The 56,554-nt window shown below is 75.7% G+C and carries 49 protein-coding genes and 1 pseudogene (2 of these 50 only partly in view); 27 read left to right on the top strand and 23 right to left on the bottom strand.

The features are described from left to right. The 3 genes from RM780_RS11300 to RM780_RS11290 form a co-directional block, all read left to right on the top strand. Positions 1-409, top strand: partial view of an ATP-binding SpoIIE family protein phosphatase gene (locus RM780_RS11300; RefSeq protein ID WP_311630493.1) — the end only. 1,631 nt of this gene lie to the left of the window's left edge; 409 of the gene's 2,040 nt are visible here — the last part of the coding sequence; its start codon lies beyond the left edge, outside the window; the stop codon is at positions 407-409. Between the two features lie 288 nt (positions 410-697). Next, on the top strand, positions 698-1,906 hold the full coding sequence (locus RM780_RS11295) for an NAD(P)/FAD-dependent oxidoreductase (RefSeq protein ID WP_311630492.1): 1,209 nt from the start codon (positions 698-700) through the stop codon (positions 1,904-1,906). Between the two features lie 113 nt (positions 1,907-2,019). Then, positions 2,020-3,330 carry an MFS transporter gene (locus tag RM780_RS11290; protein ID WP_311630491.1) on the top strand — a complete coding sequence of 437 codons (1,311 nt, stop codon included), beginning with the start codon at positions 2,020-2,022 and terminating at the stop codon, positions 3,328-3,330. A gap of 97 nt (positions 3,331-3,427) precedes the next feature. Here the strand turns inward: RM780_RS11290 and RM780_RS11285 are convergent, their stop codons facing one another. After that, a complete protein-coding gene (locus RM780_RS11285) occupies positions 3,428-4,279 on the bottom strand; it encodes a LysR family transcriptional regulator (RefSeq protein WP_311630490.1) in 852 nt (283 codons plus the stop codon). A 156-nt stretch (positions 4,280-4,435) separates the two neighbouring features. Between RM780_RS11285 and RM780_RS11280 the strand changes: the two genes are divergently transcribed. Beyond that, on the top strand, positions 4,436-5,506 hold the full coding sequence (locus RM780_RS11280) for a Kelch repeat-containing protein (RefSeq protein WP_311630511.1): 1,071 nt from the start codon (positions 4,436-4,438) through the stop codon (positions 5,504-5,506). 399 nt (positions 5,507-5,905) lie between these two features. On the opposite strand, the gene RM780_RS11275 is transcribed toward RM780_RS11280, so the two are convergent. From RM780_RS11275 to rpmF, 4 genes are all read right to left on the bottom strand, one after another. After that, positions 5,906-6,751 (bottom strand): alpha/beta fold hydrolase, encoded by an 846-nt coding sequence (locus tag RM780_RS11275; protein WP_311630489.1) that lies wholly within the window; start codon positions 6,749-6,751, stop codon positions 5,906-5,908. Between the two features lie 4 nt (positions 6,752-6,755). Then, entirely contained in the window at positions 6,756-7,424 is a 669-nt protein-coding gene (locus RM780_RS11270) for a TetR/AcrR family transcriptional regulator (protein ID WP_311630488.1), read from the bottom strand. 173 nt (positions 7,425-7,597) lie between these two features. Then, the gene (locus RM780_RS11265) at positions 7,598-9,154 is read right to left on the bottom strand and encodes an FAD-dependent oxidoreductase (RefSeq protein ID WP_311630487.1); all 1,557 of its coding nucleotides are present in this window, start codon (positions 9,152-9,154) and stop codon (positions 7,598-7,600) included. Between the two features lie 125 nt (positions 9,155-9,279). After that, positions 9,280-9,450: a 50S ribosomal protein L32 gene (gene rpmF / locus RM780_RS11260; protein WP_311630486.1), complete on the bottom strand. Its 171-nt coding sequence runs from the start codon at positions 9,448-9,450 to the stop codon at positions 9,280-9,282. Between the two features lie 271 nt (positions 9,451-9,721). Between rpmF and RM780_RS11255 the strand changes: the two genes are divergently transcribed. Then, the gene (locus tag RM780_RS11255) at positions 9,722-10,978 is read left to right on the top strand and encodes an outer membrane protein assembly factor BamB family protein (protein WP_311630485.1); all 1,257 of its coding nucleotides are present in this window, start codon (positions 9,722-9,724) and stop codon (positions 10,976-10,978) included. Beyond that, positions 10,975-11,994, top strand: a complete 1,020-nt coding sequence (locus RM780_RS11250) for a beta propeller repeat protein (protein ID WP_311630484.1) — start codon at positions 10,975-10,977, stop codon at positions 11,992-11,994. Before RM780_RS11255 ends, RM780_RS11250 begins: the two co-directional genes overlap by 4 nt. A gap of 148 nt (positions 11,995-12,142) precedes the next feature. On the opposite strand, the gene RM780_RS11245 is transcribed toward RM780_RS11250, so the two are convergent. Further along, positions 12,143-12,724 carry a carboxymuconolactone decarboxylase family protein gene (locus tag RM780_RS11245; RefSeq protein ID WP_311630483.1) on the bottom strand — a complete coding sequence of 194 codons (582 nt, stop codon included), beginning with the start codon at positions 12,722-12,724 and terminating at the stop codon, positions 12,143-12,145. After that, a complete protein-coding gene (locus RM780_RS11240) occupies positions 12,721-13,416 on the bottom strand; it encodes a GntR family transcriptional regulator (RefSeq protein WP_311630482.1) in 696 nt (231 codons plus the stop codon). Before RM780_RS11240 ends, RM780_RS11245 begins: the two co-directional genes overlap by 4 nt. A 216-nt stretch (positions 13,417-13,632) precedes the next feature. Between RM780_RS11240 and RM780_RS11235 the strand changes: the two genes are divergently transcribed. From RM780_RS11235 to RM780_RS11220, 4 genes are all read left to right on the top strand, one after another. Continuing rightward, a complete protein-coding gene (locus RM780_RS11235) occupies positions 13,633-14,892 on the top strand; it encodes an MFS transporter (protein WP_311630481.1) in 1,260 nt (419 codons plus the stop codon). A gap of 121 nt (positions 14,893-15,013) precedes the next feature. Further along, a complete protein-coding gene (locus RM780_RS11230; protein ID WP_311630480.1) occupies positions 15,014-16,537 on the top strand; it encodes an FAD-dependent oxidoreductase in 1,524 nt (507 codons plus the stop codon). Further along, positions 16,534-17,886, top strand: coding sequence for an amidohydrolase family protein (locus tag RM780_RS11225; RefSeq protein ID WP_311630479.1), 1,353 nt, complete (start codon positions 16,534-16,536; stop codon positions 17,884-17,886). The genes RM780_RS11230 and RM780_RS11225 overlap by 4 nt, the downstream gene beginning before the upstream one ends. Then, positions 17,883-18,725, top strand: coding sequence for an alpha/beta hydrolase (locus RM780_RS11220; protein ID WP_311630478.1), 843 nt, complete (start codon positions 17,883-17,885; stop codon positions 18,723-18,725). Before RM780_RS11225 ends, RM780_RS11220 begins: the two co-directional genes overlap by 4 nt. 64 nt (positions 18,726-18,789) lie before the next feature. On the opposite strand, the gene RM780_RS11215 is transcribed toward RM780_RS11220, so the two are convergent. Both RM780_RS11215 and RM780_RS11210 read right to left on the bottom strand, forming a co-directional pair. Continuing rightward, a complete protein-coding gene (locus RM780_RS11215) occupies positions 18,790-19,635 on the bottom strand; it encodes an alpha/beta hydrolase (protein ID WP_311630510.1) in 846 nt (281 codons plus the stop codon). Positions 19,636-19,659: 24 nt separating this feature from the next. Continuing rightward, a pseudogene (locus RM780_RS11210) lies at positions 19,660-21,147 on the bottom strand (long-chain-fatty-acid--CoA ligase); the annotation flags it as partial. Positions 21,148-21,518: 371 nt separating this feature from the next. Here RM780_RS11210 and RM780_RS11205 point away from each other — a divergent pair. From RM780_RS11205 to RM780_RS11185, 5 genes are read left to right on the top strand one after another with little or no spacing between them, the layout of a single operon-like run. After that, positions 21,519-22,763: an ABC transporter substrate-binding protein gene (locus tag RM780_RS11205; protein ID WP_311630477.1), complete on the top strand. Its 1,245-nt coding sequence runs from the start codon at positions 21,519-21,521 to the stop codon at positions 22,761-22,763. Continuing rightward, complete coding sequence (locus RM780_RS11200) at positions 22,760-23,620, top strand: branched-chain amino acid ABC transporter permease (RefSeq protein ID WP_311630475.1); 861 nt, start codon at positions 22,760-22,762, stop codon at positions 23,618-23,620. The genes RM780_RS11205 and RM780_RS11200 overlap by 4 nt, the downstream gene beginning before the upstream one ends. Position 23,621: 1 nt before the next feature. Then, positions 23,622-24,614, top strand: coding sequence for a branched-chain amino acid ABC transporter permease (locus tag RM780_RS11195; RefSeq protein WP_311630474.1), 993 nt, complete (start codon positions 23,622-23,624; stop codon positions 24,612-24,614). Continuing rightward, on the top strand, positions 24,611-25,336 hold the full coding sequence (locus tag RM780_RS11190; RefSeq protein ID WP_311630473.1) for an ABC transporter ATP-binding protein: 726 nt from the start codon (positions 24,611-24,613) through the stop codon (positions 25,334-25,336). Before RM780_RS11195 ends, RM780_RS11190 begins: the two co-directional genes overlap by 4 nt. A 2-nt stretch (positions 25,337-25,338) precedes the next feature. Further along, positions 25,339-26,046: an ABC transporter ATP-binding protein gene (locus tag RM780_RS11185; protein WP_311630472.1), complete on the top strand. Its 708-nt coding sequence runs from the start codon at positions 25,339-25,341 to the stop codon at positions 26,044-26,046. 52 nt (positions 26,047-26,098) lie between these two features. Here the strand turns inward: RM780_RS11185 and RM780_RS11180 are convergent, their stop codons facing one another. Together RM780_RS11180 and RM780_RS11175 are read right to left on the bottom strand one after the other, a co-directional pair. Then, positions 26,099-26,977, bottom strand: coding sequence for a 3-hydroxybutyryl-CoA dehydrogenase (locus tag RM780_RS11180; RefSeq protein WP_311630471.1), 879 nt, complete (start codon positions 26,975-26,977; stop codon positions 26,099-26,101). An 86-nt stretch (positions 26,978-27,063) separates the two neighbouring features. Next, on the bottom strand, positions 27,064-27,720 hold the full coding sequence (locus RM780_RS11175; protein WP_311630509.1) for a TetR family transcriptional regulator: 657 nt from the start codon (positions 27,718-27,720) through the stop codon (positions 27,064-27,066). Between the two features lie 166 nt (positions 27,721-27,886). Between RM780_RS11175 and RM780_RS11170 the strand changes: the two genes are divergently transcribed. After that, on the top strand, positions 27,887-29,041 hold the full coding sequence (locus RM780_RS11170; RefSeq protein WP_311630470.1) for an acyl-CoA dehydrogenase family protein: 1,155 nt from the start codon (positions 27,887-27,889) through the stop codon (positions 29,039-29,041). Between the two features lie 19 nt (positions 29,042-29,060). Here the strand turns inward: RM780_RS11170 and RM780_RS11165 are convergent, their stop codons facing one another. Both RM780_RS11165 and RM780_RS11160 read right to left on the bottom strand, forming a co-directional pair. Continuing rightward, a complete protein-coding gene (locus RM780_RS11165; protein WP_311630469.1) occupies positions 29,061-30,260 on the bottom strand; it encodes a PucR family transcriptional regulator in 1,200 nt (399 codons plus the stop codon). Between the two features lie 70 nt (positions 30,261-30,330). Continuing rightward, complete coding sequence (locus RM780_RS11160; RefSeq protein WP_311630468.1) at positions 30,331-33,258, bottom strand: SpoIIE family protein phosphatase; 2,928 nt, start codon at positions 33,256-33,258, stop codon at positions 30,331-30,333. A gap of 486 nt (positions 33,259-33,744) precedes the next feature. Here RM780_RS11160 and RM780_RS11155 point away from each other — a divergent pair, with 486 nt between their 5' ends. Next, the gene (locus RM780_RS11155) at positions 33,745-34,677 is read left to right on the top strand and encodes an asparaginase (protein WP_394812937.1); all 933 of its coding nucleotides are present in this window, start codon (positions 33,745-33,747) and stop codon (positions 34,675-34,677) included. Positions 34,678-34,878: 201 nt separating this feature from the next. On the opposite strand, the gene RM780_RS11150 is transcribed toward RM780_RS11155, so the two are convergent. Further along, positions 34,879-35,094 (bottom strand): rhodanese-like domain-containing protein, encoded by a 216-nt coding sequence (locus RM780_RS11150; protein ID WP_311630466.1) that lies wholly within the window; start codon positions 35,092-35,094, stop codon positions 34,879-34,881. A 62-nt stretch (positions 35,095-35,156) separates the two neighbouring features. Further along, positions 35,157-35,831, bottom strand: coding sequence for a CBS domain-containing protein (locus tag RM780_RS11145; protein ID WP_311630465.1), 675 nt, complete (start codon positions 35,829-35,831; stop codon positions 35,157-35,159). A 259-nt stretch (positions 35,832-36,090) separates the two neighbouring features. Between RM780_RS11145 and RM780_RS11140 the strand changes: the two genes are divergently transcribed. The 5 genes from RM780_RS11140 (at position 36,091) to RM780_RS11120 (ending at position 41,402) form a co-directional block, all read left to right on the top strand. Then, positions 36,091-36,513 (top strand): CBS domain-containing protein, encoded by a 423-nt coding sequence (locus tag RM780_RS11140; RefSeq protein ID WP_311630464.1) that lies wholly within the window; start codon positions 36,091-36,093, stop codon positions 36,511-36,513. Positions 36,514-36,746: 233 nt separating this feature from the next. Beyond that, positions 36,747-37,403, top strand: coding sequence for a pyridoxamine 5'-phosphate oxidase family protein (locus tag RM780_RS11135; protein ID WP_311630463.1), 657 nt, complete (start codon positions 36,747-36,749; stop codon positions 37,401-37,403). Positions 37,404-37,551: 148 nt separating this feature from the next. Then, positions 37,552-39,903 (top strand): heavy metal translocating P-type ATPase, encoded by a 2,352-nt coding sequence (locus RM780_RS11130; protein WP_311630462.1) that lies wholly within the window; start codon positions 37,552-37,554, stop codon positions 39,901-39,903. Between the two features lie 178 nt (positions 39,904-40,081). Continuing rightward, entirely contained in the window at positions 40,082-40,936 is an 855-nt protein-coding gene (locus RM780_RS11125) for a universal stress protein (protein ID WP_311630461.1), read from the top strand. A 241-nt stretch (positions 40,937-41,177) separates the two neighbouring features. After that, on the top strand, positions 41,178-41,402 hold the full coding sequence (locus tag RM780_RS11120) for a hypothetical protein (protein WP_311630460.1): 225 nt from the start codon (positions 41,178-41,180) through the stop codon (positions 41,400-41,402). A 139-nt stretch (positions 41,403-41,541) separates the two neighbouring features. Here RM780_RS11120 and RM780_RS11115 read toward each other — a convergent pair whose 3' ends face one another. Then, complete coding sequence (locus RM780_RS11115; protein WP_311630459.1) at positions 41,542-41,757, bottom strand: hypothetical protein; 216 nt, start codon at positions 41,755-41,757, stop codon at positions 41,542-41,544. 132 nt (positions 41,758-41,889) lie between these two features. On the opposite strand from RM780_RS11115, the gene RM780_RS11110 reads away from it, so the two are divergent. Next, positions 41,890-42,543, top strand: coding sequence for a TOPRIM nucleotidyl transferase/hydrolase domain-containing protein (locus RM780_RS11110; protein WP_311630458.1), 654 nt, complete (start codon positions 41,890-41,892; stop codon positions 42,541-42,543). Positions 42,544-42,606: 63 nt separating this feature from the next. Here RM780_RS11110 and RM780_RS11105 read toward each other — a convergent pair whose 3' ends face one another. Together RM780_RS11105 and RM780_RS11100 are read right to left on the bottom strand one after the other, a co-directional pair. Then, positions 42,607-43,929, bottom strand: coding sequence for a phosphodiester glycosidase family protein (locus tag RM780_RS11105; RefSeq protein ID WP_311630457.1), 1,323 nt, complete (start codon positions 43,927-43,929; stop codon positions 42,607-42,609). A gap of 208 nt (positions 43,930-44,137) precedes the next feature. Beyond that, positions 44,138-44,800, bottom strand: a complete 663-nt coding sequence (locus tag RM780_RS11100; protein ID WP_311630455.1) for a TetR/AcrR family transcriptional regulator — start codon at positions 44,798-44,800, stop codon at positions 44,138-44,140. 198 nt (positions 44,801-44,998) lie between these two features. Between RM780_RS11100 and RM780_RS11095 the strand changes: the two genes are divergently transcribed. From RM780_RS11095 to RM780_RS11080, 4 genes are all read left to right on the top strand, one after another. Next, positions 44,999-46,321 (top strand): outer membrane protein assembly factor BamB family protein, encoded by a 1,323-nt coding sequence (locus tag RM780_RS11095; protein ID WP_311630454.1) that lies wholly within the window; start codon positions 44,999-45,001, stop codon positions 46,319-46,321. Positions 46,322-46,422: 101 nt separating this feature from the next. Then, entirely contained in the window at positions 46,423-47,562 is a 1,140-nt protein-coding gene (locus tag RM780_RS11090) for a FecCD family ABC transporter permease (protein WP_311630453.1), read from the top strand. An 11-nt stretch (positions 47,563-47,573) separates the two neighbouring features. Then, positions 47,574-48,488, top strand: a complete 915-nt coding sequence (locus tag RM780_RS11085; protein WP_394812935.1) for an ABC transporter ATP-binding protein — start codon at positions 47,574-47,576, stop codon at positions 48,486-48,488. Next, on the top strand, positions 48,485-49,507 hold the full coding sequence (locus RM780_RS11080; RefSeq protein WP_311630452.1) for an ABC transporter substrate-binding protein: 1,023 nt from the start codon (positions 48,485-48,487) through the stop codon (positions 49,505-49,507). Before RM780_RS11085 ends, RM780_RS11080 begins: the two co-directional genes overlap by 4 nt. 85 nt (positions 49,508-49,592) lie before the next feature. Here the strand turns inward: RM780_RS11080 and RM780_RS11075 are convergent, their stop codons facing one another. The 5 genes in view from RM780_RS11075 to RM780_RS11055 are tightly spaced (at most 23 nt apart) and all read right to left on the bottom strand, a layout consistent with a single transcriptional unit that may run on beyond the window. Then, complete coding sequence (locus RM780_RS11075; protein ID WP_311630508.1) at positions 49,593-51,347, bottom strand: ABC transporter ATP-binding protein; 1,755 nt, start codon at positions 51,345-51,347, stop codon at positions 49,593-49,595. A 23-nt stretch (positions 51,348-51,370) separates the two neighbouring features. Then, complete coding sequence (locus RM780_RS11070) at positions 51,371-53,137, bottom strand: ABC transporter ATP-binding protein/permease (RefSeq protein WP_311630451.1); 1,767 nt, start codon at positions 53,135-53,137, stop codon at positions 51,371-51,373. Further along, positions 53,134-54,225 carry a nitroreductase family protein gene (locus RM780_RS11065; RefSeq protein WP_311630450.1) on the bottom strand — a complete coding sequence of 364 codons (1,092 nt, stop codon included), beginning with the start codon at positions 54,223-54,225 and terminating at the stop codon, positions 53,134-53,136. Before RM780_RS11065 ends, RM780_RS11070 begins: the two co-directional genes overlap by 4 nt. Before the next feature lie 8 nt (positions 54,226-54,233). Beyond that, positions 54,234-55,781, bottom strand: a complete 1,548-nt coding sequence (locus RM780_RS11060; protein ID WP_311630449.1) for a YcaO-like family protein — start codon at positions 55,779-55,781, stop codon at positions 54,234-54,236. Next, positions 55,778-56,554: the 3' portion of a CocE/NonD family hydrolase gene (locus tag RM780_RS11055; RefSeq protein ID WP_311630448.1), read on the bottom strand. Its footprint extends 732 nt past the window's final position; 777 of the gene's 1,509 nt are visible here — the last part of the coding sequence; its start codon lies off the right edge, out of view; its stop codon occupies positions 55,778-55,780. The genes RM780_RS11060 and RM780_RS11055 overlap by 4 nt, the downstream gene beginning before the upstream one ends.

Raw genomic sequence — 56,554 nt, 5'->3', positions numbered from 1 at the left:
CCTCCTCGTCGTCCGCCCCCGCCCGCTGGCCCCCCGGGACATCGCGGCCTGGCCGCTCCCCGAGGACCCGCGCGCCGCGCGCGAGGCCCGTGGCCGCGTGCGGGAGCAACTGGCGGCCTGGGAGCTGGGCGAGGAACTGACGATGACCACCGAACTGATCGTCAGCGAACTGGTCGGCAACGTCATCCGCCACGCTTCGGGCCCCCTCGGGCTGCGCCTCCTGCGCAGCGGCAGCCTCATCTGCGAGGTCTCCGACGGCTCCCTGACCACCCCGCACATCCGCCACCCCTCCCTCACCGACGAGGGCGGGCGCGGCCTGCACCTCGTCGCCGCCCTGGCCCACCGCTGGGGCACCCGCCACACCGAGCACGGCAAGACCATCTGGACGGAACAGCCCCTCGCCCCCTGAGCCGGAGGAACGGCCGGAGCCGCCCGCCCGGCGCGCTGCCCAGGGCTGACAGGCGGTGCCTGTCGCCCCACAGGAAACCGGTGTTGGACGGCGGGCGAGGCCCGGGTCTGCAATGTGAGGCATCCCACAGGGCAGCGTCGCCCGACGACGCCGCCCGTCCCCAGTACCACGTCCGGGAGGCGGAGCCGCATGCAGAGCCGAACACACCAGGGCCTCGCGCGCCACCGAGGTGCGAACGCGAGGCGCGCGCCTCGCCCCGCCGCGATTCCCGAGAGGGGCTGAGCCGCCGTGGCCGAGGCCGAGAAGATGCGGCGCATCGCCGTGGTGGGCGCCTCCCTGGCGGGAACGAGGGCGGCGGAGGCGCTGCGGCGCCGGGGGTTCGACGGCGAGCTGACCCTGATCGGGGCCGAGCCGGTGCCCGCCTACCAGCGCCCGGCGCTCTCCAAGCGGTACCTGCTCGGCGACGCGGACGCCGAGGACATCGCCCTGCCCTCCCCACGGGACGACATGGGCATACGCCTGCGGCTGGCCACCCGGGCGGTCCGCCTGGACCTCGCCGAACGCCGCCTGTGGCTGGCATCCGGCCGACGGGCCGAGCCGGAGCCCCTGCCCTACGACGGGCTGGTCATCGCCTGCGGCACGACGGCCCGCACGCTGCCCGGCAAGCTGCCCGAGGGCGTTCACACCCTGCGCACCGAGGCCGATGCCCGCGCCCTCAGGGCGGACCTGCGCAGGGGTACGCCCCGGGTGGCCGTGGTCGGCGGCGGGCTCGTCGGCCAGGAGGTCGCGGCCACCGCCCGCAAGCTCGGGCACGAGGTCACGCTGATCGACCCCCTCCCCGCCCCCGGGGTGCGCGCGCTCGGGCTGCCCGTTGCCCGGATGCTGGCCGCCCTGCACGCCGAGCACGGCACGCGGCTGCGGCTGGGCGTCGGGGTCGCGGCCGTCGAGGGGGAACCTCGCATCACCGGCGTGCGGCTGACGGACGGCTCGGTCGTCGTCGCCGACGTGGTCGTCGTCGCCATCGGCGTCCTGCCGGCCACGCAGTGGCTGGAGGGCTCCGGGCTCACCCTGGAGAACGGGCTGTGCTGTTCCCCGAACCTCGCGGTCCTGGGCGCCGGGTCCATCACCGCGGCCGGGGACGTCGCCCGTTGGCACGACCCCGGCTCCGGCCGTTCGCTCCGCGTGGAGCACTGGGAGAACGCCCTGCGGCAGGCGGAGGTCGCGGCCCGCACCCTCCTGGAGGGCCCCGATGCTCCGGCCTTCGACGAGGTGCCGATGTTCTGGACCAGCCTCTACGGCCTCGGCCTCCAGGTCCTCGGCCACCCGGGGCAGGAGGACACCCTGCACGTCGTCGAGGGCGACCTGGCCGCCCGCCGCTGCATCGCCGTCTACCGCGACGGTTCGCGGGTGACAGGCGTGGTCCTCGTCAACGCCCCCCACCGGCTCCGCGACTACCGCGCCGCCCTCAGGAACGGGACTCCCCAGCCCGCCGCCTGAGGCCCACTCCCCGGCGCCCGACCAACTCCTTCTCTCCCGTCCCCGACGCGCGCACCCGCGCGCCCTGCCGCCCCCATCCCCAGGGGGCGGCCCGCACCGAAAGTGAGCACCCCATGACCGACGAGCCACGAAGAGCCCCCGCGCCCTCGACGGCGTCCCGCCGCACCCGGATCACCGCGCTGCTGCTCGGCATGCTCCTGCTGACCCTGGAGGGGTACGACACCGTGGCCTTCGGAGCCACCGTCCCGCTCCTCCTGGGCCCCGAGCCCTGGAACCTGTCCCTGTCCGACGTCGGCCTGCTGGGCAGCGTGACCCCGATGGGCATGCTGGTCGGGGCGCTCGCTGTGGGCCAGTTCACCGACCGCTACGGCAGACGCCGCACCGTGCTGCTCAGCCTCCTGCTGGTGACCGTCGGCATGCCGCTGTGCGCGATGGCTCCCTCGGTGGCCGTCTTCGTCGCCGGCCGGTTCCTCGTCGGCGTCGGCGTCGGCGTCGTGTTCCCCGCCCTGACGCCGCTGATCTTCGAACTGGCGCCTCCCGGCAGGAAGAACCTCTACGCGGCGATCATCGGCAGCGGCTTCGGCCTGGGCGGCGCCCTGTCCGCCGTCGTGGCCAACACGATTGCCGCCGAGCACGGCTTCCGCGCCGAGTACGCGGTCGGCGGCGCGTTCGGGCTGCTGATCCTTCCTCTCCTGTACCGGTGGCTGCCGGAGTCCCCCGGGTTCGGCGCCGCCCCGGGCGCTCCCGTCCCCGCCGCCGCCGCGACGGCGGGCGAGGAGACCGGCCTGCGCCTGGTGCTCTCCCGCCGTTACGCGGCCACGACCGTCCTGTTCACCGCCGCCGTCGCCTGCTCGTTCCTCCTCATCTACGGGGTCAACACCTGGCTGCCCGAACTGATGCGGGCCGCCGACTACTCCCTCGGCTCCGCGCTGACCTTCCTGGTCTTCCTCAACCTCGGGGCCGCTCTGGGCATGCTGTTCATCGCCGCCGTGGCGGACCGGCTGGGGACGGGGGCGACCGTCGTCGCCTGCTTCCTCATAGCCGCCGCGGGCGTCGTACTCCTCAGCTTCCGCTCGCCCATGCCGGCGCTCTACGGCATCGTCCTGATCACCGGCACCGCCGCGATCGGCAACCAGGCCCTCGTCAACACCCACATCAGCTCCAGCTACCCGCTGAACGCCCGGGGCAGCGCGATCGGGGTCGCCCTCGGCGTCGGCCGCGTCGGCGCCATCATCGCGCCGACCGTGGGCGGCTGGATCCTGGCCGCGGGCTTCGAACCCCGCCTGAACTTCGTCCTGTTCGCCCTGCCCGCCGTGGCCGGCGCACTCCTGGTGTGGTGCATCCCGAGACCGGCCCGGGGCTCCGCGGGCGCGGGAGACGCCGTGCCGGCGGCCGTCGGCGGCGGCCGGGAAGCGGGCCGGTAGCGGCGCTTGCACGGTGGCTCCCGCCGGGGCCGGCTCACCGAGCCGGCCCCGGCGGGCGGTCGACGGCGCGACGGCGCCGGCCCGGGGCGTGAGCGGGTCACCGGCGGAGCGTCGCGGTGGCGAGGGTCATGAAGGACCGGACATGGGGGCGGGTTTCGGTCCTGGCGCAGGCCACGACCAGGGGGCTGGGGGGCATGTCGAGCAGGGGGACCGTGACGAGGCCGTCCGCCGGGGGGTGGTCCATCGGGGTCAGGCCGACCGTTCCGTTCCACAGCACGGCTTGCCTGCATTCGGTCACGGCGCGCACGAGGGGGCCGGAGCGGTGCGTGCCGCCGTTCCAGTAGGCGGTCCACCGGGCGTCGGTGGTGTCGGGGAAGCGGAACCAGCGGCGTTCGTCCAACTCCGCGAGGGTGAGGTGGGGACGGGCGGCCAGGGGGTCGTCCACGCGGAGCAGCGCGCCCACGGGGTCGGTGCGCACCCGGCGGACGCGCAGGCCGGTCTCGTCGAACGGGCCGCGGGTGAGGCAGACGTCGCAGCGGCCCGCGGTGAGGCCGCACGTCGGGTCGGTGAGGTCGGACGCGCGTATCCGCACCTCGACGTGGGGGTGGCGGCGGCGGAACGCGTCCACGAGCCGGCGGGTGCCCGGGGCGTCGCCGTCGCCCAGCATGCCCACCGTGAGGGTGGCCGGGCCCGACAGCGCGGCGAGGTGCGCGCGGGTGCGCGCGGCGGCCTCCAGGAGGGAGCGCGCCTCACCGGCCAGGAGGGTCCCGGCCGCGGTCAGCGTCACGCCCGCGGGGGACCGCTCGAACAGCGCGGCCCCCACGTCCGCTTCGAGCTTCCGGATCGCGCGGCTGAGCGGCGGCTGGCTCATGTGGAGGCGGGCCGCGGCCCGGCCGAAGTGCAGTTCGTCCGCCAGGGCGAGGAAGTAGCGCAGGAGGCGCAGGTCCATTCCCGGACGATACCCGCCCGGTATCGGGGCGGCTCAAGAGGTCTTGGACGGGCGGCGCCGCCGGGCGGTGGAATCGGGGGGCGCCCCGCACCGGCCGTTCTCCGGCCTCGCGACGGGCGGCGGTTCAGGTGTTCCCCGCGGGAGAGGCAGGTGGCCATGGAGTCCGGCAGTCGGCGGCGCGACGTCGTCAAGACCCTGGTGTCCGGAGGGCTGGTGGCGGCGGGCGCCTCCGCGCTCACGCGGCCGGATGAGGCGGGAGCGGCGCCGCGCCCGGCGCCCCCCGCACGGTGGCGCGCCCGGAGCGCCCTGCCGGTCGGGCGGGCCGAGGCCGGGGTGGCCGCGGTCGCGGGGCGGGTGTACGTCGTGGGCGGCACGGTGCAGCGGGGCGGCGAGGCGCCGGAGTGGGCCTCGACCGCGGTGCACGGCTACGACCCCCGGCGCGACCGGTGGACGGCCCACGCGCCCCTGCCCCGGCCGCTCACCCACGTCGGCGTGGCCGCGCTGGGCGAACGGCTGTACGCCTTCGGCGGGTTCACCGGCGTCGTGCACAGGGACCCCCAGCCGGACGCCTACGTCTACGACCCGCGCGCCGACGCCTGGGAGCGCCTCCCCGACATGCCGGTGGCGCTCGGGTCGGTCGGGGTGGCGGCCGTGCACGGGCGGCTGCACCTGCTGGGAGGGCGGGACTCCCGCCGCGTCGTCACCCCCGAGGGGTCGCCCTACTCGATGGGCTTCGGCACCGTGCGCGCGCACCACGTCTTCGACCCGGGGCGCAACGCCTACGCCCCGGCCGAGCCCCTGCCGGCCGAGAGCAGGGACCACGCGGGCGTGGCCGTTCTGCGTGGCCGCGTCCACCTGGTGGGCGGCCGGGTGGAGGAGGTCGGCGACAACCTCGCCCGGCACGACGTGTACGACGTGCGGGAGCAACGCTGGTCCCGGGCGGCGCCGTTGCCCGCGGCCCGGTCGGCCGGGGCGGCGGTCGTTCTCGGCGGGCGCCTCGTCCACGCGGGCGGCGAGTGCGGGCCGGGCGGCGGCAGCGAGACGTTCGACGACGTGACGGTCTACGACCCGCGCGCGGACCGGTGGAGTGCCGTCGCGGCGCTGCCGGGCAGCCGCCACGGCCTCGGCGCGGCCCGGCTCAACGGCCGCGCCTACTTCGTCGCCGGGTCGCCGGCCTGCGGGGGCGGCGCGAGCCGCGACACGTGGGAACTGGCCCTGCGCCGCTGACCGGCCGGGGCGGGCCGGCGAGGCGGGCTCCGGCTCGCCGGACAGGCGCAGCTCCCTCCCGGACCCGTCGGCGGCGGGGACGGGCGTGACCTCGCGGGTCCCCAGGTGTTCGAGCGTCAGGGCGAAGGCGACCGTGCCGGAGTCGTAGGCGGCGTCCAGGGACCGCGCCAGATGCTCGGTGCCCTCGGCGGACCGGTGCAAGTGCCTCTCTTCGGGCTTGGCGGCGTGCCACGGCCCGGCCCCTCCGCCGCCTCCAGCGGCACCGGCCGGCAGCGGAGGGCGGCCCGGCGTGGTTTGCGGAAAGCCCTGCGGCCGGGCCCTCCTTCTCGCCGGGAACCTCGCGCCCTTGGTCCGCCCCGGGCCCGAACGACCCTGTCTGCGTGCGGCGTTGACCCGAGGTCAGCTCGCGGTGGACGTGGTGGGCCAGCGGCGGAGGTGGGGGAGGAGCAGGGTGGCGAGTTCGGTGGGGGCCTGGTCGGGGATCCAGTGGCTGACCCCGGGCAACGTCACGAAGGTGTAGGGGCCTTGGACGTGGCGGGCGCAACGCTGCGCCGCCTGGCGGGAGATGGCCACATCGCCGTCGGACCACACGAACAGCGTCGGGCGGCGCACCGGCGTGCGCGCCGCGCGCGGGTTGACCAGCGGCATGGCCCGGTACCAATGGAGCGCGGGGCGCAGCGACTTGGCGTCGGGGAACCACGCCGCCTCCCGCCGCGCCCGCTCCGGGGACAGGCCGGTCCGGATCAGCGACCGGACGGGGTTGATCAGCAGCAGCCGTTCGGGCAGCCACGGCAGTTGGAAGGCGAACATGTACCAGGACTTCAGAGCCTGAACGCTGGTGAGCATCGCCGTCAGGAACGCGGCGGGGTGCGGCACCGACAGGGCGGTCAGGCTGGCCACCCGCTCGGGGTGGGCGGCGGTCAGCGCCCAGGCCACCGCCGCGCCCCAGTCGTGGCCGACCACGTGCACCGGGCCGCCGCCGCCCCGGGCGTCGATCAGGGCGAGGACGTCGGCGACCAGCTCCTCGATGCGGTAGGCGCGGCGCCCGCGCGGGCGGGCCCCCGGGCTGTAGCCGCGCTGGTTCATCGCCAGGACGCGGTAGCCCTGCGCGGTGAGCAACGGCGTCAGCGCGTCCCAGCTGTCGGCGTGCTGGGGGAACCCGTGCAGCAGCACCACCGGCTCGCCGTCGGCGGGGCCGTTCTCGAAGACGTCGAAGACCAGCCCGTCCCGGTCGATCGTGGTCACCGGCTCACTCGCTCTCGGTCTCGGTCTCGGCCTCGGCCTGGGAATCAGAATCGGTCTCGGAATCGGCCTCCGGGGCAGGGCCGGGCCGGGTGGCGAGGCCGCGCAACAGGGTCTCGACCAGCGCGGCGTAGTGGGCGTCGTAGTCGGTGATGAACGCCATGCCGCGCAGCTCCAGGCTGGTCGCGCCGTGGCAGCCGGCCCAGATGCGCTGGGCGATCTCGCCGGGGTCGCCGGGCCGCAGGTGCCCGGTCGCGACGCCCAGCCGGACGGCGTCGACCAGGCGCTCGAACGCCGCGAGCGCCATCCCGCGGGCCCCCTCGGAGGGCTCGAACCCCGCGATCGGCAGGTCGAACATCAGCCGGTACATCGCGGGGTTGGCCAGCGCGAACGCCCGGTAGTTGCCCACCCCGGTGGTGATCCCGCCGAGGGGATCGGCGGCGTCGGGCCGGACGGTGACCGCCGCCGCGAGCTCGGCGAAGCCCTGTTCCAGCAGCGCGTTGAGGATGCCGTCCTTGGAGCCGAACCGGCTGTACACCCCCATCGGGGCCACCCCGGCGCGGGCGGCGATGTCGCGGACCGCCAGCCCGGCGGGGCCGCGTTCGTCCAGCAGCTCGCGGGCCGCCCGCAGCAGCGCCTCGCGGACGACCAGCGCCGAGGTCCGCCCCCGGCTCACCTCCCCCTCCAGGAGCGGAGGGCCGGTGACCGGAACGAGGCGGGCGACGGAGGTGAGGGCATGCGGCCATGCAACCACGCCGCCGTCGGCCGATGCGCGCGGACGGGCGGCCAACGCCGGTCCCGGCGCGGACGGCCGGGGCGGCCGGGGCGGGGCCGCCCGGGGCGGCGAGGTCACGTGACGGCTCCGCGCTGCCCTGGCACCCCCGGCACCCCCGGCTCCTCCGCCCCGCCGTCGGCCAACGGCAGAGCGTCCGGAAGGGCGCGGAGGGCCGCCAACGAGGCGTCCGTCAGGCCGAATTCCTGGCGGGGAACGCCCAGCCTCCCCGTGGCCGCGGCCCGGACGACGCGCGCCACCACCCCGGGCCCGAACAGCGTGGCCGGCGGCGCCATCATCATGATCAGGTCGAAGTACCGCGCGGACAGGTACGGGTCGCCAACGGCCGCGCGCAGCACCAGGTCGATCCAGCGCCGCGCGGCCTTCGCGCCGCGCCGTGGCCGCGCCCCGTGCAGGGCGATCCCCGGCCAGCGCAGGTCCTCGCTGCTGGCCACCATCCACGCGGTCGCGACGTTCCTGGCCAGCCGCCGCTGGAACTCCCGCTCGAAGCCCGGCCTGGTGCGGACAACGTCCGGCCGGACGCCGCCGCGCGGCGGGTCGGCGTAGTCGCGCAGGCACGCGCCGAGGACCAGCGCGTCGGTGGCGGCCACGGTCATGCCCTGGCCGTAGATCGGGTTGAACGCGCACACCGCGTCGGCGGTGGCCACGAAGCCGGGCGGCCAGCCGGTGAGCCGCTCGAAGTGGCGCAGCCGGTTGACCAGCGTGCGATGGCCCCGGACGGGGGTCAGCGGGCGGGCGACCCGTATGCACTCGTAGACGGTGGGATCGGGCAGGTCGCGGGCCCACTGGAGGAACCCCGCCTCGTCGGTGGGCGGCGCGGCCCCGGCGTACCCGCCGAGGGTGACGTGCCACTGGTCCTTCTCGATGCCCAGCACGAGCCCGCTGCGGGGGTTGTCCGGGGCCCGGCCGTTGATCACGACCCCGGACCAGTCCCCGGGGAACCCCTCGGGCCTGGCGTAGAAGCGCGAGGCGTACCCGATGCCGGAGGTGATGGTCTCCTCGGCCACCTCGCCGTAGCCCAGCTCGCGCAGCCAGTCGGGGGCCTTGGAGCGGCGCCCGCTCGCGTCGACCACCAGGTCGGCGGCGAGCACGGAGGTGGTGGCGCCGGGGGTCGCGCCGCGAGGGCGCACCCGCACGCCGGTGACCCGCGCGGAGCCGGGCCCGGCCTGCGGGCCGCCGGTGTCCAGGCCCACCACCTCCGTTCCCCCCAGCAGCCGCAGCCGGGGGTGCGCGGCCAGGCGCTCGCGGACCTGCCACTCCAGCAGGAACCGGCTGTAGACCCCGAACTCGAAGTCGAGGGGCGCGAGCGGCAGCGGCCCGAACGGCGAGACGACCTGGAACGGCACGCGGTCGCGTTCGACGGTCGCCCCGGCCGCCCTCAGGTCCCGCTCGATCCCCGGGAACAGCTCCTCGATGATCTCCCGGCCGCGCAGCAGCAGGCCGTGCGCGTGGTACGACTGCGGCACCCCGGCCCGGTGCCCCGGCGTCTCGGGGAAGCGGTCCCGGTCGAGCACGGTGACCCGATCGAAGTGGTCGAGCAGCACCCGGGCCGCGAGCAGGCCGCCCATGCCGCTCCCGATCACCACCGCGCGCCCGCGCGTCGTCCTGGCCATCACAACCTCCAGCGGAGCGGTGTCCTGATCTGTAGATCAACGTGATGTGACTATAGAACGCCGTTATATAGCTGGCAAGGCCGCGGGCGCGCCGGGCGTCGGCTGCCGGGCTCAGTCCTCCGGCCTCAGTCCTCCGGGGTCAGCAGTCCGCGCTGGTAGGCGCGGACCAGCGCGCGGGGCACGAGGTGCCGGCGGCCGTCGATGAAGACGGGCGCCAGGTCCGGCGTGGCGGCCTTCCACTGGGCCCGTCGGTGGCGGGTGTTGCTGCGCGACATCTTGCGTTTGGGGACGGCCATGCGCGGCCTGCCTTCCTAGTGAAAATGGTTTCCGTTTGCGTATCGTAGCCCCGACCCCGGCAACGCCATCCGCCCGCCCGCCGCTTGTGCGGCATGTGCGCATGTCGAGTGGGTAACTTTCGTGGTTCTCGTGAAGGCCGCGGGGGAGTGTGGGGGATGATGCTCTGGCAGGCGGGTGGGTGACTCCCGTGTGCTTCAAGGGAATTGACCGCCGTGGGGCGCACGCGGGCCGGCCCGGTGGCGACCCGGGAGGATGCACGAGGGGCGGGACATGAGAAGACGTCGCGTACAGGCGACGGCGGGCGGGGCGGCCGTGCTGGCGCTGGCCTCCGCCCTGGCGCTGACAGGCTGCGGCGGAGGGGGCGGGACCGCCGCGGATCCCTCGGGGCCGCCCGCGGCCTCGGCCGCCGGCGGGGAGAGCCCCGGCGGGAACGCGTCACCGGATCCCGGGGGCCCGGTGGACGTGGAGCCGCGGTGGCAGACGGAACTGCCGCCGGGCACGGTGGTGGAGACCGCGGCCGGGAACGACCGGGTGTACGTGGCGCTCAACGGCGACCCGCACCGCGTCGTCGCGCTGGACCCGGCGGACGGGTCGGAGCTGTGGACCTACGAGCACGGGGGCGCCGCGCGGCGCGAGGCCCCGATCGAGGACATCGAACCGGCCCCGGACGGGCTGGTGTTCGTCTCCGGCCCGGACGTCCACCGGATCGGCCTCGACGGCGAGCTGGTGTGGAGCGCCCCGGGCATCGCTGGGTCCGTCTTCGGCCCGGAGGCCGTCGCCGCGGACGACGGGGGCGTGGTCATCGGCACGGACAACGGCGCGGCCGGCCTCGCCTCCGAGGACGGCGCGAACCGGTGGACCGTCGAGGGGGAGGACGTGCACGCCCCGGGCACCCGGCTGGCCGGGGCGCAGGAGCGCCGCATCCTCCTCACCGAGGAACTGGCCATCGTGCAGGGAGGGCTGGCCGGGTACTTCACCGTGACGGCCATCGACCGCGACGGCGGGGACGTGGTCTGGCACCGGGAGACCACGGCCACCCCGCGCGCCACGCTCGCAGGCGGGGTGCTGGTCCACCAGCAGGAGCCGGGGATGCTGACCGGCGTCGACCCGGCCACGGGCGAGGAACTGTGGCGGCTGCCGGGCCTGGAGGAGGGCGACGGCCTCAACCACCCGATCTGGGTGGCCGGGGACACCGTCGTCACCCATCACATCGGAAGCATCCAGGGCGTGGACGCCGCCACCGGCACCGTCAGCTGGACCACCCCCGCGCCCGCGGCGGCCGACTTCTCCGAGCGGATCGGCACGACCCTCGGCGACGGACGCCTCGCCCTGGTCGTCGACGGCGGTCTCGCGCTGATCGCCGGGGACGGCACACTCACACAACTCGGGCTGCCCCAGCCCGGCAACCTCCAGACCGTCAACTTCGCCGCCGCGCTGGGCAACGAGGTGTACGTCACCTCCCGCACCAGCCGCACGGACGAGGGCCCCTACGCCATGGCCGTTCCGGCCGAAGGGAACGCACGATGACCCGCCCGCCGAGCCCCGCGCTCCGCCTGCCGGCCCTGGCCGCCGCCGCGCTGTCCCTGGCCCTGCTGGTACCCGCCTGCTCCTCCGACTCCGGCTCCGATTCCCGGGGCCGCCGCTCCGACGCGGGGTCCTCGGCCGGCCGGGACTCCGACGACGACCGGGACGAGGACGGCGCCGACTCGGGGAGCGGCGCCGGGGACGACGCCCCCGCCGAGGACGGGGCCCAGGGCGCGGCGGGCCTGTGGGTCGCGGTCGGCGACGGCGGCACCATCCGCACCAGCACCGACGGGAGCACCTGGACCCAGCGGGAGTCCGGCACCGAGGAGGCCCTGCGGGACGTGGCCTGGGACCCGCAGGCCGGCTGGCTGGCGGTCGGCCTGGAGGGCACCGTGCTCACCAGCGCCGACGGCGAGGTCTGGACGCCCCGGGAATCCGGCACCGAGGACCTGCTCCAGCGGGTCGAGCGGCGCGAGGGCCAGTGGGTCGCCCACCCCTACACGGGCGCCGCCATCGTCTACACCAGCGGCGACGGCACCTCCTGGCAGCAGGCCGACCAGCCCTCCCTCGCCGGAGCCTCCGGCCCCGCGCGGCTGACCGACCTGGCCACCGACGGGCAGGGGACCTGGCTGGGCATCGGCGAGGGCGGCACCTACGCCGGCCTCATCGCCCGCAGCACCGACGACGGCGTCGCCTACGAGGGCGTCGCGGGTTCCCCCGGCTTCCTGACCGGCATCACCTACGGCGACGGCCAGTGGGTCGCCGTGGGCGCCCGGGCCGGCACGCCGTTCACGGCCACCAGCGCCGACGGGCTCAGCTGGACCAACACCGACCTGCCCGACACCGAGGGGCTGTGGAACCCCTTCCAGCTCAGTGACATCGCCTACGACGGCACCGGCCGCTGGGTCCTGGTCGCGGAGGACGGCGCGATCTACTCCGGCCCCGACCCGGCGACCTGGACCCGCCACACCGTGGAACGCCAGGCGTTCCTCCACGGCATCGCCTTCGCCCCGAGCTGAGGGAGCGGCCGGGGTGACGGCGCGCGGCCCGAGTGCTCCGCCGTCGAGGGCCGGCACCGCCGAGCCGGCCCGGACTTCGCGAGCTTCGCCCCGGAGGAGTCCGCCCGGACCGCCGAGCGGGCCTTTCCCCGGCCGCGCGTCCCGCCGGTCAGTGCTCCGGGCCGGGGGCGCCGATGGCAAAGACGTTCATGAGCTGGGCGAGAGTTCGGTAGTAGCCGACCAGGACGGTCAGTTCGAGAACGCCCGCCCGGCCGAGCCCGTCCTCGGCCGCCGCGTAGTCCGCGTCGCCCCAGGGGCGGTCGTCGCGCAGCAGCCGCCGGCACAGGGCGTAGGCCGCCGTCTCGGCCGGGTCGGCGGAGGTGAACGTGCCCGCGCGCAGGGCGGCCAGCTCGGGGTCGGTGAGCCCGGCCGCGCGCCCGACGCGCTCGTGTGCGTACCGTTCGAAGGCGCAGTCGGTGGCGGCGGCGACGGCGAGAATCGCGATCTCGCGGACGCGGTCGCTCATCCGGGTCCGGTAGCGCACCGCGGCGCCCAGCGCCTGGAGCGGGCCGCCGAGTGCGGGCGCGTGCAGCATCACTCCGAAGGGGCCGTTGAGCGCGCCGCCCGCGTCCTGGAGGGCGAACTGCTGCGGCCCGGCGGCGCGCGGACCGGAGGTGATGCTCCGGCGGAGGGCGCGCTGCTCGTCGTCGAGGTCCGCGGGCGTCAGCCGCGGCAGGCGTTCGGCGCTCACCGCTCCTCCTCGGCGGGCGCGTCGGTCGCGCAGGAGATCAGCAGCCGGGCGGTGTCCCGGATGTGCGCGCCGAGCCGTTCGGCGGCCAGGTCCGCGTCGCGCGCGAGGGCCGGCTCCAGCAGCTCGCGGTGGTCGGCGGTGGCCCGCTCGCGGGCGCGTCCTCCGAGGGAGACGGACCACTGCCGGTAGAGCTCCCCCTCCTGGCGCAGGGCGCGGGCCATGGTCAGCAGGCGCCGGTTGCGGCAGCCGCGGAGCAGGGCGTCGTGGAAGGCGGCGTGGGCGGCGTTCCAGGCGTCGGACGGCCGGTCGGGGTCGTCGGGGCCGATCAGGCGGGTGCGTTCCAGCACGTGGAAGGCGGCCACGAGGGCCGCCTCCCAGGCCATGTCGCCGTCCCGCACGGACAGCCGCAGCACCTGCGTCTCCATCCCGGCCCTGGCCTCGGCGAGGTCGGCCAGGTCCGCGTGGGAGAGGGACACCACCCGGTAGCCCTGGTGCGGGGCCGAGGTCACCAGGCCCTCGGCCGCCAGCCGGGCCAGTGCCTCCCTGGTCGCTCCCACGTTGGTGGAGTAACGGCCGCGCAGCTCGGCGAACTTCAGCCGGGTCCCCGGTGTCAGCCGGCCGGCCAGGATGTCGGCCCGCAGCCCGGCGTAGACCTCGTCGACGCGGGTCGGGATTCCCTCTTTCACCAACATACGAAGAACGCTAGCAGAGAAGGAAAACGCTGCAAAGTTTCGAAAAAACGTTGACGTGTCGAACGGCCGGGTCCACGATGGCGCCTACCCATTCTTCGACCGCTCGGTCCGCCGACGTGCCGAGACAGGAGTGCACCCGTGGCGCACGCGCACCAAGTAACCCCATCGGTCTCCCCTTCGGTTTCCCCGCCGCCGGACCTCCGGCGGGCGTGGCTGATGACCGCTCTGCTGATGCTCTTCATGGCCTTCAACTTCTGGGACAAGGCCGTCCTCGGGCTCGCCGCCGTCCCGATCATGGAGGAGCTGGACCTCAGCAACTCCACCTACGGCCTGGCGAGCAGCAGCTTCTACCTCCTGTTCACGGTGACCTCGGTCCTCGTCGGCCTGATGGCGAACAAGGTCCGCAGCAAGTGGGTCTTCGTCGTGCTGGCCCTGCTGTGGGCCGTCGCCCAGCTCCCGATGCTGATCGGCGCCACCGTCGCCGCGCTCTTCGCCAGCCGGATCTTCATGGGCGCCGCCGAAGGGCCGGCCAACCCGCTCACCGTGCACACCGCGCAGGCATGGTTCCCGCCCGAGCGGCGGAGCCTGCCCACCGCCCTGACCCAGATCGCCTCCGGGCTCGGCGCCATCACCGCCGCCCTGATCCTGACCTGGGTCATCACCGAGCACGGCTGGCGCTGGGCCTTCGCCGTCACCGCCCTGCTCAGCGCCGCCTGGGCGGTGGTCTACGCAATCCTCGGCAAGGACCGCCCCGTGGACACCCACGCGGCGCCGGCCGCTCCCGCCGATGTCCGGGAGGGCGGGGAGAGCGGAGGGGGCGAGGAGGCGCGCGTCCCCTACCGCCGCATCCTGCTGAGCCCCACCTTCCTCGGCTCCCTCGCGATGACCTTCGCCGCCGCCTGGTGCCTGGCCGTGGTCCTGGCCTGGCTGGTGCCGTACTTCGTCCGGATCGTGGGCTACGACCCGTCCGACGCGGGCAACATGGTGATTCCCCCGAACGTGGTCAGCATCGTCGCCATCCTCGTCCTCGGCGCCCTCTCGGGGCGCCTGATGGCCCGGGGCACGGCCGACCGCGTGCCGCTGGGGGTGCTCACCGGGGCCATCGTGGCGGTGGGCGGCGTGTTCGCGGTGCTGATTCCCCACCTCGGCGACGGGTTGTGGCTGGTCTGCGGCGTCTCGCTGGCAGCCGGCCTTCCGATGGTCGCGATGACCTCCGCCTACAACGCGGTGGGCCGGATCTGTCCACCCGGGCAGCGCGGCGCGGTGCTGGGCACGCTGTACGGGCTGTACTCCCTGGGCAGCGTCTCCGGCCCCTACGCCATGGGCCTGATCCTCGACCACGCCCCCGACCTCGCCACCGGCTACGACCGCGGCTTCACCGTGCTCGGCGTCATCGTCATGGCGGGCGGCCTGTGCGCGGCCCTGTGCGTCAACCCCGAGGGCGACCGCCGGGCCTGGGCCGCGCCCGCGACCTGATCAGGCGGGACGAAGACCGTCCGGCGATCTTTTCGAAAGTAAATTGACGTGCCGAACGCGTGGCGGCCACGAAGCGGGCTGCCTCGCGGCACGTCGCGAGCTGCGGGACAGGAGCTGACGCATGACCCACACCCCCACGGACACCGACGTCATCGTCGTGGGAGGCGGCCCCTCGGGACTCACCACGGCCAGTGAGCTGGCTCTGGCCGGGGTCCGGGTGACCGTGCTGGAACGCCGGACCCGGCCCGTGGAGTCCCGGGCCGGCACCGTCCTGCCACGGGTCCTGGAACTGCTCGACGCCCGCGGCCTGGCCGACCGCTTCATCGAGCGCGCCAGGGCCATCAAGGAGAACCCGCTCATCCCCGTCCACATCTGGGCCGGGATGCAGCCGGTGCACTGGCACCACCTGAACTCCCGCTTCGGCTTCCGGCTGATCATGCCCCAGAACATCACGGAGGAACTGCTCCTCGAACGCGTCCGCGAGCAGGGCGTCCCCGTCCGGCACGGCGTCCACGCGGAGAGCGTCACCCAGGACGGCGACGGCGTCCGCGTCACCGCGGCGGAAGAGGGCGGCGAGCGCGTCGAGCTGACGGCCCGCTACGTCGTGGGCGCGGACGGCGGGCGTTCCACCGTGCGGCAGCAGGCCGGCATCGGTTTCGAGGGGCACGGCGCCACCTTCACCGGCATCGTCGCCGACCTCCGCGCCGAGCGCCTCGGCCCGGACTGGCGGCTGATGACGGACAACGAGCACGGCTGGATCACGTCGTTCCCCTGGGGACGCGACGGCGAGCAGCTCATCCGGTTCAACATCGTGCACGCCGAACGCCGCCACGCCCCGCAGGAGGAGCCGGTCACCGAGGAGGAGGTGCGCCGCTGCCTGCGCGAGATCACCGGGGAGGAGATCGCGTTCGACGGCCTGCGCTGGGCCTCCCGCTTCACCGACGCGCTCCGCCTGGCCACCGCCTTCCGCGACCGGCGGATCCTGCTCGTCGGCGAGGCAGCCCGCATCCACTACCCGGCCAGCGGCGTCGGCATGAACTTCTGCATCCAGGACGCCTTCAACCTCGGCTGGAAGCTGGCCGCCGTGGTCAGGGGCCACGCCGGGGACAGCCTCCTCGACACCTACGAGGAGGAGCGCCGCCCCGTCGCCGAGGAGCTGCTGCGCAGCGTCGAGGCCCAGTGCGCCGTCCAGTTCGACTTCACGCCCGAGGGCGTCGCGTTCAAGCGGATGTTCGCCGAGCACCTCATGCCGCTGCCCGAGGTCAACAGCCGCCTCGCGCACGAGCTGAACGGCCTCACCTTCCCCTATCCCTCCCCGCCCGGCAGCCACCCGCTGGCCGGGCGACGTGCCCCGGACCTGGAGCTGGTCACCCGCGACGGCGTCCGCCGCGTCCACGAACTCCTGCGCGGCCAGGAGTTCCTGCTCATCGACTGCGCCGGCGACGACGCCTACGCCGGCCTGGACACCACCGGCCTGCCCCTGCGCACCGTCAGCGGGGCCGCCGTCCTGACCGGCCCGGAACTCCGGAGCGTCCGCAGCCTGCTGATCCGGCCCGACGCCTATGTCGCGTGGGCCGACGAGCTGCCGCCCTCGCCCGCCCGCGCCGCCGACGCGGTCAAGCGCTGGATCGGGGCGGCGCGTTGAACGCCACCCTCATCACCGGCGGGCACGTGCTGACGATGGACCCGGCCCTCGGCGAGCTGCCCGCTGCCGACGTCCTCGTCACCGACGGCACCATCCACGCCGTGGGCACGGGCCTGACGCCGCCCCCCGGCGCCGAGGTCCTCGACGCCACCGGCACGATCGTCATGCCCGGATTCACCGACACGCACCGGCACACCTGGCAGACCGCCGTCCGCCACGCCTACGCCGACATCGACCCCCTCCAGTACTTCGCCGAGATGCTCGGCCCCATCGGCGCCGCCTACAGCCCCGAGGACACGTACACCGGCACCCTGCTCGGCGCCCTCTCCGCCCTCGACGCCGGCATCACCACCCTCGTCGACTGGGCGCACGTGATGAACACCCCCGACCACGCCGACGCCTCCGTCCAGGCCCTCGCCGAGTCGGGCATCCGCGCCGTCTTCGCCCACGGCTGGCCGCTGACCCCCGAGTGGACCCGCGACAGCGCCCTGCCCCACCCCGCCGACATCCGCCGCGTCCGGGAGCGCTGGTTCGCCTCCGGGGAGGGACTCCTCACCCTGGCCATGGCCGCCCGGGGCCCGGAGATGGCCCGGCCCGAGGTGTGGCGTGCGGACCTGCGGCTGGCCCGGGAACTCGGCCTGCGCACCACCGTCCACGTCGGCGCCTACGCCCACAACGCCGGCCGCCGCGCCGTGGCCGGGATGGCGCGGGCGGAGGCGCTCGGCCCGGACCTGACGTTCGTCCACTGCTGCCGCTGCGACGACGACGAGCTGGCGATGATCGCGGACGCCGGAGCGAGCGTCTCGCTGGGCGTCCACTGCGAGCTGAACTCGACGGGGATGGGCGACATCCCCCTGGACCGGCTGCTGGCCGCCGGGGTGCGGCCCGGGCTCAGCGGTGACACCGAGACCAAGTGCGCGGGTGACCTGTTCACCCAGATGCGGCTGCTGCTCGCGTACTACCGCTCCTGGACCGGGGGCGGCCACTCCCGGCTGCCCGGCGAGCCGCCCGCCCTCACCACCCGGGACGTCCTGGAGTTCGCCACCCTCGCCGGCGCCCGCGCGGCCGGCCTGGCCGACCGGACCGGCTCCCTCACCCCGGGGAAGCAGGCCGACATCCTCCTGATCCGCGCCGGCGACCTCAACCTCGCGCCCGTCACCGACCCCGCCGCGGCCGTCGTCCTCGCCGCCCACCCGGGGAACGTGGACACGGTCCTGGTCGGCGGCCGGACCCTCAAGCGCGGCGGACGCCTGCTGGCGGGGGACCTGCCCGGTCTCCTGGAACGCGCGGAACGCTCCCGCCGCCGCGTCCTCGGCCTCGTCGCGCGCCTGCGGGGTGCCGCCGCATGAGCGCGCGCTTCGCCGTCCGGCTCGTGCCGGACCTGCTCTACGCCGCGCCCGGCGGCACGGAACTCCGCCTCGACCTCCACATACCCCTGACCGAGAGCCCGCCGCCCGTCGTGCTCTACCTGCACGGCGGCGGCTGGCTCACGGGCAGCCGCGCCGACCACCCGCAGCGGCTGACCCGCCTCGCCCGGCACGGCGTCGCCGTCGCCAGCGCCGACTACCGCTTCGCCCACCGCGCACCCTTCCCCGCGCAGCTCGACGACGCCCGCGCCGCCCTGCGCCGACTGCGCCGGGAGGGACCGGCGCACGGCTTCGACGGCGGCAGGGCCGGCGTCTGGGGCGCCTCGGCCGGTGCCCACCTCGCGGCCCATCTCGCCCTGACCCCCGGGCCGCCCGGAACGGCCGTCCGCGCCATGGTCGGATTCTTCGGCACCTACGACCTCACCTCGGCGGCGGCCCACCTGCGCCCCGATCCCGGCCTGCCGCTGCCGGCCGCGCTGCGCGACACGGCGTGGCCGGCGGGCCTCCCGGACCCGCCGGCAACGCGCCTGCGCCAGGCCCTGCTGGCCGGCGTTCCCGAGGCCGAGCTGACCGAGGAACACCTGGCCGCGCTCAGCCCCCTCACCCGCGTCCACCGCGACGCCCCGCCGATGCTGCTCCTGCACGGCACGGGCGACGCGGTCACCGCCCCCGGGCAGAGCCTCCGGATGGCGGAAGCGGTCCGCGCCGCGGGCGGCCACGCCGAGACCGTGCTGCTCCCGGGAGCCAACCACGAGGACCCCGCCTTCGACACGGACCCGGCCCTGTCCGCCGTCGCCGCGTTCCTGGCCGGCCGCCTGTAGGGGGCCGTGCCCGCGCGGTGCGCACCGGGAGCCCGGGGCGGAAGGTCCGGGCCCGCGGCGGGCGTCAGCGTATGGCGTCGTCCAGCCAGGCCAGCAGGTCGGCGACGACCTCCCCTCGGTTGGTCTCGTTGAACAGTTCGTGGCGGGCGCCCGGGTAGGTGCGGTAGGTCAGCCGGTTCAGGCCGGCCTTCCGGTACCGCTCGACGAGGAGGTCGCTGAGCGACAGGTGGGCGTTGAGCGGGTCCTGGTCGCCGACCAGGACGTACACGGGCAGGTCCTCCGGGATGCCGATCGGCTCGGCGAGGCGGGAGGACGCGGCCGTGTACAGCTCGGCCATGGCCGTGTCGTCGAGGGTGAAGCCGCACCAGGGGTCGGCCAGGTAGGCGTCGACCTGCGCCTCGTCGCGGCTGAGCCAGTCCGCGTCCGTCCTGGCGGGCTGGAAGGGGGCGTTGAACGCGGCCATCACGTCGGGGCCCGCCTCGGCCAGCCGCGCGAAGAGCCCGTCCACGGCCGTGGTCCCGCTCAGCACCAGGACGTCGGCCAGGCCGGGGTGGTCCATCACGTACTGCTGGGCGGCGAACGAGCCGAGGCTGTGGCCGAGCAGCACCAGCGGCACGCCGGGGTGGCGCTGCCTCACCGTCGCGGAGAGGGTCGCGAGGTCCTCGACGAGCCGGTTCCAGCCGTCGTCCCCGAGGACGCCGGGGCCGGCGTGCATGCTCAGCCCGTGGCCGCGGTGGTCGTCGGCGTAGACGGCGTAGCCGCGGGCGGCCAGCGCCTGGGCGAGGGGGGCGTAGCGGGCGGAGTGCTCGCCCATGCCGTGGGCGATCTGGACGACGCCGCGCGGCGGGCCCTCCGGCAGCCATTCGCGTACGTGGAGGGTGACGTCGTCGCTGGTGGTGAAGGTGAACATGGCGGTCCCTGAGGGGTCGGGCGGTGGTGGCTGGATGGCGCGCTTGAGGATCTTGCCGGTGGCCCCCTTGGGGAGGGCGGGCAGGAACCACACGCGCCGGGGATATTTGTAGGCGGCGACGCGCCGCTGGACGAAGTCGCGTATCTCGTCGGCGTCGGCGCGGGTGCCCGGCTTGAGGGCGACGGCCGCGGCGACCTCCTCGCCGAGGCGGTCGTGGGGGACGCCGATGACCGCGGCCTCGGCGACGGCGGGGTGTTCGTAGAGCACCTCCTCCAGCTCGCGCGGGTAGACGTTGTACCCGCCGCGGATGATGAGGTCCTTGGTGCGGTCCACGATATAGAGGTATCCGTCCTTGTCCTGGCGGGCGAGGTCGCCCGTGCGCAGCCAGCCGTCGGGGATCGTCTCGAAGGTCTCCCTGGGGCGGTTCCAGTAGCCGTGCATCAGGTTCGGGCCGCGGACGGCGATCTCGCCGACCTCGCCGGTGCCGACCTCGGCACCGGCGGCGTCGAGCAGCCGCACCGCGACGTCCCGGACGGGCGTGCCGATGGAGCCGGCCTTGCGCGGGCGGTCGGGGTGGTTGAAGGAGACCAGGGGGGACGTCTCCGAGAGGCCGTAGCCTTCCAGGATCACGCAGTCGAACGTCTTCTCGAAGCCGTGCAGGACCTCGACAGGAAGCGAGGCGCCGCCGGAGACGCACAGGCGCAGGCTGGAGACGTCGGCCGCGGCGGCGCCGGGGTGGTGGAGCAGCCCGGCGTACATGGTGGGCACGCCGTCGAAGACGGTCACCCGGTCCCGGGCGATGATCTCGAAGACGCCGCCGGGGTCGAAGCGGGGCATCAGGGTGAGGCAGGCGCCGCTGAGCACGGCGGAGTTCATGGCGCAGGTCTGCCCGAAGGTGTGGAAGAGGGGCAGCGCTCCGAGGATCACGTCCTTGGGGCCCAGGTGCTGGATGGTCGCGACGTTGACCGCGCAGTTGTGGGCAAGCGCGCCATGGGTGAGGGCGGCACCCTTGGGCCGGCCCGTCGTCCCCGAGGTGTAGAGGATCACGGCGATGTCGCCGTCACGGCGGTCCGCCTCGTAGCCGGCCCGGGCGGGCGCCTCGCCTTCGGGCGCCTCGAAGGCGCCGGGGAGGACCCCGACCAGCCGGACGCCGGCCGCGGCTGCGCCTTCGGCGGCCTCGCCGGGGCCCTCGTGCCAGGCGTAGATGAGGGCGGCGCCCGAGTCCTGGAGGTGGTACGCGGTCTCCCGCTCCTTCAGCAGCGGGTTCAGCGGGACCACGACGCCGCCGGCCCGCAGCACGCCGTAGTAGAGGGCGACGAACTCGGGGACGTTGGGCAGCATCAGGGCCACGCGGTCGCCGGCCGCCAGGCCCCGGCCGCGCAGCTCGGCGGCGACGCGGGCCGAGACGCGGTCGAGGCCGGCGTAGGTCAGCTCACGCTCGCCCAGGCGCACGGCGGCGCGGTCCGGGAAGCGGCGGGCCGCTTCGATCAGATTCCTCGCCAGGTTTGTCACGACGCATCTCCCCGGATATCAGCCATTGACATCCGCGTCATGGTGCGCCGTCGGACCGCCGGTCGGCCATGGCGCCGCTCACAGAGTTCGCCCCGGCGCTTTGTCGCTGGGAACAATCAGCGCCCGGGTCCCGAGACGATCGAGGGTGGTCGACAATGTCGAACGCCAGTCACTCGAACCGTTCGCCGTATAAGAGGTATGCGCTCGCGCCGGCAGGCGACAGATCGGAGATCCGGCAGGTCAGGAAGGGGGCCGGGGTGCGGGGCGCGATTCGGCAGCGATTCGGCAATGTCGAACGAATCTCTTGATTGCCGCCATCGGCCGACCTAGAGTGCGGCAGCACTTCACCCCGACCTTTGTGAGGAATCACCATGCTTTTCAGACCGGCAGCGGCCCTGACGGCCGCCGCGATACTCGTCTCCACGGCCGCCTGCGCCTCCGACAGCGACTCCGGCGGTGACGGCGGCACCGTCACGGTCGGCGCGATCCTGTCCATGTCCGGGGTCTACTCGACGCTCGGCCCGGCGCAGCGGAACGCCATGGACCTGGGCGTCCAGGCGCTCAACGAGACGGGCTTCACCGTCGCCGGCGAGCAGTACGAGCTGGAGATCAGCTACGCCGACGACGGGTCCGACCCGGCCACCACCGGCGTGACCGCCCTGCGGGAGATGACCCAGGCCCAGGAACTCCCGGTCATCGCCTACGGCTTGGGCTCGGCGACCTACGTGCCGCAGCTCGAACGCACGCCCGTCCCGATGATCAACGTCCTGGACAGCTCGTACCCCAGCATCCTCGACCTGAACGAGAACCTCTTCCTCACCCGCGGCGGCTCGCCGACCTATGTGCCGGGCTGCCTCCACTACGCCAGGGAGGAGCTCGGCGCCGCCTCCGTCTCGGTCATCACCGCCTCGGGCGAGCCCTACGGCGAGGGCCTGACCCAGCTGGTCCAGGAGTCGGCCGGGCGGGAGGGCGTGGAGATCGCGGCGAGCAGTGAGTTCCCGCTGGGGGCGACCGACTACAGCAACGCGATCGGCGAGGCGGTGGCGGCGGACCCGGACGCGATCTACCTGAGCAGCGTGACGGGCGTGATCCTGCCGGTCCTCAAGCAGCTTCGGCAGTCCGGCTACGACGGCCCCGTCCTGCACAGCAGCGGCGTCAACCCCGAACAGGCCGAGGAGATCCTCGGCAGTGGCTTCGACACGATCATGACGAACAATTACGACTGTGCCGGAACGCTGCCCACCACCTCGGCCAACCCCGCGACGAGCGCGTTCGCCGAGGATTACCAGGCCGCCTACGACGAGTACCCGCAGGATCTGACCATGTGGGCCTACGACTTCCCCTTCATCGTCGCCGAGGCGATGGAACGGGCCGGGACCACGACCGACCCGCAGGCGATCACCGAGGCGCTGCACGAGATCGAGGTGCCCGAGGGCACCGTCAGCGGCTGGATTGCCGGTGAGGACGGGCGGCTCTTCACGGACCGCGGCGCCCGCACGGCCTCGGAGGTCACCACCTGGTGCTCCGGTCAGCAGACCATCGACAGCGCCCTCACCTTCGATGTCGTCGACGGCGAGATCGTGTCGCCCGAGCTCGCGGCGGACCCCTGCTCATGAGTCAGGTTCTCGTCAACGGCGTCTTCCTCGGCTGTCTGTTCGCCGTCATCGCCGTCGGGCTCACCCTCGTCTACGGCGTGATGGAGGTGCCCAACTTCGCGCACGCCGGCGTCATCGTCCTGGCCGCCTACACCACCTGGTGGGCCAGTGACGCCGGAGCCCCCTTCGTCCTCGCCGCCCTGGCCGGGATCGCCTGCGGCGGCGCGGTCTCGGTGCTGACCGAGGTGCTGGCCTACCGGTGGATCATCGACAACCCCGCCGCCGCGCCCGCCGTCGCCCTCGGGCTGCTGCTGATCCTCCAGAACACCGCGCTGCGGATGTACGGCGGGGACGGCCGTTCGCTGGACACCCCCTACGACGACGCGCTTCTGGAGTTCGGCGGGGTGTCGCTGTCCGGCGTGAGGATCGCGCTGATCGTGCTGGCGTTCGCGTCCCTTGCCGCCCTGCACCTGCTGCTGACGCGCACGTCGCTGGGCCGGGCGATGCGGGCGGTCGCCCAGGACCGGGAGGCGGCGGCCATGCTCGGCATCCCGATGCGCCGGCAGTTCACGCTCGCCTTCCTCATCGCGGGACTGCTGGCCGGCGTCGCGGCCGTCGCCTACGCGCCGACCTTCCAGGTCTCGCCCTACATGGCCGACACGGTTCTGCTCAGTGCCTTCGTCGTCGTGGTCCTCGGGGGAATGGGCAGCGTGGGCGGCGCGGTGGCCGGCGGGATGGTCCTCGGCATCGCCGAGAGCCTGGGCTCGGCCTACGTCAGCTCCTCCTACCAGAGCGCCTTCGGATTCCTCCTCCTCGTGACCGTCCTCGTCTGGCGCCCCTCGGGGCTCGCCGGCGCCCAGGCAAGAAGGGTGGCCTGACGTGCACACCTCCGCACCACTGAACGGACCGCCGCCCTGGCTGCGGCACGGAGGGGCCCTGGGCGGAATCGCCGCGCTGGGCCTGCTCGCCCACGGGATGCTGACCTCGCTCGAAGGCGAGCAGGGCCAGGTCGCGCTGCTCGCCGTGATGTGGACCATCGCCCTCACCGGCCTGAACCTGGTCCAGGGGCTCGGGGGTTACCCGAGCCTGGCGCACGCGGCGTTCTACGGCGGCGGCGCCTACCTCTCGGCGATCCTCCTCGAAGAGGGCCTGTCCATGACCGTGGCCGCGCTCCTCGCGGTCACCGGGACCATGCTGGCCGGGCTGGTCGTCGCCCTCGTCTTCAGCCGCACCCGCGGCCAGTACTTCGCCATCGGCACCCTCTTCTTCACCGCCGTCATCACCCTGGTCCTCACCAACGCCACCGACTGGACCGGTGGCCCCAACGGCCGCCCCGTCGACCTCGGCTACACCCTGGACGACACCATCACCCTGATGGCCCTCTCCCTCTCCGTGGCCCTGGCCCTGTACTACGTCCTGGCCCGCAGCCGCCTCGGGGCCCGCCTGCGCGCCATCCGCGAGGACGAGGACCTCGCCCAGCACCTCGGCGTCCCGACCGCCCGCGTCAAACTCCTCGCCTTCGTCCTCTCCGCCGGCTTCGGCGCCTGGGCCGGCGTCCTCTTCGCCCAGTACAACGGCGTCATCGCCCCCTCCCAGTTCTCCTTCACCCAGAGCTTCCTCATGTTCGTCGCCATCGGCCTCGCCGGAGCGGGACGCCTCCTGGCCCCCGTCGTCGGCAGCGCCGTCGTCCTCACCCTCACCCAACTCCTCGACCTGGGCCCCGGAGTCAGCCAGATCGTCCTCGGCGTCCTCTTCGTCGCCGTCACCCTCGTCGCCCCCGAGGGCATCCTCGGCGGACTCGCCGCCCTCTGGCACCGCCTGCGCCCCGCCGTCCTCACCGGCGGGGCCCGGAAGGAGGCCGCCACCCCATGACCACACTGCTCCACGCCCAGGGACTCACCAAGAAATTCGGCGGCGTCGCCGCCGTCGACGACGTCTCCTTCACCCTCGACGCGGGCTCGATCCTCGGGCTCATCGGTCCCAACGGCTCCGGCAAGACGACGCTGCTGAGCATCCTCGCCGGCACGCACGCCCCCACGGCCGGCACCGTGAGCCTCGACGGGCGCACGGCGTCCGGGCGCGGCGCCCACCGGGCGGCCCGGGCCGGGATCGCCCGCACCTTCCAGACCACCCGCCTCTTCCCCACCTGGACCCTCCGCGACAGCCTCCGCCTCGCCCACGGCGAACGGAACAGGCGGCAGCCGGGGCGGCACACGACCTGGCCGGACGAGGAACTGGCCCGCGTTCTCGCCCTGGACGGACTGCTGGACCGCCCCTGCGCCGGTCTCACCAGCGCCGCCCAGCGGCTGGCGATGATCGCCCTCGCCCTGGCCACCGGGCCTCGCGTCCTCCTCCTGGACGAACCCGCCGTCGGCATGGACCACAACGAGGCGGACATCCTCGGCGAGGCCGTCCGCCGGGTCGCCGACGACCTGGGCGTGGGCGTCGTCGTGGTCGATCACAACATGCGTTTCCTCATGCCCCTGGCCGACACCGTGCTGGTCATGGCCGCGGGTGCCGTCCTCGCCACCGGCACCCCCGAGGAGATCCGCACCGACAAAGCCGTCATCACCTCCTACCTGGGAGGAGCCTGAGCATGCTCACCGTCCACGACCTCACCGTCGCCTTCGGCCCCACCACCGCCGTGCGCGACCTCACCCTCCACGCCGGGACCGGCACCGTCACCGGCATCCTCGGCGCCAACGGCGCCGGCAAGACCACCACCCTCCTGGGCATCCACCACCGCGTCCCCCGGCGCACCGGCCGCATCACCCTCGACGACCAGGACGTCACCGCGTACGACACCACCGCCCTGGTGCGTGCCGGCATCGCGCTGTGCCCCGAGAACCGGCGGCTGTTCCCCAACCTGACCATCGAGGACAACCTGCTGCTGGGGGCCTACGGGCAGGGACGCGTGACCTGCCGAAGGCGCCTGGAGCGCATCTACGGGCGTTTCCCCTGGCTGCACGGACGCCGCGACGAAGCCGCCGGACGCCTCAGCGGCGGCCAGCAGCAGACCGTCGCTATCGCCCGCGCCCTCATGTCCGAACCCCGCCTCATCCTCCTGGACGAACCCTCAAGCGGTCTTTCCCCCGTCGCCGTGGACGAGGTCGGCCAGGTCCTCCACGACATCGCAGCCGAGGGCACCACGATGCTCCTGGTCGAGCAGAACGTCCGCCTCGTCGAGACGCTGTGCACCACCGCCTACGTCCTCGCCCACGGCCGGATCACCGCCCACGGCCCGGTCGCCGAACTCCTCGGCACCGACACTGTGTCCGACGCCTACCTGGGGACGGCGGGCTGACGAACCGGCCGGGCCCGGCGGCGGCGAGCCGCCCGCCGGGCCCGACGGGCGTTCAGGCGGTAACGCCCGGGGCGGCGTAGTCGTAGAAGCCCCGGCCGCTCTTCCGGCCGAGCCTGCCGGCGGCGACCATCCGGCGCAGCAGCGCGGGGGCCGCGTACAGGGGCTCCTTGAACTCCTCGTACATGGACCGGGCCACGGCCTGGGCGGTGTCGAGGCCGATGAGGTCGAGGAGGCGCAGGGGGCCCATGGGGTGGGCGCAGCCCAGTTCCATGCCCCGGTCGATGTCGTCCGCGGCGGCGACGCCGGACTCCAGCATCCGGACGGCGGCGAGCAGGTAGGGGATCAGCAGGGCGTTGACCACGAAGCCCGACTGGTCCGAGGCGAGGATGGCCTCCTTGCCGAGCTGCGCGGTGGCCAGATGCCGGGCGCGGTCGAGGGTTTCCGTGCTGGTGGTCAGCGCGGGGATCAGCTCGACCAGCCGCTGCACGGGCACGGGGTTGAAGAAGTGCAGGCCGACGACCCGGTCCGGGCGCCGGGTGGCGACGGCGAGGTCGACGATCGGGATGGACGAGGTGTTGGTCGCGAGGATGGCCTCGGGGTCGGCGACCGCCTTGTCCAGGGTGCGGATGACGTCGGTCTTGACGGCGGGGTTCTCGGCGACGGCCTCGATGACGAACTGGCGGTCGGCCATGTCGCCGAGGTCGTGGGTGAAGGCGAGGCGGGAGCGGGCGGCGTCCCGCTCGGCGCCGGTGATCTTGCCTCGCTCGACCGCGCGGTCCAGGGAGGCGGTCAGACGCCGCCGTCCGGCGCGGACGGCGTCCGGGGTGGCCTCGGCGACGAGGACCTCGATGCCGCGCAGGGCGGCGACCTCGGCGATGCCGGAGCCCATCAGGCCGCAGCCGACGACGCCGAGACGGGAAATGGCTTCCATGGTGTCTCCAGAGGTAAGGGAGGCGGAGCGCGCCCATGGAGGAGCATATGGCACTTGGTGTCGCTCTTGAAGGTACTGAGTGCCTTCTAGGTGGGGCTGTCGCCTCTGGCCGCGGCCTCGACCTCCTGGACGACCCGCCACATCGGGGCGCCGCGCCGCGCGACCACGACCACCACGTCGGCGGGCGGCCCCGGGTCGCCGAAGGACTCCCGGACGTAGGCCATCGCCTCGTCCATGGCGGCGGTGGCGTCGTCGTCGCCGCCCGACCGCAGCCAGGAGCGGAGGGCGTTGTTGTGCGCGGCGACCACCGCGGCGGCGATGACATCGGCGCGCAGGGAGCCGCCGGGCCGGCCGGCGAAGCGGGTGCGCAGGTACTGGGCGAGGGTGCGCTCGTACCTCCAGACGACGGCCAGCTCGTGGGTGCGCAGCCCGGGGACCTTCCGGGTCAGCCGGTAGCGCTGGACGGAGAACTCCGGGTTCTCCGCGTACATGCGCAGCACCAGGCGGGCGGCCTCGCAGACCCGCTCGACCGGGTGGCCGTCGTCGTCGGCGGCGAGGAAGCGGGTCATGTCGGCCAGGCACCGGTCGTGATCGGGGAAGACGACCGCTTCCTTGGACGGGAAGTGGCGGAAGAACGAGCGGCGTCCCACCCCGGCGCGCGCGACGATGTCGTCGATGGTGGTCTGCTCGAAGCCGCGCGCGAGGAAGAGCTGGAACGCGGCCTCGACGATGGCCTCCCGCATCGGCGGCTTCGCCGTCCCGCTCTCCGTCGCCTGCTTCCGGCCGCGTGCCTCGGTCATGGCGGGAACATAACACCGGCATGACGCGATGGCACTCAGTATGCATAATCGAGGGTACTGAGTGCCATTCCTGGCGTTCCCGTTCCCCCCTTCTCCCACTGGAGCCCCGATGCATCAGGATTTCGATCTCTACCGCCCGTCGGAGGAGCATGTGCTGCTCCGGGAGTCCGTGCGTGCGCTGGCGGAGGCGAAGATCGCCCCGTACGCGGCCGAGGTCGATGAGGAGGGGCGTTTCCCCCGGGAGGCCCTGGACGCGCTGGTCGCTGCCGACCTGCACGCGGTGCACGTCCCCGAGGAGTTCGGCGGCGCCGGCGCCGACGCCCTGGCCACGGTGATCGTGATCGAGGAGGTCGCGCGGGTGTGCTGTTCCTCCTCCCTGATCCCGGCCGTCAACAAGCTCGGCTCGCTCCCGGTGGCCCTTTCGGGCTCCAAGGAGCTGAAGGCCAGGTACCTCACGCCGCTGGCCCGCGGCGAGGCGATGTTCTCCTACTGCCTGTCCGAGCCGGACGCCGGCTCCGACGCCGGGGGCATGAAGACCCGCGCGGTCCGCGACGGCGACCACTACGTCCTCAACGGCGTCAAGCGCTGGATCACCAACGCCGGCGTCTCCGAGTACTACACCGTCATGGCCCTCACCGACCCCGAGAAGCGCACCCGCGGCGGCATCTCCGCCTTCGTCGTCGAGAAGTCGGACGAGGGCGTCTCCTTCGGCGCCCCCGAGAAGAAACTCGGCATCAAGGGCTCCCCCACCCGCGAGGTCTACCTCGACAACGTCCGCATCCCCGCCGGCCGCATGATCGGCGAGGAGGGCACCGGCTTCACCACCGCCATGCGCACCCTGGACCACACCCGCATCACCATCGCCGCCCAGGCCCTGGGCGTCGCCCAGGGCGCCCTGGACTACGCCAAGGGCTACGTCCGCGAACGCAAGCAGTTCGGCAAGCCCATCGGCGACTTCCAGGGCATCCAGTTCATGCTCGCCGACATGGCCATGAAGCTGGAGGCCGCCCGCCAGCTCACCTACGCCGCCGCCGCGAAGTCCGAACGCAACGACCCCGACCTGACGTTCTTCGGCGCCGCCGCCAAGTGCTACGCCTCCGACGCCGCGATGGAGATCACCACCGACGCCGTCCAGCTCCTGGGCGGCTACGGCTACACCCGCGACTACCCCCTCGAACGCATGATGCGCGACGCCAAGATCACCCAGATCTACGAAGGCACCAACCAGGTCCAACGCATCGTCATGGCACGCAACCTGCCCTGACCGTAAGGGAGACGGGGCCTCAGGCGGCGTCCGCGGGGACCAGCCGCAGCGCGCGGAGCGCGACGCCGAGGTCGGTCACCGCGCCGGGGTCCTTCAGCGAGCGGCCGGTCAGCTCCTCGACCGCGCGCAGCCGGTACCGGACGGTGTTGGGGTGGCAGAAGAGCCGTCGCCCGACCTCGTCCGCGGAGCCGCCCGCGGCGTACCAGACCTCCAGGGTTTCCAGCAGCCGGTCCCGCTCGCGCCGCGGCAGCCCCAGCACCCCCTCCAGCACGGCCCCGGCCAGCCGCCGCGCCTCCTCGGGGGCCGCCGCCGCCAGCATGGCGACGGGGCTGTCGCTGAACTGGGCCAAACCGGGCTTCCCGGCCGGCAGGCCGGCGAGCGCAAGCCGGGCGAGCCGCAGGGCCCGCGGTGTGTCGCTCAGCGCGTCGTACCGCGGGCTGACGCCGAGGCGGGTGCCGTGCTCCCGGAGGATGTCCAGGGCCGTGGCCTCGGCGTCGGCCGAGCGGACGGACAGCACGCCGATCTGCTGGTCGGGCAGGAGCCGCCAGGCGGACGGCACCTGGCCGGCCAGCAGCGCGGCCTCGACGCCGGGCAGCGCCTCCTGGCCGGGCGCCGGAACGTCCGCCGCCGCGACGAGGTAGGGGCCGGTGGCCGAGAGGCCGAGCGTCCTGGCGGCCTCCCACTGGGTGACCCGGTCGGTGATGACGCCCGTGAACAGGGCCTCCACGAGGACGGAACGCTCCCGCTCGCGGCGCAGCGTGAGCTCGGCCGCGGTCTCCCGGTAGGCCATGGCCATCGTGTCGGAGTACTCGCCGACCAGCCGCCACACCTCGGCGGCCAGCGGCACCAGCGTCTCGCTCGACACGCCCTCGGTGCGGCGGGCCTCGACGACCAGCTCGGACCAGAGCAGCTCGAAGCCGGTCCGGAAGGCGTAGAGCACCTCGGGCAGCGGAATCCCCTGGAGGGCCCGATCGCGACCGGTCTTGCGGGCCGGTGCGAGGTCCGGCGGCCGGTCGGGGGTGAGCAGGTGCCGGAGCGGCAGTTCGAGGTTCCGGCGGCAGGACTCCCGCAGGGAGTCGGCGGGCACCCGGTCCTCGTCGCGGTAGGACTCCAGCTCGGCGCGGAGGTTCCGGGCCAGCCGGTCCCCCAGCTCGGGCGCCCGGCGCAGCAGCGCCGACACCACGGAGATGGTCTCGCTGCGCGACGCCGGGTGGTCCATGGCCGCAGCGTACCGCCGCGCGGCGCGGGGACCGGGGGCCGCCGGGAGGGCATGAAGCGGGGGTCGGGCCTCAGCGTGGAATGGGTTGCTCGGTCCAGATGGTCTTGCCGGCGGGGGTGTGGCGGGTGCCCCAGCGGTGGGCCACGGCGGCGACGAGCTGGAGGCCGCGCCCGCTCTCGTCGGTGGCGGCGGCGTGGCGGATGTGGGGGGTGGTGAGGCTCCCGTCGGAGACCTCGCAGATGAGTGTCCGGCTGCGCAGCAGGCGGAGGTGGACGGGGCCCTTGGCGTGACGGATGACGTTGCCGACGAGTTCGCTGGCCAGGAGCTCGGTGGTCATCTCCAGATCTTCGAGGTCCCACGCGGCGAGCTGGGCGCGGATGTGGCCGCGGGCCTGGCCCGCGGCGACCGGGTCGTCGGGCAGCGGCCAGGTGGCGACGTCCTCCGGCGCCAGTTCGCGGACGCGGGTGATCAGCAGGGCGGCGTCGTCGGCCGCCTGCCGGCCGGCGGGGAGCAGGGCCCCGGTCACGGCGTCGCACAGGGCGTCCAGGTCTTCGCTCGGTCCGCCGCGCAGGACGCGGGCGAGCCGGGCCATGCCCTGGTCGATGTCGCGGCCCGGATGCTCGACCAGCCCGTCGGTGTAGAGGACGAGCAGGGCGTCGTCGGCCAGGCGGACGTCGACGGTGTCGAAGGGAGGGGCGGCGACGCCGAGGGGCGGGTCGGGGATGAGGCTGGGGTAGGTGACAGCGCCGTCCGGGCGGACGGTGGCGGGCGGGGGGTGGCCGGCGCTGGCGTAGCCGAAGTGGCCGGTGACGGGGTCGTAGATCCCGTACAGGCAGGTGGCGAAGTAGTCCTCGCCCAGGTCGCCGACGATGTCGTTGAGACGGGCGAGGATGTCGTCGGGGGGCAGTTCGAGGTCCGAGAGGGTGCGCACGGCGGTGCGAAGGCGCCCCATGGTGGCCGCCTGGGCCATGCCGTGGCCCATCACGTCGCCGATGACGAGGGCGACGCGGTCGGCGGAGAGCGGGATGACGTCGTACCAGTCCCCGCCCACCTCCGTGCCCGGTCCGGCGGGCAGGTAGCGGGCCGCGGAGGTGGCGGCGGGCAGGGCGGGCAGCTCGCGGGGGAGGAGGGCGCGCTGGAGTTCGCGTGCGCGGGTGGCGGCGGCGTCGTAGAGTCCGGCCCGTTCCAGCGCCTGGGCGATCAGTCCGCTCAGCGCGGTGAGCAGCGTGCGCTCGTCGCCGTCGAAGCGGCGCGGGTGATCGAAGGAGACGACCGCCGCCCCGATGCCACGGCCGGAGACGGTCAGGGGCAGGAACGCCCAGGCGGACTTCCCGCCCGGCCCGCCCGGTTCCGCCCGCTCGTCCGTGCCGGAGGCCATCCCCGGGTAGCGGGCGGCGAAGGCGTCCGCCGATTCGACGAACTGCGGCGTGCGCGTGCGCAGCGCCTCGCCCACGGGGGTGTCGGCGGCGATCGGCCGGCCGTGGACCCGGGAGAGGAGCGCGCGGGGGTAGCCGACCGAGCCGACGACGTTCAGGCGGTCGTTCTCCGCGGCGAAGACGACCAGGCCGGCGGCGCCGAAGGGGGGCAGGACGCTGTCGGCGACGGCGGTGACGACATCCTGCGCGGTGACCGCCTCGGCCAGGTGGCGGGTGAGCCGTGCCACGAGGGCGGCGCGGTCGGCGGCGGCCCGCTGGGCGGCCTCGCGCAGGCGCCGTTCCGTGATGTCGGTGATGTAGAGGGTGAGGCCGTCGGGGACGGGGACGAGCCGCAGGTGGTACCAGCGGTCGCTGTCCGGCCAGCGGACATCGAACCCGCCCGGCGTGCCCCGGGCGGCGGCCTCGCGGGCGCGTTCCTCCAGGCCCGGCACCGCCCGCACGGCCGGAACGTCCCACAGCGGCTTGCCCACCAGGCCGGGCGGGGAGCCGAGGAGGCTCTCGGCCGTCCCGTTGGCGAACTCGGTCCGCCAGTCCCCGCCCACGGCCAGGAAGCCGTCGCTCATGTGCCGCAGCGCACGGCCCGCCGACTCCAGCGCCGCATGGGTCTCGGTGGTGTTCCACACGGTGCCCACGACCCGGACCGGATGGCCCGCGTCATCGGTCAGCGCCCGGCCGCGGATCCGGACCCAGCCGTAGGTCCCGTCCGCCCACCGGGTCCGGTGCTCGACGTCGTACGCACCGCCGGCGCGAATGGCGCGGTCGACCTCGGTGACCACCCAGGGCTTGTCGTCCGGGTGGATGGCGTCCACCCAGTTCTCCATCCGCCCGTCGAGCGCCGCCGGGTCCAGATCGCTGAGCAGCGCGCGCATCGTGTCGGGGAAGGTCAGCTCGCCCGTCCTGAGATCCCACTCGAAGGGTTCGGCCGCGACGTCCTTCAGGGCCTGCCGGAGATCCGGACCGGTCTGGAGCGCCTGGAGCAGGGCGGGGGACAGATTCTCCGGTGAGGGGGACGTCAGCCGCAGTCGCCCGGCGGCCCACCGGGCCACCTCCCCGAGAAACGCCAGCCCCGCGGCATCGGGCCCGCCGCCCGAAGGGCCCGGCGAGGGAATCAGCACGGACAGCGCGCCGACGGAGCCGCCCGGCCCGCGCAGCGGCACCGCCACCAGCCCGAGCCCCGCGGACAGGGCCGCGGGCTGGGGGACGGCCGACGCGTCCCCGCGCTCCTGATCCGGCGCGGCCACGGTCGGCGACCACACCGTGCGGCCCTCCCGCATGGCCCGGGCGGGAGGGGCCTGGCCGTCCGCGCGGATGCTCTCCCAGGGGCGCGTGAACCCGCGGGGCAGCCCGGTGCTCGCGACCACGTACAGGGTCCGGGACGTGCCGCCCGCGCGCAGGTGGGCCATCCCCCCGAGCCCGCCGAGTTCCGCCGTCGCCTGCTGGAGGCCGGCCGTCAGAACGCCGGTGTCCTCCTGGCTGTCGTCCACGGCCGCGAGAAAGCGCAGCCGACGGGCCGGCGTGGGCCCCAGCCGCTCCTCCGTGCTCCCGTCATGCCTCGCATCCACGGTCGTGATGGTCCTTCCGATCAGCCTCCGACTGACAGCCTTCGACCGGCGTCTGCGTCCGCCGCGCGAAGCGCCGGATATCTCGCGACAGATGCAGCAAAAGGTGTGTAACGGAATATATACCTGACACGCACCGCGTCACCGGCTTGCCCCGGGCGGGCCCACCGGGGCCCGCTCCGCGTGGTCTTCGCGGACCCGGGCGGGTCCGGGCGCTCCGTTCCGTGCGGGCTGGTGGCCACGCCGACCGGTGGCGGTGCCGGGGCCGGACACCGGTGGCTTCCCCCGATGTCCGCGGTGACATCCGGGCCGACGTATCGTCGCCGGAAGGGGGGCGGGCAACCCTGGGGGACCGGCCGCGCCCGCCCATGCGTCCGCCGCGGCGACATCCGTCGAACCGGTCTTCCGAAAGGTGCTTCCGTGCTTCCCGATTCCCAAGTCTCCCGGCGGAACGCCGTTCTCGTGCTGACCCTGGGCGGGACCATCGCCATGGCCGGGGACGGGCCCGGGGGCGTGGCGCCGAGGCTGACCGGGGCCGACCTCGTGGCGGCGGTGCCGGGGCTGGCGGAGGAGGCGGCGGTCGAGGTGGAGGACTTCCGTCAGGTCCCGAGCGCCGGGCTCACGGTGGAGGACGTGGCGGAGCTGGCCGGGCGGGTGGAGAAGGCGGGGGCCGAGGGGTTCGCGGGGGTGGTGATCACGCAGGGGACGGACACGCTGGAGGAAACGTCCTTCCTGCTGGACCTCCTCTACCGCGGCGAGGCGCCCGTCGTGCTGACCGGCGCGATGCGCCACCCCGGGATCGCGGGCGCGGACGGCCCGGCGAACCTGCTGGCGGCGGTGCGGACGGCGGCCTCGCCGGTCGCGCGGCACCTCGGGGTGCTGGTGGTCTTCAACGACGAGATCCACGCGGCGCGTTGGGTGCGCAAGACGCACGCGACGAGCCCGGGGGCGTTCAGCTCGCCGAACGCCGGGCCGATCGGGCGGATGGCCGAGGGGGCGCCGCGCGTCCACGCGACCCCGGAGGGGCGGCCAACGGTGGGGCGGCCGTTGACCCGGCGGGTGAAGGTCGAGGTGGTCACGGCGGCGCTGGGGAGCGACGGCGTTCTCCTGGACGGGCTCGCGGACCGGGTGAACGGCGTGGTCGTCGCCGCCTTCGGGGCCGGGCACGTGCCGGAGAGCTGGGTGGCGGGGCTGGGAACGCTGGCCGCGCGGCTGCCGGTCGTCCTGGCCTCGCGGACGGGGGCCGGGGGCGTTCTCTCCCGCACCTACGCCTTTCCCGGCTCGGAGAGCGATCTCCTGGCCCGGGGCCTGATCAGCGCCGGGACCCTCGACCCGTACAAGGCGCGGCTGCTGCTCCTGGCCCACCTCGCCGCCGGGTCCGACCGCGCCACGATCGTCGCCGCCTTCGCCGACCACCTCTGAGCGGCGCGGCGGGGAAGGGCCGGAGCCAGGCCGGCGCCGCTGGGGATCTGCGAGGCGACCAGGACCCGCAGGGTGCGGCGCTGGACCGGGGAGAGGCCGGGTATGCCGGTTTCCTCGGGCGCGGTGGCGGGGGCGGGAGTTGTCACGGGAGCTCTTCCGCGAACGCAGGCAGGGACCGGCGGGCCCGCGGCCTCCCGGCCGTCACGGCGCCAGGTCCCCGGCGTCGACGGGCATCCCGGACAGCCGCCACTCCAGCATGCCGTCACCGAGGCGGATCGCCCGCCGGCCCAGGTCGGTCAGCAGCCGGACGGCCTCGTGGGCGAGCACGCAGTACTGCCTGCGGCAGTACACGACGATCTCCACGTCCCGCGGCGGCTCGTCGATCCGCCGGCCGCGCCTTCGACGCGGTCCCGGCACCCGGGGCATCTGATCCCGGGGGCGGGCAGCAGGGGCTGAACGGCGCCGGTTCCGGCCGGCGGTCAGGGGGCGGCGGGCGGTTCCTCGAGGTCGTCCTGTTCCCAGGTCAGGTGGGCGTCGACGCTGATGACGCCGTCCACGGCGCGGCAGAGGCGTTCGGCCACGGCGACCAGGCTCCTGCGTTCCACCGTCCCGTCGAGGGCGACCCGTCCGGCGTCGACCGTCACCCGGACGGCCCCCGGGGCGATGTCCAGGGTGTGCAGCAGGATGTCCTCCTGGATCTCCTCCCGGATGGCGCGGTCGCGCCGCAGGAAGACCCGCAGGAGGTCGTGCCGGCTGATGATCCCGACGAGGCGGTCGGTGTCGTCCACGACGGGCAGCCGCTTCACGTGGTGCTGCTCCATGGCCCGGGCGGCCTCCACCACGGACCACTGCGGCCGGGCCACGACGGGCGGGCTCGTCATCAGGTCGCCCGCCGTGGCCGCGGTGGCCTTGGCCCGGTCCGCCGGCTGGAGGTCCGCGGCCAGCAGGTGCCCGCCCGGTTCCGCCTGGGCGGCGGACTTGGCCATCAGGTCGTGCTCGGAGACGACGCCCAGCGGGTGGTCCTGGGCGTCGACCACGGGCAGGGCGGTGATGTCGTTCTCCGCGATCAGCCGGGCGACGTCCTTGAACGTCGCGCTTCGCCTGACCCGTACGACCGAGGTGGTCATCAGGTCGCTGACGCATCGGTGCCGCATGGCGTTTCCCTTCACGGTCGCGGCCCGCTGGGGCGGAAGCGGTCCGCCGGGTCGCAGGGCGGGCGTTCCCAGTACACCGCCGCGCGGCGGTCGGCGGCATGTCAGGCTGCCCCGTCCGGGTCACGCCCGCGGTCGGGCGGCGGGGGCGTGGGTGGCACGGGCGGCGCGCTGCGCCCACGATGGGCGGCGAGGCGGGCCGCGGCACACGGCGGCGGCCGTCAGCGTGTGGTGGAGGTGCGCCGTGAACGTGGCGGAGGCGATGAGTTCACCCGCGGTCGGGATCCCGCCGACGGCCTCGCTGCGGCAGGCCGCGGAGCGGATGGAGGCCACGGGGCTGACGGTGCTGCCCGTGGTGGTCGAGGAGCGCGTGACCGGCATCGTGACGGACCGGGACCTGGCGATGCGGACGCTGGCCGGGGGCCTGCTGCCCGGCAACGCGGTGGAGACGGTGATGACCGGGGAGCCGCCGGCCGTGGAACCGGCCACGCCCCTGCCCGTGGCCATCGGGGTGCTGCGCTCGGCCCGGGTGCGGCACCTGCCGGTCGTGGAGGCGGGCCGGCTCGTGGGGATGGTGTCCTTCGAGGACCTGCTGTGGTGCCTGACCCAGCAGTGGGTGGACCTCATGGCCGTCGTCGACGCCGACCGGCGCGGCGGGCCGGAACGGATGCCACGCGCGGCCTGAGCGCCGGGAGCCGGCCGGGGCCCGGCCCCGCCGCGGCCGTCGGCGCGCCGGCCGTTCGCCGGTGCCCGGGCGGGAGGCCCGGGCACCGTTCGGCGCCGTCGGCCGGGTGGACGGCCATGCCCCCGGGCGGGCGGGTCCCGAGGGGCGGCGCGCGCGGTACCGGGGCAGCCTGGGAGGGCGGCGGGGCGCACGGGTCCACCGGGACCCGCCGGCGCCGGAGAGGAGCGATGCGGATGACGGGCCGGGCTGGGGGACGCGGGGATGTGGGCAGGCGCGCGGCGCTGCGGCGCGAGCAACTCGGGCTCAGCCGCGAGGAGGTGGCGGCCCGCGCGGGGATGGCGCCGGCCTACGTCCGCTACGTGGAGGAGCAGGCCGGGACCCCGGACACCGCGTCCCTGCTGCGGCTGGCCGCGGCCCTGGAGACCTCCGCCGACCGCCTGCTGGGCGGGGGAGCGGACCTTCCGGAGGGCCTGGGCCGGGCCGCTCGCCACCCGCGGTTGCTGGAGCTCGGCCCGCAGGAGTGCCGCGAGCTGCTGGGCACCCACGGGGTGGGCCGCGTGGCCGTATCGGCGGACGGGGGGGCTCCGGCGGTCTTCCCCGTCAACTACACCGTGGCGGAGGAGACGATCGCCTTCCGCACCGCGAGCGGCGGCTCCCTCGACCGGGCCGCCGGCGGCGAGGTGGCCTTCCAGGCCGACCACATCGACGAGGCCCTCAGCCAGGGCTGGAGCGTTCTCGTGACCGGCCCCCTGAAGCGGGTGACGGACCCGGCCGCCGCCCGCCGGCTGTCCGACCGGGCACACACCACCCCCTGGGCCGGCGGCGGACGCGACCAGTGGATGGGCGTCGAAACGCGCCGCGTCACCGGCCGGCGCATCCGCGTCCCCTGACCCCCCGCCCTCGACCGGCCCGCCACGCCGCGAGGCTCGCGTCCGGGCGCCGCCGGCGAGCCGTCACCGGTCGCGCGGCCCCCGGGAGTGCGTTCTGATAGTGCCTGAGAGTGCGCGGAAACCCGCGCGCGACGCCGGAGAAGTGGTCATGAGCGACTCCGCACCCGCCCCCGACCGGCCGCCGCACGGCCGGGTCCTCGCCGCGGCCGGGCGCTGGGCCGAGCCGGCCCTGACGGGCGTCGCGGGCGCCGCCCTGGTGGCCGGCGGCATCGCCTGGCTGTCCGGCGCCCGCGGAGCCGCCGACGCCTGCTGGGCGGCGGCCACCCTCGCGGGGCTCGCCCCCGCCTCGGTGTGGGTCGCGCGGGCTCTGCTGCGCCGTCGCACCGGCGTGGACATCGTCGCCGTGCTCGCGCTGGCCGGCGCCCTGGCCGTGGGCGAGTACCTGGCCGGGGCGGTGATCGCGCTGATGCTGGGCACCGGGCGCTGGCTGGAGCGGGCGGCACAGCGGCGGGCCTCGCACGACCTGCGGAGCCTGGTGGAACGCGCCCCCCGCTCCGCCCGGCTGAGGACGGGCACGCGGGTGCGCACCGTCCCCCTCGCCGAGGTCGCGCCGGGAGACCGGGTGGTGGTCGGGCCGGGGGAGGTGGTGCCCGTCGACGGCCGGGTAGCGGAGGGCACGGCCGTGCTGGACGAGTCCGCGCTCACCGGGGAGCCGCTCCAGCGGGAGCGCCCGGCGGGTGACTCCGTGCGCAGCGGCGCGGTGAACGCGGGAGGGGCGTTCGAACTGCTGGCCACGGCCACCGCCGCGGACAGCGCCTTCGCGGAGATCGTGCGCCTGGCGCGGGAGACCGGCGCGCGGAAGGCCCCCGTGCTGCGCCTGGCCGACCGGTACGCGTCCTGGTTCGTGCCGGTGACCCTGGCCGTGACGGGGGCGGCCTGGCTGATCAGTGGCTCCTCGGTGCGTGCCGTCGCGGTCCTGGTCGTCGCCACCCCCTGCCCCCTGCTTCTGGCGGCGCCGGTGGCCGTCGTCTCCGGGCTCTCGCGGGCCGCGCGGCTGGGGGTGGTGGTCAGGGACGGAGGCGCCCTGGAGCGCCTCGGGCACGTGCGCACGGTGGTGCTGGACAAGACCGGCACGCTCACCGCCGGCCGGCCGCGGGTGACCGGCGTCGCGGCGGCGGAGGGCCGTTCGTCCTCGGAGATCCTGCGGCTGGCCGCCTCGGTCGACCAGTTCTCCTCCCACATCCTGGCCGGTGCGCTGGTGGACGAGGCCCGCGGCCGGGGGGCGGAGCCCCTGCCGGCCGAGAACGTCACCGAGGAGCCGGGCCGCGGAGTCACCGGCGTGGTCTCCGGGCACGAGGTCGCGGCGGGCAAGCGCCCGCCGGGCGCGGCCCTGCCCGGCTGGGCGGCGGCCGTCGAGAACCGGGCCGGGCTGGAGAGCGCCGCCGTGGTGTGGCTGACCGTGGACGGCGCGCTCGCGGGGGCGGTGCTGCTGCGTGATCCGCTGCGCCCGGACGCTCCGCGGACGGTGCGCAGGCTGCGCGAGGCCGGGGTGGAACGGCTGCTGATGGTCACCGGCGACCGCCCCGAGCCCGCCCGGGAGATCGCCGCCGTGGTCGGCCTGGACACCGTCCACGCCGGGCGGGACCCGGCGCAGAAGGTGGCGGCCGTCCGCGCCGAACGGGAGCGCGCGGTGACCGTCATGGTGGGCGACGGCATCAACGACGCGCCCGCGCTGGCCGCGGCCGACATCGGGGTGGCGCTGGGCTCCCGCGGTTCCTCGGCCTCGTCGGAGGCCGCCGGGATCGTGCTCACGACGGACCGCGTGGACCGGCTCGCCGACGCGGTCGCCATCGCGGTGCGCTCCCGCCGCATCGCCGTGCAGAGCGCCCTGGGCGGCATGCTGGCCTCGCTCGCCGCGATGGGCCTGGCCGCCTTCGGCCTGCTGCCCCCGGCGGCCGGCGCCCTCCTCCAGGAGGGCATCGACGTCGCCGTCATCCTCAACGCCCTGCGCGCCGTGCGCCCGGGCCGCGAGGCCGGGCCGGCCGTGGCGCCGGACACCGAGCGGCTGCTGCGCCGCTTCGCCGCCGAGCACACGGAGCTGCGGGAGGTGGTGGAGGCGGTGCGGACGGCGGCCGACCGGCTCTCCGCCGACCCGGGCGAACAGTCCCTCGCGGCGGTCCGGCGGGTGCACCGCCTGCTGACGGACCATCTGCTGCCCCACGAGCGCGCCGAGGAACGGGAGTTGTACCCCGGGGTGGCCGACGCCCTGGGCGGGCCGGAGGCGACGGCGACCATGAGCCGGGCCCACACGGAGATCGAGCGCCTCACCCGCCGGATCGGCACCCACCTGGCGCTGGCGGACGAACGCCCCGGGCCGGGCGGCCCGGCACTGCGCCCTGGACAGGCCGACGACCTGCGGGCGTGCCTGTACGGGCTGCACGCCGTGCTCCGCCTGCACTTCGCGCAGGAGGACGAGAACTTCTTCTCCCTCGCGCCGTAGCCCCGCGCCTGGTCCGCGGGCCGGGGCCACGGCGCCTCCCGGTCCGGCTCGCCCGCCGCGCGAGGGCCCCGGGGCTGAGGTAGACAGGAGACACCCGGCCGCAGGGGAGCGAGGACAGCGCACAGTCGTGGCGCTCTCCGGCCGCGGAACGGCTTTCCGACCGCAGAAGGGCTTTGCCATGGCTCGTCCCGTCGTCGTGGGCATCGACGGATCGCCGGAGAGCCTGGCCGCGGCTCAGTGGGCCTGCGACGAGGCCGGGCGTCGCCAGGCGCCCGTGCGGCTGCTCCACGCCTGGTCCGTGACCACCCTCATGGGGCCGGTCACCGTCGAGCCGGACGACCCGGGGAAGGCCGCGGGACTCCTGCTGGCCCGCACACGGGACGAGCTGTCGGCGCGGGAGCCCGAGGCGGGCATCGACGTCCGGTCCGTGGCCGGCGACCCGGTCACGGCGCTGCTCGACGCGGCTGCCGCTGCCGACCTGATCGTCCTGGGCTCCCGGGGGCTCGGCGCCGTGTCGGGCTTCCTGCTCGGCTCGGTGAGTTCCCGCGTCGTGGCCCGGAGCCGTTGCCCGGCGGTCCTGATCCGCGGGCGGCGCGCGGCGGCCGAGGCCGGGAGCGAGGTGGTCCTCGGGCTGAAACGGCCCCGGGAACCCGACGAGCGCGCCCTGGCGTTCGCCTTCGACGCGGCCGAACGCCGGGGTCTGCCCCTGCGCGTGGTGCACACCTGGCACGTGCCGCTGCCGCCCAACCCCTTTCAGCCCCTGCCCGCCGGCGCGCCCGAGCCGGGCGTCGCGGAGGCCTCGGCGCTGGCCGAGGTGCTGCGCCCCTGGCGCGCCGATCACCCGGACGTACCCGTCAGCGAGACGCTGCTGGCCGGCAGTGCCGCGCAGGCGCTGGTCGACGCGGCAGCCGACGCGGCTCTCGTGGTCGTCGGCCGGGGCGGGCGCCACGGCCCGGGGGCGCGGGTGGGCGCGGTGACGCACGCCCTGCTGCACCACGCCCGGAGCCCGGTCGCGGTCGTGCCCCCGGCCTGACCGGCGTCCTCCCACCCCGCCGCCACCCGTTCGGCGGTCCGGCCCGTCGGCCGCTCCCTCTCTCCCGTCCGCGCCGCGGGCACGCCCCGATGCACAGGCGCCCGTGGGCCCATGGTCACGGCGCGGCCTTCCTCGCGGCCGGTGCCGTCCCGGGGGCCGGGACGGCACCGCCCCGGTGGCGGGGCCGGTCCCCGCGCCGCACAGTGTGGGAAAGAAGGGGGAAGACGAGAAGGGAAGAAGCATGGTTGTCAAGAAGCTGCATGAGGCCGGGGTCCGCAGCGAGCACGCCTACGCGGCCGCGTTCGGCAGCATCGGGCTGGCCGTGCTGAGCTGGGCCGTGTCGGTGAAGGCCGAGCCCGGCGCGGACGTGGCGCGGGCCGACCGGTGGGGCATCTTCGTCGGCGAGTGGGCGCCGACCTTCTTCGGCCTGGGACTGGCGCTGGCCATGTACGAGAAGCACGCGTGACGGCTCCGGGGGGGGCCTGGCCCGAAGGCGACCGGGCCGGCCCCGCCGTGACCGGCCCCGCCCGCCGCGGCTCCGCCCTCGACGAGCATGCCGGGGCCCCGGCCGGGGAGTTGGGCGGCCCGGGCCGTGACGGCCCCGGTCAGGCCGCGCGGGCGAGTGCGCTCAGGTCGGCGCGGGCGGCGGGGCGGCGCTGGGACCAGTAGGGGTGGTAGGCGATGCGTGCGGAGAGCCAGGTCAGCCGGCGGCGCAGGGCCGTGTACGCGAGGGGGTGCGAGGCGGCGGCCAGGGCCTGGTAGGTGCGGTACCACTCGCGCTGGTGGCGGAGGAGGTCGGCGGGGAAGGCGGCTTGCTCCATGGGGCCGATTCAACCATGAATTCGAACGAATGTACGAACAGGCGTCCGGGTCGGCGTGTCGTGCCTCGCGGCCGGGGAAGGCGGCGGCGGAAATCCCTGTCCGTGGCGGCCGGAAAGGCGGAGACTCGTCCCATGGCTGACATGGGCGCGTTCCGGGAGGCGGTCGCCGCGTGGGCGGCCGGAGGGCCCGGCGGCCCCGCGCGGGAGCTCGCCGAGGGGCTGGCGGTCCGGGCGGCCGTTCTGCTCGAAGGGCCCAGCGACGCCGCCGCGGTGGGCGCCCTGGCCGCGCGGCGCGGCCGGGACCTGGAGGCCGAGGGGATCTGCGTCCTGCCGATGGGCGGCGCGATGAACGTCGGCCGTTACGCCCGTCTCCTCGGGCCGCCCGGCCTCGGGCTCGGCCTGACCGGGCTGTGCGACGAGGCGGAGCGGGGCCACTACGCCCGCGGCCTGGAGCGGGCGGGCGCGGAGCGGCGGGAGTTCCACGTCTGCGCGGCGGACCTGGAGGACGAGCTGATCCGCGCGCTCGGCGTGCCGCGCGTAGTCGAACTGGTCGACGCCGAGGGGGAGTTGCGCGCCCTGCGGAGCTTCCAGGCCCAGCCCGCCCAGCGGGACCGCGCCCCCGAGCGGCAGGTGCGGCGCTTCCTCGGCACGAAGAAGGGGCGCAAGATCCACTACGCCCGCGTCCTCACCGAGGCCCTGGCCCCCGGCCGCGTCCCGGCGCCGCTGGACGGGCTGATGGAGGGGCTGACGAACGAACTGACGAACGGACTGCCCGCCGGGCTCTGACGCCGCCGCCCGCGCCGGCCGGGCGGCGGAACGCGCCCACGGCCGACCCGGGGTGACGCGACGTCAGCCGGCCGTGCGGTAGGGCCGGCCGAGGAAGACGAGGGCGTCGCCGACCGCGCGTTCGACCCCGCCGCTCGGCCGGTTGACCAGCTCGCCCCCGACCGACATGGCCGTGGAGCCGCCGCCGTCGAGGTTCACCGCGTCGTGCAGGCCCAACGCCTCGGCCACGGCCGCGGTCTCGTCCATGGTCGTGCCCACGCTCGTGGTCATGCGGCCGTCGATCGTCGCGAGAACGATCCTGCCGTCCGCGGTCGTGCCGGCGAGGGTGCGCGGGTTGCGCGCGAAGAAGCTGCCCGAGCCGTCCGGCACCACGTTGACGCCGTCCGCCATCAGCCGGTAGCGGCCGTTCACCCCGAACAGGCCCTCGCGGACCGGGAGTCGGTCGCCCCGCTCGTCCACCAGCGTGGAGGTCACGGCGACGCAGCCCTGTCCGGCCACCCGCAGCAGGTCGGCCGCCTCGCGGCCGGTGGCCTGGAGGGAGGCCTGGCCGGCGGCCAGTTCGGTGCCGCGCGCGGTCGCCGTCCGCACCACGCAGCCGCGCCGGTCGAGCACCACCTCGACGCCGTGCCCCGAGGGCGTCGCGGCGGCGAACTCGGGGGAGAAGCGCACCACGTCGCCCGGCTCGGCGCACCGGGTCTGGTCGGCCAGGCCGGCGCAGGCGGCGGGGACCACCGGCGGGTGGTTGAGGAACTCCAGCGGCAGCGTGGCGTCCGTGCTCCGGTTGCGGATGCCGCCGCTCCAGGCGAGCCGCCCCATCAGGGCCCGGTTCGAGCGGGCGTCCACGACGAAGTCGGCCTCGGTGTCCCCGCCGGTGGGCTCGCTCAGCAGGCGGCCGTCGTACAGGCCCAGGCCGACCGGGTCGCCGGGGTACTGGCGGTTGGCGGTGAAGGTGAAGAACGAGGCGTTGACCCCGGCCAGCGCCCCGGCCTCGCGGACCAGGGCGGTGGTCGGCTCCACGCCCGCCAGGTCGGGGCCGTGGGTGGCGGCCAGGTGGCCGCGGGTTCTGCGCGGGTCGAAGGTGAGGACGTTGACCACCCAGGGGCCGCGCGTGGTGGTGTTGATCTGGTCGGCGGGCGCCGGCTCGGTCCCGCGGACGATGCGGGTGAGGGTGACGCCGGGGGCCAGGGTCTCGGTGCCGCGCGTCTCCGTGAGGCCGGCGTCGCCGAGCGGGAGGAACGCCCCGCTGCCGGCCGTCGCGCCGTCGGACGCCCGGCCGTCCGGGGCGGTGAGCAGGGTCAGGGCCGCCGTCAGCACGGCGGTCAGCACGGCCGCCGCGGCCGTCGCGGCGCGTCCGGGTCCCGGGTGAGTGCGAGAGAGGAACGTCATGGGCCGAGCTTCGGGTCGCCGGGCGAACTCTGCCCACCGCCGCGGCTGATCGCCCCGTGTCGCGGAGGTGAACCCGCCGCCGGGCGCGGCGGGCGAACGCCGGGGCGCGCGGGGAACGGCCGCGCGCGCCGGGGTCGTTCCGCGCCGGGGTCGTTCCGCGCCGCGGGCCCGCCGGGCGGCCGGGCCGGGCGAACGGCCGGGGCGCGCCTCAGCCCTGCCCGCGCGGGCAGGGGTCCGGGAGGGTCATCGCGCGCAGGTGGCGGCAGAGCTCGTCGATGACCTGGTCGAGGGTGGCGTCGACCCAGCCGGCGGCCCAGTCGTGGAGGAGGCCGTTGACGGCGCCGATGAACGCGGCGGCGGCCAGCCGGTAGTCGCGGTCGGGGAGTTCGCCGCGCGCGGCGGCGGCCTCGGCCTCGGAGGTGAGCAGGTCGATCCAGCGGGAGCGGCGGGCCAGGCGCTGCTCGTCCATGCGGGGGCTGACGCCGGCGATCTCGGTGAAGGTGATGCGGATGCGGCGCGGGTCGCCGGTGACGTAGGCGGCGTAGGCGCGGAAGGTGGCGTCCGCTCGCTCGATCACGGGCAGGCCCTCCGCGCCGCCCAGGGCGGCGGTGGCGGCGGCCTCGGCCTCGTCGTTGACCTGGAGGTGAAGGGCGGCGAGGACGTCCTCCAGCGTGCGGAACTGCTCGTAGAACTGGCGGGTGGACAGGCCCGCGGCCTCGCTGAGCGCGGTGATCGTCGCCGCGCGGTACCCGGGGGGCGTGCCGAACAGCTCCAGCGCGGCGTCGAGGAAGCGGCCACGGCGCTCGGCCTGGCGTTCGGCGGCGGTCTTGCCCGCGTAGCGGCCGGTCGGGCCCTTGAGTCTGCCGGCCACGGACTTCCCCTGTTTCGGCGGTGCTTGAGGCGCTGGGCCGCGCCCGGACCCTTGCGGGGGGTGCGGTTACTGGCTAGTTTAAGGGCCTCAGATCTGAACAAGAGCTTGTTCAGACTCACCCCCGGGCGGGCCGGGCCGTCCGTCCACGTGCCCCGCCGCCGAGCAGCGGACCCCTCACCGACCAGCGGAGGTACAACGATGTCTTCTCCCGCCCCCGGCGCGGCCCCGCGCCGCGCCGACGGCCCCGGCCGGCGCCGTCGCCGCACCCCGGTGCGGACGGCCGGACTGATCGGCGCCGTCCTCGCCCTCGCGTTCACCGGGGCCGTCACCGGCGTCGCCGCCCCCGCCGGGGAGGAGCCCGTGCAGGCCGCCGGGCTGCGCGAGGTGATGTTCGTCGGCAACAACTGGGACGGCACCGCCGACGTCATCGAGGCCTCCGGCGACTTCGAGCGGATCGGCCGGGTCGACGTCATCCCCGACCGGCGGCAGCGGATGACGGAGATCCACCTCAACCCGATACGCCTGATAGCACTGCTGACGATCCGTCACACCGTGGGCGAGGGCCACGACCAGTTCGTCGACGACATGTACGCCACCCCCGACGGCTCGGCCATGGTGGTCTCCCGGCCCAGCTTCGCGGACGTCGTCTCGATCGACATCGAGACCGGCCGGATCAACTGGCGCTTCCCCGTGGGCGGTTTCCGCTCCGACCACATGGCCGTCTCGCCCGACGGCACCCGTGTGGCGGTCTCCGCCTCCACCGCCAACCGCGTCCACGTGCTGGACATCCGCACCGGCGAGCAGGTCGGCTCCTTCGCCACCGGCGACAGGCCGCACGAGAACGTCTTCACCGCGGACGGCCGTTACCTGTGGAACATGGCCATCGGGGACGTCAACAACGCCTTCGACGCCCCCGAGCTGGACTTCGCCAAGGGTGACCGGCGCATCACCGTGGTCGACGCCCGCACCTTCGAGCAGGTGCGCAGCATCGACATGCGCCGGCGCCTGGACGCCTTCGGCCGCCGGGACCTGTCCGACTCGGTGCGGCCCGTGGCGTTCACCCCCGACGAGTCGACCCTGTACTTCCAGGTCTCCTTCTTCAACGGCTTCCTGGAGTACGACGTCGCCGCCGACCGCATCACCCGCGTGGCGACCCTCCCGGAGAACCCGGAGACCGACCCGGACCGCACCACCTGGGTCAACGACTCGCGCCACCACGGGCTGTCGATGAGCCCCGACGGCGCACACCTGTGCGTCGCCGGGACGATGGACGACTACGCCGCGGTCGTGGACCGCGAGACGCTGCGGCCCGGCCCCCTCGTCCCCGCCGACAAGCCCTACTGGGCCACGGTCAGCGGCGACGGCAGCGCCTGCGTGATCTCCGAGAGCGGCTCCGACCAGGTCACCGCCATCGACTTCGCCACCGGCCGCGAGGTCGCCACGGTCGCCGTGGGCGACCACCCCCAGCGCGTCCGTCTCGCCCGCATCCCGGCCGGCTGGGACGGCCCCGGCGGCGCGTGACGGCCGCGTGACGGCCGCCCTCCGGCGGCGGGCGCCCCGGCGCGGGTGATCGTCTTCACATCCGCGCGCGGGCGTTGCCCGCCGCCGCCCCAGTGGATACGGTGACGAAAACCGTTTTCACCAAGGGGGGCGTGTCGTTGTCCGTCACGAGACAGGCCGGGCCGGAGGCCGCGAGACGGCGGCCGGGGCGCCGCTCGACCGGGGCCCTGGCGGGGGTGTACCTCGCGCTGGGGGCCGCCATCCTGGGCGTCCTCGTCCTCTCCGGCGCCACCGGGCCGGCCGAGGTCGGGGCGGCCGACGCCGTGCGCGTCATCCTCGGGCACCTCCTTCCCGACGCGCCCTGGATGAGCGACGGCTCGATCACGCGCCTCCAGGACCAGGCCGTCTGGCAGTTCCGCCTGCCGCGCACGCTGCTGGCCGGCCTGGCCGGGGGCGGGCTGGCCCTGGCCGGGGCGCTGATGCAGGCGGCCGTGCGCAACCCGCTGGCCGAGCCCTACGTCCTCGGGGTCTCCGCCGGGGCCGGCGTCGGCGCCGTCGCCGTGATCACACTGGGCTCGGCCGCGGTGGGCGGACTCCCGCTCAGCGGGGCCGCGTTCCTCGGCGCGCTCGCCGCGACCGCCGCCGTCTACCTGCTCGCCCGGCAGGGCGGCGTGCTGGCGCCGACCCGCATGATCCTGGCGGGCGTCGCCCTCGGCTCGCTGCTCAGCGCGGTGACGAGCTACCTGACGCTGACCACCGAGGCCCAGAACGTCTTCAGCGTGCTGTTCTTCCTCCTCGGCAGCGTCTCCGCGGCCACCATGGACCAACTCGCGGTCCCCGCCGCCGCGTTGGCCGCCGTCACGCTCTTCGCCCTGCTCAACGCCCGCGCCCTCAACGCCCTGCTGGTCGGGGACGAGAACGCCACCGCGCTGGGCGTCAACGTCAACCGGCTGCGCGGACAGCTCGTGATCGCCGCCTCCCTGCTGACCGGGGCCGTGGTGGCCGTCAGCGGCGGCATCGGCTTCGTCGGGCTGGTCGTCCCGCACGCCGCCCGCATCCTCGTCGGCGCGGACCACCGCCGGATGCTGCCCGTCGCCGTGCTGGGCGGGGCGCTGTTCCTGATGGCCGCCGACGTGCTCGCGCGGACCGTCGCCGAGCCCACCGAGATCCCGATCGGCATCGTGACCGCCGTCGTGGGCGCCCCCTGCTTCCTGTGGCTGATACGCCGGGGGCGCGCGGCCAGGGCGGGGATGCTGCGATGAGGGATGCCGCGATGAGGGTGGAGTTCGAGGACGTGGTGCTCGCGCCGGGCGGCACCCGCGTCGTGCACGGGGCGGCGTTCGCCGTGGAGCCCGGCCAGGTCGCCGGGCTCGTCGGGCCCAACGGCAGCGGCAAGTCGACGCTGCTGCGCGGGCTTTACCGGGTCCTCAGGCCCGTCGGCGGCACGGTCCGCGTCGGCGGGGAGGACGTGTGGCGGCTGCCGCCGCGGACCGTGGCGCGCCGGGTGGCCGCCATGACGCAGGAGACCACCGCCGACTTCGATCTGGACGTGCTCGACGTCGTGCTGCTGGGGCGCCTGCCGCACCAGCGCGGCATCGGCGGCGACTCCCCGCGCGACCTCGCGCTCGCCGCCCGCGCCCTGGAGCGCGTCGGCGCCTCCGCGCTCGCGGAGCGGCCCTTCGCGGGGCTCTCGGGCGGCGAGAAGCAGCGCGTGCTGCTGGCGCGCGCCCTGGTGCAGGAGAGCCAGGTGCTGGTGCTGGACGAGCCCACCAACCACCTGGACATCTCCTTCCAGCTCGAACTGATGCGCATCGTGGGGGAGTTGGGCCTGACCACGCTCGCGGCGCTGCACGACCTGAACCTGGCGGCGGCCCATTGCGACGTCGTCGCCGTCATGCGGGAGGGGCGGATCGTCGCCCACGGGCCGCCGGGGGAGGTGCTGACGCCGGAGCTGATCGGCGAGGTCTTCGGCGTGCGGGCGCACCGGCTCAGCCACCCCGTGACCGGGCGGCCCCTGATCGCCTTCTCCTCCCCGGAGCCGTCCCGGGAGCCCTCCCCGCAGTCCCCGTCCTCATCCGAGCCGGAAACCCCGTCCGAGCCGGAAACCCCGTCCGAGCCGGAAACCCCGTCGGAAGCGCCGTCGGACGACCCGGCGCCCGAGCGTTCAGCCAAGGAGCACGCACGATGACCCGTTCCCTCCCCTCCCGTCCCGGCCTCGCCGGAACGGCCCTGGCCTCCGTGGGCCTGCTCGCCCTCACCGCCTGCGGCTCGGGCGTCTCCGAGCCCGAGGAGGACGGCGAGGGCTCCGCCGGCGCGGAGCGGACCGTCGTGGAGAACTGCGGCCGGGAGATAGAGCTCTCCGCCGCCCCCGAGGCGATCGTGGGCCTGAGCCCCTCGCAGACCGAGCTGCTGCTGCGCCTGGGCCTGCGCGACCGGATGGCGGGCCAGGCCCAGACCGCCACCGCGCCGCTGCCCGAGGACCTGCGGGCCGAGGCCGAGGACATCCCGGTGCTCAGCGAGGACGCCCCGCCCACCCGGGAGGTGCTGCTGGAGGCCGGGCCGGACTTCGTGGCCGCGCCCACCGCCTACGAGTTCACCGCCGAGCAGGGCTTCGCCAGCGTCGAGCAGCTCGAGCAGGCCGGCGTGGCCGCCTACATCGCTACCGGCGGCTGCGCGGACCGCCGGATGACCGGCACGGTGGACGACCTGTTCACCGACCTGGAGGCCCTCGGCCAAGCCCTCGGCGTGGAGGAGGCCGCCGCCGGGCTCACCGAGGAGGCCCGTGCCACGCTGGAGGACGTCGACGAACGCGTCGCGGACCAGGAGCCGCTGACGGTCGCCCAGGTCTACGTCGAGGGCTCCACGCTCTCCGCGATCGGCGCCGGCATCGAGTACGACATCATCCGCCGGGCCGGCGGCGAGAACGTCTTCGGGCCCCAGGACGCGGCGTTCGCGGACTTCTTCGCCGCGCAGATCAACCCCGAGACCCTGGCCGAACGCGACCCGCAGGCCCTCGTGTTCGCGGTCAACAGCCCCGAGCACGAGGAGGCCACGCGCGACTACCTGACCCGGACGTTCCCCGAGCTCGACGCCGTGCGCAACGACCGCCTGGTCTCCATCTCCGCCTCGGACGTCTACCCCGGCACGCTGGGCAACGTGGACGCGGTCGCGGAGGTGGCCGAGGGCCTGTACCCCGAGGCGTTCTGACGCCCCGTCAAGCCGAGAGGCCGCCCGGCCCGCGCCGGGCGGCCTCCGCCGTTTCCCCGTCCTTTCCGGGAGTTGCGGGCGGGCTTCAGGCGGGCCGGACGGCCAGGACGCGGTTCAGCGCGCTGTCCGGCCGTGAGGTGAGCTGCTCCCAGGTGCCCTCCTCCGCGATCCGCCCCGCCTCCAGCACCGCGACGCGGTCGGCCCGGCGGATGGTCGCGGGGCGGTGGGCGATGACGATGGTGGTGCGGCTCTCCGCGCCGAGCGCGGCGGCGAGTTCGGCGTCACCCGCGTTGTCCAGGTGGGCCGTCGTCTCGTCCAGGACCAGGACGCGGGGCTCCGCGAGCAGGGCGCGGGCCAGGGCGATCCGGGCGCGCTGCCCGCCGGAGAGGGTGGCGCCGCGCTCGCCCACGAGGGTGTCCATGGGGGCGATCCGGTCGACGCCGCACAGCCGCGCCGTCGCCGCCAGCCGGCGTTCGTCCGCCTCGGGCGCCCCCAGGCGCAGGTTCTCCGCCAGGGTCCCGTGGAAGAGGGGGGTGTGCTGGCCCACCACGGCCACCGCGCGGCGCAGGTCGGCGTCGCGCAGCTCGCGCAGGTCGACGGGCTCGCCGCCCTCGGGCAGCAGGAGCACGGCCCCGGCGGCCGGGTCCCAGAAGCGTGCCAGCAGGTGGGCGCAGGTGGACTTGCCCGCGCCCGAGGCGCCGACCAGGGCGAGGGTCTGCCCGGCGGGGACGGTGAGGTTCACCCCGTCCAGCACGGGCGGGCCGCCGTAGGCGAAGGACACCCGGCGCAGCCGGACGCCCAGCGGGCCCGGCGGCAGCGGGCGCGGCGCGGCCGGAGGCGGGGCCAGGGCCGGGGCGTCCAGGGCCGCGCGGACCCGGGCGGCGGCGGCGCGCAGGCCCACGGCCTGGCTCAGCGCCCGGGCCGACTCGGCCACCGGGCCCAGCACCGACAGCGAGAGCGCCACCGCCGCCGGGGCCCAGGCCCCGTGCAGCCGCCCGGAGGCCACGGACTGCGCCGCGGCGGCCACCGTTCCCAGCACCGCGAGCACGATCAGCAGGTCGCGGGCGGCGGCGGCCACGGCCTCCCAGCCGGCCTCCGCCCGCTGGGCCTCGCCCACCTCCCTGCCCCGCGCGGCGAGTTGGCGCCGCCGGGCGGCCAGGCCGCCGAAGGCCAGCAGCTCGGGCAGCCCGTCCACGGTCTCGACGGTGTCGGCCGACAGCCGCGCGGCGGCGGCGCGGGTGCGGGCCCCGCGCGCGGCGCGCCCGCGCGCGTCCGCGAAGGGGGCCGCGATCAGCAGCGCGGCCACCGGCAGTACGGCCGCGAGCAGCCACGGCTCGACGGCGCCCAGCACGGCGCAGGCGCCGGAGAGGACGAGGCCGGAGGCCAGGAGCTGGGCGGTGGTGTGGGCGTAGAAGAACTCCAGCGCCTCCACGTCGGCCATCGCCGTGGCGGCCAGGTCGCCGCTGCGCCGTCCGGCCACGCGGGCGGGCGCGCTGCGGGCGAGCCCGTCGAAGATCCGCACGCGCAGCTCGGCCAGCACGCGGTAGGCCAGGTCGTGGGAGAGGTCCATCTCCCGCCAGGTCGTCCACGCGCGCACCAGGACGAGGGCGATCAGGGCGAGGACCGTACCCGCGGAGGGCGCGCGGCCCTCGATGACGGCGGTGCCCACGGTGTGCGCGGCCAGCGTAAACAGGCAGACCAGCGCGGCCTGTTCGAGCAGTGCGGCGGCGCAGGTGCGGGCCACCATGGCGCGGTGCCCGGCGAGCGCCGGCAGCAGGGCGCGCAGGGAGCCGCGCGCGGGCGTCTCGTCCGGCGGTGTGTCCGCGTCGTTGGGCGGTATGCCCGCGTCGCGGGCGGTGGCGCTCACGCGGCCAGCCTCCCCTCGGCGGCGTCGCCCGCCCGGACCAGGTCGGCGTACAGGCCCCCGGCCGCGAGGAGGGAGGCGTGCTCGCCCACGGCCTCCACCCGCCCGCGGTCCAGCACCACGATCCGGTCGGCGTGCCGGACGGCCGCGAGCCGGTGGGCGACCACCAGCACGGTCCTGCGCCCGGCGGCCCGGCGCAGCTCGCCGACGATGCCGGCCTCGCGGCGTTCGTCCACCGAGCTGGTGGCCTCGTCCAGGACCAGCACCGGCGCGTCCGCCAGCAGGGCCCGCGCGAGCGCCAGCCGCTGCCGTTGCCCGCCGGAGAGGGTGGCCCCGCGCTCGCCGAGGACGGTGGCGTACCCGTCGGGCAGGGCCGCGATCTCCTCGTGAACGCCCGCGGCGCGCGCCGCGCGGACCAGCTCCCCGTCCGTGGCCGCGGGCCGGGCCAGGCGCAGGTTCTCGGCGATGGTGGCGTGGAAGAGGTGGGTGTCCTGGGAGACGACGGCGATGCCCCGCCGCAGCGAGGCCAGGGTGTACGCGGAGGCGTCCCGGCCGTCGAGGGTGATCCGGCCGCGCCGCGGGTCGCGGTGGCGCAGCAGCAGCGCGATCAGCGTGGACTTCCCCGCGCCCGAGGGGCCGACGATCGCGGTGGTGCGCCCGGCCTCGGCCGTGAAGCTGACCCCGCGCAGCGCGGGCTCCCGCGCCCCGTCCCACCCGAACTCCACGTCCTCGAACCGCAGTCGGGGCGGCTTCGCCCAGGAGGCCCGCAGCGTTCCCGCGTCGGGAACGGCCGGCTCGGCGGTGCGCAGCGCCCGCAGCCCGTCGGCGGCCGAGGCCCCCAGGTACCCGGCGTGCCACTCGCGGGAGAGGTCGCGCACGGGCCGGAAGCACTCGGCGGCCAGCAGCAGCACCAGGTAGGTGCCGGTGGCGGCGGTGGAGCCGGTGACGGCCGAGCGGCAGGCGAGCAGCGCGGCGGCGGCCGTTCCGCCCTGGACGGCCAGGTCGGTCAGGCCGGTGTCGACCAGGGAGACGCGGAGCTTGGCGACGGTCGCCCGGTGCAGCGCGGCCGAACGCGCCTGGAGCCGCTCCCGCGTCCGCCCGACCGCGCCCGCGGCCCGCAGCGCGGGCATGCCCTGGAGGGCCTCCAGGTAGTCGGCGCCCAGCCCCTCGTAGGTGTCCCAGTGGTCCCTGCCGCGCCGGGCCAGCAGCCGGTCCCAGGCGCGCGGCCCGGCCAGGGCCAGCAGCAGGGCGGGCACGAGGCCCAGGAGGGCGAGGGGCTCGATCGCGGCGAGGGCGGCGAGCAGCAGCGGGGGGACGGCCAGGGTGATCAGGAGCTGGGGGAGGTAGCGGGAGACGTACGCGTCCACGCCCTCGACCCCGTCGACCAGGGTGGTGCGAACGGCCCCGGCGCGCGCCGGTGGTGCGCCCGGGCGCCCGCCCGGGGAGGACAGGTGCGCGGGCCCGAGCCGCCCGAGGTGGGCGAGGAGTTCGTCCCTCAGGCGCACCCGCACGCGCGCCCCGGCGCGCACGGCCGTGTGCCGCTGGCGCCGGGCGAGCCCCGCGCGGGCGGCGACGACGGCGAGCACCGCGCCCAGCAGCAGGGGCAGCCGGGCCGTCTCGCCCCGGGCCGCCTCGGCGAGGGCCAGGGCCAGCAGCACGGCCTGTGCGAGGTGGGTGAGGGTGACGGCGCCCTGGAGGAGGGTGGCCGCCGCCAGGGGGCGCCGCGCGTGCCGTGCGGCGCGGCGCAGCTCGGGGTGGACGATCACGGGGTTCTCTCTTCGACATGGGAGGGGGTGGCGAGGCCCAGGGCCAGGCCGTGGACGATCCAGTCCCGGCCCGGGGCGGAGCCGAGGGCGGCGCCCAGGTCGGCCCGCTGCCAGGAGCCGATGGGGCGGGCGGCCAGCGCGTGGCGGGCGGCGGCGACGTGGGCCAGCCCGGCGGCGTACCCGGCGCGCAGGTGGGCGCGGCGGATGCGCGGGGCGTCCGCGTCGGACGGGCAGCCGTGGCCGAGGAGGACGGCGCCCGCCTGCGCGATCCAGGGCTGGCCGGCGGCCCAGGCGGCGAGCGTGGGCCGGGCCTCGCCGGCGGCGAGGCGGCGCAGGTCGCCGTCGTCCGCCAGGGCGAGGAGGCCGGGGCGGGGGGCGCCGACGGCGGCGCACCAGGCGATCTCGCCCGCGCTGGCCCCGGCGGCGGTGGCCAGCAGCGCCCGCAGGGCCTCCTCGGGCGGCGCGCCGTGCAGGGGCGGCGGGGCGCTGCGGCGGGCCAGCAGTTCGGCGGGCGTGGGGGCGTCCTCGGCCGGTGGAGCGTCCCCGGGCGGGGCGAAGTGCAAGGTGACGAGCGGGTCTTCGGCGCTTCCGCCGATGCGCGGAGCGGCCGGGGGAACGCCCAGGGCGCGGCCCGCCAGCCACAGCGCGGCGGCGGCGTGCCCGGCGTCCAGCAGGAGCAGCGGCCAGGCGCGGTGGCCGTAGTGGGAGACCGTGCGCCGGGGGGTGAGGGACAGCTCGACGGACGCCCCGGGGGGTGCGTCGGCGGGTGCCGGGCCGAGGCGGTGGACGCGGTGGCGCAGCGGGTCGTAGCCGTAACGCCCGGGCAGCAGCGGGCAGTTCGCGCCGACGGCCAGCCGGGCGTCCACCGGGTGCAGCGCGCCCGCGGAGGGCGCGGGCCGCAGCCGCCCCGCGCGGTCCGTGGCCGCCAGCGAGAGGCGGAGCAGGCGGGACAGGTCCAGCTCCCCCTGCCCGGGCCCGGGCAGGGGCAGCGGCGGCCCCGGCCAGGCGCGGACGGGCGGCCCGGCCGGGGTGCCGGGGCCGGGCTCCTCGGGGGAACGGGCGCGGGCGAGCGCGGCGACGAGGTCCACGGGCGGCCTCACATGTGGGGCGGCGGGGCCAGCGTGAAGTCCTCCGGCGCGCGGGGGGCCTCGGTGCGCCAGCCGCGCGCGAGGGCGGCGTCGGCCAGGCGCGGGCAGCCGAAGTACCCGAAGGCGGCGGGGGCGTTGGGCAGCAGGCCGGAGACCAGGACCCGGGCCACGCGCAGCGGCGTCCCGGCCACGTCCTCGGTGGTGAGGTCGAAGGTCATCACCCGGTGGCCGCCCTCGCGCAGGGCGCGCTCCAGCCGCTCCGGGCTGCCGGGCTCGACCGCCCCGAGGGGAACGGTCCCGTGCGCGGGCTCGGTGAAGCGCCGGGCCTCGGCCGCCATCCGGGGGTCCAGCCACACCTGGACGTGCGCGCCCAGGTCCCGCACGCGCGCGAACTCCTCGCCGCAGTCGTCGAGATAACGCCGGTCCTCGCGGTGGTCGAGATAGAGGCCGCGCGCGAGCAGTCCGGCCTCCACGGCCCGGAAGACCCACCCGTCCGCCTCGGTGAGCCCCTGGGTGAACACCCAGGTGTGCACGGCCTCCAGCACGGCCTTGCGGGCGGCCTCGGCCGGGTCGTACTTGCAGGCGAACCCGGCGGCGTACAGGCCGAGCCGGGGGTCGTGGACGAGGGCCGCCATGCAGGGGGCGAACTCCGAGGGCATCTGTGCGATCCACACATCGAGGCCGCATCCGGCCAGGTCCTCGCTCAGCCCCGGCACGGTGGCCGGGTCGATGCCGCGGGCCGGGCCGTCGAGGTGCCACCACAGTTCGAGCGCGTCGCGCTCCACGAGCTCCAGCAGGCCGCGCCCGACGGCGTCCTCGAAGCCCTGCCCGGCGGCGATGCCCGCGTAGTTGAGGTGGTGGGTGCGGGGCAGCGAACGCAGCTCGCCCTGGCGCCAGTTGAGGTGGGTGAGCGCGACGGGCGCCCAGACCTCGGCCCGCTCGCCGCCGGGCAGCCGCTCCTCGCCGCGCGCCCACAGCGCGGGCGTCTCCTCCGTGAGGGGCCGGTAGGGGAAGCGTGCGCGGGCGTACTGCCAGGGGGCGTAGGCGGGCAGCTCGCGCGGGCCGTACAACCGCAGCCCCTTCTCCGCCAGTTCGGCGGCCGTGGCGCGCAGCGGGGCGAGGGGGTGGCCGGGCGGGGGGACGCGGTTGCCGCAGTAGCGCTCGATGCCCTCCGCGATGGCGGCGACGCGGGCGCCCTCGGGGTCCCCGAAGGTGGTGCCCAGCGAGACCCGGTCGGCGGGCCACAGCCCGAGCCTGCGGGCGTCGGAGATCTCGGCCGTGAGCGCGGTGTAGCGCGGCGGCGCCCCGGCGGGGTGCTCGACGGGCTTGACCTTCCGGACGATCCCGCAGACGGGGTCCACCAGCGCCTCCAGCGGCAGCGCCGCGCCCGCGGGCTCCGCCCTCGCCGCGGGGCCGGCGGCCGTCCCGGGCCCGCTCCTCGTCGCGGGCCCGTCCGTCCGCCCGGACCCTTCCACCCGTCCGGGTTCCGCGGTCGTCGGCTCCGCCGCTGCGCGGGCCGCCGTCCGCGCCTGCTCCGCCGTCGTCTCTGCCGTCATCGCGGGATCTCCTGTTCGGGGTCGGTGGGGGCGGGGAGGGCGCGGAGCGCGGGGAGCAGCAGCGCCACGCTGCCGGGGGCGACCTCGCGCCGGGAGGGGAGCAGGCGGGAGGCCGTCACCGGGTCCTCGCCGGTGTGCGGGTTGCGGGCGTGGGCCGGGAAGTGGTGGCCGGCGATCTCCAGGCGCAGCCGTGTCCCGGCGGGCAGCCGCGCCGCGAGCCGCCCCAGCGGCACCGCCAACTCGGCCGCGCCACCCGGGGGATCGGCGCGCCGCACGGCGCCGAGGGCCAGCCGCCGCGCCGCGCCTTCCGGGCCCAGCGCGACGAGGCGGGCGAACCAGTCGGCGCACGGCGTGTCCGCGGTGGCCCGCAGCCGCACCTCGGCGGTACCGAGGAGGTCCAGCGGGAGGGGCAGCGGCGCGGTGACGCACACGCAGCGGTCGGGCGTTCCCCCGGCGGGGCCGGCGGGGTCGGCGGCGACGCCGGGGACGTTCAACGACCCGGACAGCGCCGGGCGTTCGGGGTCGGCCGTGAACGCGGGCCCGCGCAGCGGCAGGACCTCGGGGCCGTACGCCTCGCCCTCCGCGCCGGCGGGCAGCCACAGGGGGCTGCCGCCCAGCGCGAGCGCGCCCCGGTGCCCGGGGCGCAGCTCCCCGGCGAGGGCGCGGCGCGCCCAGCGCGCGTAGAGGTCGCCCAGCCGCACGCGGTGAGCCGGGTCGGCGTCGGGCCCCGGCTCGGCGACCAGGCCGTGCCCCCAGGGGCCCATCAGCAGCCG

Source organism: Streptomyces boetiae (assembly GCF_031845405.1).
Lineage (GTDB): Bacteria > Actinomycetota > Actinomycetes > Streptomycetales > Streptomycetaceae > Streptomyces > Streptomyces boetiae.
Note: the sequence above shows the minus strand (reverse complement) of the source record. Positions and strands in the feature narration are given on the sequence as shown.

Excerpts from the sequence above, each read along its gene's own strand:
- RM780_RS11290 (WP_311630491.1), top strand. The coding sequence starts at position 2,020 with ATGACCGACGAGCCACGAAGAGCCCCCGCGCCCTCGACGGCGTCCCGC.
- RM780_RS11285 (WP_311630490.1), bottom strand. The coding sequence starts at position 4,279 with ATGGACCTGCGCCTCCTGCGCTACTTCCTCGCCCTGGCGGACGAACTG.
- RM780_RS11280 (WP_311630511.1), top strand. The coding sequence starts at position 4,436 with ATGGAGTCCGGCAGTCGGCGGCGCGACGTCGTCAAGACCCTGGTGTCC.
- RM780_RS11265 (WP_311630487.1), bottom strand. The coding sequence starts at position 9,154 with ATGGCCAGGACGACGCGCGGGCGCGCGGTGGTGATCGGGAGCGGCATG.
- rpmF (WP_311630486.1), bottom strand. The coding sequence starts at position 9,450 with ATGGCCGTCCCCAAACGCAAGATGTCGCGCAGCAACACCCGCCACCGA.
- RM780_RS11255 (WP_311630485.1), top strand. The coding sequence starts at position 9,722 with ATGAGAAGACGTCGCGTACAGGCGACGGCGGGCGGGGCGGCCGTGCTG.
- RM780_RS11250 (WP_311630484.1), top strand. The coding sequence starts at position 10,975 with ATGACCCGCCCGCCGAGCCCCGCGCTCCGCCTGCCGGCCCTGGCCGCC.
- RM780_RS11240 (WP_311630482.1), bottom strand. The coding sequence starts at position 13,416 with ATGTTGGTGAAAGAGGGAATCCCGACCCGCGTCGACGAGGTCTACGCC.
- RM780_RS11235 (WP_311630481.1), top strand. The coding sequence starts at position 13,633 with ATGACCGCTCTGCTGATGCTCTTCATGGCCTTCAACTTCTGGGACAAG.
- RM780_RS11230 (WP_311630480.1), top strand. The coding sequence starts at position 15,014 with ATGACCCACACCCCCACGGACACCGACGTCATCGTCGTGGGAGGCGGC.
- RM780_RS11220 (WP_311630478.1), top strand. The coding sequence starts at position 17,883 with ATGAGCGCGCGCTTCGCCGTCCGGCTCGTGCCGGACCTGCTCTACGCC.
- RM780_RS11215 (WP_311630510.1), bottom strand. The coding sequence starts at position 19,635 with ATGTTCACCTTCACCACCAGCGACGACGTCACCCTCCACGTACGCGAA.
- RM780_RS11205 (WP_311630477.1), top strand. The coding sequence starts at position 21,519 with ATGCTTTTCAGACCGGCAGCGGCCCTGACGGCCGCCGCGATACTCGTC.
- RM780_RS11200 (WP_311630475.1), top strand. The coding sequence starts at position 22,760 with ATGAGTCAGGTTCTCGTCAACGGCGTCTTCCTCGGCTGTCTGTTCGCC.
- RM780_RS11190 (WP_311630473.1), top strand. The coding sequence starts at position 24,611 with ATGACCACACTGCTCCACGCCCAGGGACTCACCAAGAAATTCGGCGGC.
- RM780_RS11185 (WP_311630472.1), top strand. The coding sequence starts at position 25,339 with ATGCTCACCGTCCACGACCTCACCGTCGCCTTCGGCCCCACCACCGCC.
- RM780_RS11180 (WP_311630471.1), bottom strand. The coding sequence starts at position 26,977 with ATGGAAGCCATTTCCCGTCTCGGCGTCGTCGGCTGCGGCCTGATGGGC.
- RM780_RS11175 (WP_311630509.1), bottom strand. The coding sequence starts at position 27,720 with ATGCGGGAGGCCATCGTCGAGGCCGCGTTCCAGCTCTTCCTCGCGCGC.
- RM780_RS11170 (WP_311630470.1), top strand. The coding sequence starts at position 27,887 with ATGCATCAGGATTTCGATCTCTACCGCCCGTCGGAGGAGCATGTGCTG.
- RM780_RS11165 (WP_311630469.1), bottom strand. The coding sequence starts at position 30,260 with ATGGACCACCCGGCGTCGCGCAGCGAGACCATCTCCGTGGTGTCGGCG.
- RM780_RS11155 (WP_394812937.1), top strand. The coding sequence starts at position 33,745 with ATGGCCGGGGACGGGCCCGGGGGCGTGGCGCCGAGGCTGACCGGGGCC.
- RM780_RS11145 (WP_311630465.1), bottom strand. The coding sequence starts at position 35,831 with ATGCGGCACCGATGCGTCAGCGACCTGATGACCACCTCGGTCGTACGG.
- RM780_RS11140 (WP_311630464.1), top strand. The coding sequence starts at position 36,091 with ATGAGTTCACCCGCGGTCGGGATCCCGCCGACGGCCTCGCTGCGGCAG.
- RM780_RS11135 (WP_311630463.1), top strand. The coding sequence starts at position 36,747 with ATGACGGGCCGGGCTGGGGGACGCGGGGATGTGGGCAGGCGCGCGGCG.
- RM780_RS11130 (WP_311630462.1), top strand. The coding sequence starts at position 37,552 with ATGAGCGACTCCGCACCCGCCCCCGACCGGCCGCCGCACGGCCGGGTC.
- RM780_RS11125 (WP_311630461.1), top strand. The coding sequence starts at position 40,082 with ATGGCTCGTCCCGTCGTCGTGGGCATCGACGGATCGCCGGAGAGCCTG.
- RM780_RS11120 (WP_311630460.1), top strand. The coding sequence starts at position 41,178 with ATGGTTGTCAAGAAGCTGCATGAGGCCGGGGTCCGCAGCGAGCACGCC.
- RM780_RS11115 (WP_311630459.1), bottom strand. The coding sequence starts at position 41,757 with ATGGAGCAAGCCGCCTTCCCCGCCGACCTCCTCCGCCACCAGCGCGAG.
- RM780_RS11110 (WP_311630458.1), top strand. The coding sequence starts at position 41,890 with ATGGCTGACATGGGCGCGTTCCGGGAGGCGGTCGCCGCGTGGGCGGCC.
- RM780_RS11105 (WP_311630457.1), bottom strand. The coding sequence starts at position 43,929 with ATGACGTTCCTCTCTCGCACTCACCCGGGACCCGGACGCGCCGCGACG.
- RM780_RS11095 (WP_311630454.1), top strand. The coding sequence starts at position 44,999 with ATGTCTTCTCCCGCCCCCGGCGCGGCCCCGCGCCGCGCCGACGGCCCC.
- RM780_RS11085 (WP_394812935.1), top strand. The coding sequence starts at position 47,574 with ATGAGGGTGGAGTTCGAGGACGTGGTGCTCGCGCCGGGCGGCACCCGC.
- RM780_RS11080 (WP_311630452.1), top strand. The coding sequence starts at position 48,485 with ATGACCCGTTCCCTCCCCTCCCGTCCCGGCCTCGCCGGAACGGCCCTG.
- RM780_RS11060 (WP_311630449.1), bottom strand. The coding sequence starts at position 55,781 with ATGACGGCAGAGACGACGGCGGAGCAGGCGCGGACGGCGGCCCGCGCA.